Annotated in this window: 66 protein-coding genes (1 of these 66 running past the window's edge); 5 read left to right on the top strand and 61 right to left on the bottom strand. The window is 68.1% G+C overall.

What is annotated here, in order from left to right; translation table 11 throughout:
• Window positions 1–1131, bottom strand: partial view of a glutamine--fructose-6-phosphate transaminase (isomerizing) gene (glmS, locus tag J7E25_RS06280; RefSeq protein WP_214868990.1) — the 5' portion only. It extends 720 nt beyond the left edge of the window; only the first 1131 of its 1851 coding nucleotides appear in the window; it begins with the start codon at window positions 1129–1131; the stop codon falls past the left edge of the window.
• 83 nt (window positions 1132–1214) lie between these two features.
• Here glmS and coaA point away from each other — a divergent pair, with 83 nt between their 5' ends.
• Window positions 1215–2171, top strand: coding sequence for a type I pantothenate kinase (gene coaA / locus J7E25_RS06275; RefSeq protein WP_214868988.1), 957 nt, complete (start codon window positions 1215–1217; stop codon window positions 2169–2171).
• A 31-nt stretch (window positions 2172–2202) separates the two neighbouring features.
• On the opposite strand, the gene glmM is transcribed toward coaA, so the two are convergent.
• From glmM to truA, 4 genes are all read right to left on the bottom strand, one after another.
• Window positions 2203–3576, bottom strand: a complete 1374-nt coding sequence (gene glmM, locus J7E25_RS06270; RefSeq protein ID WP_214868986.1) for a phosphoglucosamine mutase — start codon at window positions 3574–3576, stop codon at window positions 2203–2205.
• Window positions 3577–3599: 23 nt separating this feature from the next.
• On the bottom strand, window positions 3600–4085 hold the full coding sequence (gene rpsI, locus J7E25_RS06265) for a 30S ribosomal protein S9 (protein WP_129520991.1): 486 nt from the start codon (window positions 4083–4085) through the stop codon (window positions 3600–3602).
• 43 nt (window positions 4086–4128) lie between these two features.
• Window positions 4129–4575, bottom strand: a complete 447-nt coding sequence (gene rplM, locus J7E25_RS06260; RefSeq protein WP_129520990.1) for a 50S ribosomal protein L13 — start codon at window positions 4573–4575, stop codon at window positions 4129–4131.
• Between the two features lie 194 nt (window positions 4576–4769).
• Entirely contained in the window at window positions 4770–5654 is an 885-nt protein-coding gene (truA, locus tag J7E25_RS06255; protein ID WP_214869061.1) for a tRNA pseudouridine(38-40) synthase TruA, read from the bottom strand.
• Between the two features lie 139 nt (window positions 5655–5793).
• Here truA and J7E25_RS06250 point away from each other — a divergent pair, with 139 nt between their 5' ends.
• Window positions 5794–6498 carry a hypothetical protein gene (locus J7E25_RS06250; protein ID WP_214868984.1) on the top strand — a complete coding sequence of 235 codons (705 nt, stop codon included), beginning with the start codon at window positions 5794–5796 and terminating at the stop codon, window positions 6496–6498.
• Window positions 6499–6586: 88 nt separating this feature from the next.
• Here the strand turns inward: J7E25_RS06250 and rplQ are convergent, their stop codons facing one another.
• From rplQ to J7E25_RS06190, 12 genes are all read right to left on the bottom strand, one after another.
• On the bottom strand, window positions 6587–7126 hold the full coding sequence (rplQ, locus tag J7E25_RS06245; protein WP_214868982.1) for a 50S ribosomal protein L17: 540 nt from the start codon (window positions 7124–7126) through the stop codon (window positions 6587–6589).
• Between the two features lie 55 nt (window positions 7127–7181).
• On the bottom strand, window positions 7182–8168 hold the full coding sequence (locus J7E25_RS06240) for a DNA-directed RNA polymerase subunit alpha (protein ID WP_129520986.1): 987 nt from the start codon (window positions 8166–8168) through the stop codon (window positions 7182–7184).
• A gap of 130 nt (window positions 8169–8298) precedes the next feature.
• Window positions 8299–8697, bottom strand: a complete 399-nt coding sequence (gene rpsK, locus J7E25_RS06235) for a 30S ribosomal protein S11 (protein ID WP_022889749.1) — start codon at window positions 8695–8697, stop codon at window positions 8299–8301.
• 30 nt (window positions 8698–8727) lie between these two features.
• Window positions 8728–9108 (bottom strand): 30S ribosomal protein S13, encoded by a 381-nt coding sequence (gene rpsM, locus J7E25_RS06230; protein WP_214868980.1) that lies wholly within the window; start codon window positions 9106–9108, stop codon window positions 8728–8730.
• 210 nt (window positions 9109–9318) lie between these two features.
• Window positions 9319–9432: a 50S ribosomal protein L36 gene (gene rpmJ, locus J7E25_RS06225; RefSeq protein ID WP_129520984.1), complete on the bottom strand. Its 114-nt coding sequence runs from the start codon at window positions 9430–9432 to the stop codon at window positions 9319–9321.
• Between the two features lie 68 nt (window positions 9433–9500).
• On the bottom strand, window positions 9501–9722 hold the full coding sequence (gene infA / locus J7E25_RS06220; protein WP_021759551.1) for a translation initiation factor IF-1: 222 nt from the start codon (window positions 9720–9722) through the stop codon (window positions 9501–9503).
• Between the two features lie 163 nt (window positions 9723–9885).
• Window positions 9886–11037 carry a mannitol-1-phosphate 5-dehydrogenase gene (locus tag J7E25_RS06215; RefSeq protein ID WP_214868977.1) on the bottom strand — a complete coding sequence of 384 codons (1152 nt, stop codon included), beginning with the start codon at window positions 11035–11037 and terminating at the stop codon, window positions 9886–9888.
• Complete coding sequence (locus J7E25_RS06210; RefSeq protein ID WP_214868975.1) at window positions 11034–11474, bottom strand: PTS sugar transporter subunit IIA; 441 nt, start codon at window positions 11472–11474, stop codon at window positions 11034–11036. The genes J7E25_RS06215 and J7E25_RS06210 overlap by 4 nt, the downstream gene beginning before the upstream one ends.
• A gap of 103 nt (window positions 11475–11577) precedes the next feature.
• Complete coding sequence (locus tag J7E25_RS06205; protein WP_214868974.1) at window positions 11578–13074, bottom strand: PTS mannitol transporter subunit IICB; 1497 nt, start codon at window positions 13072–13074, stop codon at window positions 11578–11580.
• A gap of 25 nt (window positions 13075–13099) precedes the next feature.
• Complete coding sequence (gene ptsP, locus J7E25_RS06200; RefSeq protein WP_214868972.1) at window positions 13100–14782, bottom strand: phosphoenolpyruvate--protein phosphotransferase; 1683 nt, start codon at window positions 14780–14782, stop codon at window positions 13100–13102.
• Window positions 14783–14824: 42 nt separating this feature from the next.
• A complete protein-coding gene (locus tag J7E25_RS06195) occupies window positions 14825–15091 on the bottom strand; it encodes an HPr family phosphocarrier protein (protein ID WP_214868970.1) in 267 nt (88 codons plus the stop codon).
• 91 nt (window positions 15092–15182) lie between these two features.
• Window positions 15183–15494, bottom strand: coding sequence for a PTS sugar transporter subunit IIB (locus tag J7E25_RS06190; protein ID WP_214868968.1), 312 nt, complete (start codon window positions 15492–15494; stop codon window positions 15183–15185).
• A gap of 227 nt (window positions 15495–15721) precedes the next feature.
• Here J7E25_RS06190 and J7E25_RS06185 point away from each other — a divergent pair, with 227 nt between their 5' ends.
• Window positions 15722–17647, top strand: coding sequence for a transcription antiterminator (locus J7E25_RS06185; RefSeq protein ID WP_214868966.1), 1926 nt, complete (start codon window positions 15722–15724; stop codon window positions 17645–17647).
• Between the two features lie 16 nt (window positions 17648–17663).
• Here J7E25_RS06185 and map read toward each other — a convergent pair whose 3' ends face one another.
• From map to rpsJ, 23 genes are all read right to left on the bottom strand, one after another.
• Window positions 17664–18491 carry a type I methionyl aminopeptidase gene (gene map / locus J7E25_RS06180; RefSeq protein WP_214868964.1) on the bottom strand — a complete coding sequence of 276 codons (828 nt, stop codon included), beginning with the start codon at window positions 18489–18491 and terminating at the stop codon, window positions 17664–17666.
• A 9-nt stretch (window positions 18492–18500) separates the two neighbouring features.
• Window positions 18501–19124 (bottom strand): adenylate kinase, encoded by a 624-nt coding sequence (locus J7E25_RS06175; protein ID WP_214868962.1) that lies wholly within the window; start codon window positions 19122–19124, stop codon window positions 18501–18503.
• Entirely contained in the window at window positions 19121–20443 is a 1323-nt protein-coding gene (secY, locus tag J7E25_RS06170) for a preprotein translocase subunit SecY (RefSeq protein ID WP_214868959.1), read from the bottom strand. The genes J7E25_RS06175 and secY overlap by 4 nt, the downstream gene beginning before the upstream one ends.
• 113 nt (window positions 20444–20556) lie before the next feature.
• Complete coding sequence (gene rplO / locus J7E25_RS06165) at window positions 20557–21231, bottom strand: 50S ribosomal protein L15 (RefSeq protein ID WP_214868957.1); 675 nt, start codon at window positions 21229–21231, stop codon at window positions 20557–20559.
• Window positions 21231–21413, bottom strand: a complete 183-nt coding sequence (rpmD, locus tag J7E25_RS06160; protein ID WP_206737291.1) for a 50S ribosomal protein L30 — start codon at window positions 21411–21413, stop codon at window positions 21231–21233. The genes rplO and rpmD overlap by 1 nt, the downstream gene beginning before the upstream one ends.
• Window positions 21413–22114 carry a 30S ribosomal protein S5 gene (gene rpsE, locus J7E25_RS06155; protein WP_214868955.1) on the bottom strand — a complete coding sequence of 234 codons (702 nt, stop codon included), beginning with the start codon at window positions 22112–22114 and terminating at the stop codon, window positions 21413–21415. The genes rpmD and rpsE overlap by 1 nt, the downstream gene beginning before the upstream one ends.
• Window positions 22111–22470, bottom strand: a complete 360-nt coding sequence (gene rplR, locus J7E25_RS06150) for a 50S ribosomal protein L18 (RefSeq protein ID WP_214868954.1) — start codon at window positions 22468–22470, stop codon at window positions 22111–22113. Before rplR ends, rpsE begins: the two co-directional genes overlap by 4 nt.
• A 2-nt stretch (window positions 22471–22472) precedes the next feature.
• Window positions 22473–23009 carry a 50S ribosomal protein L6 gene (gene rplF / locus J7E25_RS06145; protein ID WP_129520969.1) on the bottom strand — a complete coding sequence of 179 codons (537 nt, stop codon included), beginning with the start codon at window positions 23007–23009 and terminating at the stop codon, window positions 22473–22475.
• 4 nt (window positions 23010–23013) lie between these two features.
• Window positions 23014–23412 carry a 30S ribosomal protein S8 gene (gene rpsH, locus J7E25_RS06140; RefSeq protein ID WP_214868952.1) on the bottom strand — a complete coding sequence of 133 codons (399 nt, stop codon included), beginning with the start codon at window positions 23410–23412 and terminating at the stop codon, window positions 23014–23016.
• 87 nt (window positions 23413–23499) lie between these two features.
• Window positions 23500–24087 carry a 50S ribosomal protein L5 gene (gene rplE / locus J7E25_RS06135; RefSeq protein WP_214868950.1) on the bottom strand — a complete coding sequence of 196 codons (588 nt, stop codon included), beginning with the start codon at window positions 24085–24087 and terminating at the stop codon, window positions 23500–23502.
• Window positions 24087–24446, bottom strand: coding sequence for a 50S ribosomal protein L24 (gene rplX, locus J7E25_RS06130; protein ID WP_214868948.1), 360 nt, complete (start codon window positions 24444–24446; stop codon window positions 24087–24089). The genes rplE and rplX overlap by 1 nt, the downstream gene beginning before the upstream one ends.
• 2 nt (window positions 24447–24448) lie before the next feature.
• Window positions 24449–24817 (bottom strand): 50S ribosomal protein L14, encoded by a 369-nt coding sequence (gene rplN, locus J7E25_RS06125; protein WP_214868946.1) that lies wholly within the window; start codon window positions 24815–24817, stop codon window positions 24449–24451.
• A 32-nt stretch (window positions 24818–24849) separates the two neighbouring features.
• Window positions 24850–25155 carry a 30S ribosomal protein S17 gene (gene rpsQ / locus J7E25_RS06120; protein WP_214868944.1) on the bottom strand — a complete coding sequence of 102 codons (306 nt, stop codon included), beginning with the start codon at window positions 25153–25155 and terminating at the stop codon, window positions 24850–24852.
• A 2-nt stretch (window positions 25156–25157) separates the two neighbouring features.
• A complete protein-coding gene (gene rpmC, locus J7E25_RS18175) occupies window positions 25158–25487 on the bottom strand; it encodes a 50S ribosomal protein L29 (protein WP_214868942.1) in 330 nt (109 codons plus the stop codon).
• Window positions 25487–25906 carry a 50S ribosomal protein L16 gene (gene rplP, locus J7E25_RS06110; protein WP_210900412.1) on the bottom strand — a complete coding sequence of 140 codons (420 nt, stop codon included), beginning with the start codon at window positions 25904–25906 and terminating at the stop codon, window positions 25487–25489. Before rplP ends, rpmC begins: the two co-directional genes overlap by 1 nt.
• A gap of 2 nt (window positions 25907–25908) precedes the next feature.
• Window positions 25909–26661 carry a 30S ribosomal protein S3 gene (gene rpsC, locus J7E25_RS06105; protein ID WP_214868940.1) on the bottom strand — a complete coding sequence of 251 codons (753 nt, stop codon included), beginning with the start codon at window positions 26659–26661 and terminating at the stop codon, window positions 25909–25911.
• Entirely contained in the window at window positions 26661–27026 is a 366-nt protein-coding gene (rplV, locus tag J7E25_RS06100; protein ID WP_129520961.1) for a 50S ribosomal protein L22, read from the bottom strand. Before rplV ends, rpsC begins: the two co-directional genes overlap by 1 nt.
• A gap of 26 nt (window positions 27027–27052) precedes the next feature.
• A complete protein-coding gene (gene rpsS, locus J7E25_RS06095) occupies window positions 27053–27334 on the bottom strand; it encodes a 30S ribosomal protein S19 (RefSeq protein WP_056734934.1) in 282 nt (93 codons plus the stop codon).
• Between the two features lie 12 nt (window positions 27335–27346).
• Window positions 27347–28186, bottom strand: a complete 840-nt coding sequence (rplB, locus tag J7E25_RS06090) for a 50S ribosomal protein L2 (RefSeq protein WP_214868938.1) — start codon at window positions 28184–28186, stop codon at window positions 27347–27349.
• 19 nt (window positions 28187–28205) lie between these two features.
• On the bottom strand, window positions 28206–28508 hold the full coding sequence (gene rplW / locus J7E25_RS06085) for a 50S ribosomal protein L23 (RefSeq protein WP_214868936.1): 303 nt from the start codon (window positions 28506–28508) through the stop codon (window positions 28206–28208).
• Complete coding sequence (gene rplD, locus J7E25_RS06080) at window positions 28505–29161, bottom strand: 50S ribosomal protein L4 (RefSeq protein ID WP_214868934.1); 657 nt, start codon at window positions 29159–29161, stop codon at window positions 28505–28507. The genes rplW and rplD overlap by 4 nt, the downstream gene beginning before the upstream one ends.
• Before the next feature lie 4 nt (window positions 29162–29165).
• Window positions 29166–29822, bottom strand: a complete 657-nt coding sequence (gene rplC / locus J7E25_RS06075) for a 50S ribosomal protein L3 (RefSeq protein WP_214868932.1) — start codon at window positions 29820–29822, stop codon at window positions 29166–29168.
• Between the two features lie 8 nt (window positions 29823–29830).
• On the bottom strand, window positions 29831–30139 hold the full coding sequence (gene rpsJ, locus J7E25_RS06070; protein ID WP_017201594.1) for a 30S ribosomal protein S10: 309 nt from the start codon (window positions 30137–30139) through the stop codon (window positions 29831–29833).
• 522 nt (window positions 30140–30661) lie between these two features.
• On the opposite strand from rpsJ, the gene J7E25_RS06065 reads away from it, so the two are divergent.
• Complete coding sequence (locus tag J7E25_RS06065) at window positions 30662–31114, top strand: OsmC family protein (protein WP_214868930.1); 453 nt, start codon at window positions 30662–30664, stop codon at window positions 31112–31114.
• 11 nt (window positions 31115–31125) lie between these two features.
• Here J7E25_RS06065 and J7E25_RS06060 read toward each other — a convergent pair whose 3' ends face one another.
• The 21 genes from J7E25_RS06060 to J7E25_RS05960 form a co-directional block, all read right to left on the bottom strand.
• Complete coding sequence (locus J7E25_RS06060; protein ID WP_251007167.1) at window positions 31126–32328, bottom strand: acyltransferase; 1203 nt, start codon at window positions 32326–32328, stop codon at window positions 31126–31128.
• A 174-nt stretch (window positions 32329–32502) separates the two neighbouring features.
• Window positions 32503–33696, bottom strand: coding sequence for an elongation factor Tu (tuf, locus tag J7E25_RS06055; protein WP_214868926.1), 1194 nt, complete (start codon window positions 33694–33696; stop codon window positions 32503–32505).
• Between the two features lie 129 nt (window positions 33697–33825).
• Window positions 33826–35940, bottom strand: coding sequence for an elongation factor G (gene fusA / locus J7E25_RS06050; protein WP_308164391.1), 2115 nt, complete (start codon window positions 35938–35940; stop codon window positions 33826–33828).
• A gap of 84 nt (window positions 35941–36024) precedes the next feature.
• Entirely contained in the window at window positions 36025–36495 is a 471-nt protein-coding gene (rpsG, locus tag J7E25_RS06045) for a 30S ribosomal protein S7 (RefSeq protein ID WP_214868924.1), read from the bottom strand.
• Window positions 36495–36869, bottom strand: coding sequence for a 30S ribosomal protein S12 (gene rpsL / locus J7E25_RS06040; RefSeq protein WP_022889720.1), 375 nt, complete (start codon window positions 36867–36869; stop codon window positions 36495–36497). Before rpsL ends, rpsG begins: the two co-directional genes overlap by 1 nt.
• A 320-nt stretch (window positions 36870–37189) precedes the next feature.
• The gene (locus J7E25_RS06035; RefSeq protein ID WP_214868922.1) at window positions 37190–37837 is read right to left on the bottom strand and encodes a spermidine/putrescine ABC transporter substrate-binding protein; all 648 of its coding nucleotides are present in this window, start codon (window positions 37835–37837) and stop codon (window positions 37190–37192) included.
• 72 nt (window positions 37838–37909) lie between these two features.
• Window positions 37910–38386 carry a DUF6121 family protein gene (locus J7E25_RS06030; RefSeq protein ID WP_214868920.1) on the bottom strand — a complete coding sequence of 159 codons (477 nt, stop codon included), beginning with the start codon at window positions 38384–38386 and terminating at the stop codon, window positions 37910–37912.
• Between the two features lie 26 nt (window positions 38387–38412).
• Complete coding sequence (locus tag J7E25_RS06025; protein WP_214868919.1) at window positions 38413–39315, bottom strand: hypothetical protein; 903 nt, start codon at window positions 39313–39315, stop codon at window positions 38413–38415.
• Between the two features lie 120 nt (window positions 39316–39435).
• Window positions 39436–39723, bottom strand: coding sequence for a WXG100 family type VII secretion target (locus tag J7E25_RS06020; RefSeq protein ID WP_214868908.1), 288 nt, complete (start codon window positions 39721–39723; stop codon window positions 39436–39438).
• Window positions 39724–39785: 62 nt separating this feature from the next.
• Window positions 39786–40430 (bottom strand): hypothetical protein, encoded by a 645-nt coding sequence (locus J7E25_RS06015; RefSeq protein ID WP_214868917.1) that lies wholly within the window; start codon window positions 40428–40430, stop codon window positions 39786–39788.
• Window positions 40427–41032, bottom strand: coding sequence for a hypothetical protein (locus J7E25_RS06010; RefSeq protein WP_214868916.1), 606 nt, complete (start codon window positions 41030–41032; stop codon window positions 40427–40429). Before J7E25_RS06010 ends, J7E25_RS06015 begins: the two co-directional genes overlap by 4 nt.
• A 44-nt stretch (window positions 41033–41076) precedes the next feature.
• Window positions 41077–42333 carry a hypothetical protein gene (locus J7E25_RS06005; RefSeq protein WP_214868915.1) on the bottom strand — a complete coding sequence of 419 codons (1257 nt, stop codon included), beginning with the start codon at window positions 42331–42333 and terminating at the stop codon, window positions 41077–41079.
• 90 nt (window positions 42334–42423) lie between these two features.
• Entirely contained in the window at window positions 42424–43053 is a 630-nt protein-coding gene (locus tag J7E25_RS06000; protein WP_214868914.1) for a hypothetical protein, read from the bottom strand.
• The gene (locus J7E25_RS05995) at window positions 43050–43658 is read right to left on the bottom strand and encodes a hypothetical protein (RefSeq protein ID WP_214868913.1); all 609 of its coding nucleotides are present in this window, start codon (window positions 43656–43658) and stop codon (window positions 43050–43052) included. Before J7E25_RS05995 ends, J7E25_RS06000 begins: the two co-directional genes overlap by 4 nt.
• Before the next feature lie 43 nt (window positions 43659–43701).
• The gene (locus J7E25_RS05990; RefSeq protein WP_214868912.1) at window positions 43702–44910 is read right to left on the bottom strand and encodes a hypothetical protein; all 1209 of its coding nucleotides are present in this window, start codon (window positions 44908–44910) and stop codon (window positions 43702–43704) included.
• A gap of 12 nt (window positions 44911–44922) precedes the next feature.
• On the bottom strand, window positions 44923–45249 hold the full coding sequence (locus J7E25_RS05985) for a hypothetical protein (RefSeq protein ID WP_214868910.1): 327 nt from the start codon (window positions 45247–45249) through the stop codon (window positions 44923–44925).
• A gap of 94 nt (window positions 45250–45343) precedes the next feature.
• Complete coding sequence (locus J7E25_RS05980) at window positions 45344–45631, bottom strand: WXG100 family type VII secretion target (RefSeq protein ID WP_214868908.1); 288 nt, start codon at window positions 45629–45631, stop codon at window positions 45344–45346.
• Window positions 45632–45754: 123 nt separating this feature from the next.
• Window positions 45755–50272, bottom strand: coding sequence for an FtsK/SpoIIIE domain-containing protein (locus tag J7E25_RS05975; protein ID WP_214868906.1), 4518 nt, complete (start codon window positions 50270–50272; stop codon window positions 45755–45757).
• Window positions 50269–51498: an RDD family protein gene (locus J7E25_RS05970; protein WP_214868904.1), complete on the bottom strand. Its 1230-nt coding sequence runs from the start codon at window positions 51496–51498 to the stop codon at window positions 50269–50271. Before J7E25_RS05970 ends, J7E25_RS05975 begins: the two co-directional genes overlap by 4 nt.
• A gap of 165 nt (window positions 51499–51663) precedes the next feature.
• Window positions 51664–52596 (bottom strand): ABC transporter, encoded by a 933-nt coding sequence (locus J7E25_RS05965; protein ID WP_214868902.1) that lies wholly within the window; start codon window positions 52594–52596, stop codon window positions 51664–51666.
• 146 nt (window positions 52597–52742) lie between these two features.
• A complete protein-coding gene (locus tag J7E25_RS05960) occupies window positions 52743–53459 on the bottom strand; it encodes a hypothetical protein (RefSeq protein ID WP_214868900.1) in 717 nt (238 codons plus the stop codon).
• 174 nt (window positions 53460–53633) lie between these two features.
• On the opposite strand from J7E25_RS05960, the gene J7E25_RS05955 reads away from it, so the two are divergent.
• The gene (locus tag J7E25_RS05955; protein WP_214868898.1) at window positions 53634–54623 is read left to right on the top strand and encodes an acetylxylan esterase; all 990 of its coding nucleotides are present in this window, start codon (window positions 53634–53636) and stop codon (window positions 54621–54623) included.
• Window positions 54624–54692: the final 69 nt, after the last annotated feature.

Raw genomic sequence — 54692 nt, 5'->3', positions numbered from 1 at the left:
GCAGATCGAGATCGTGCGCGCGCCCTGCTCCCGCGCGTACTTCACGGCCATGAGCGTGTCCATGGTCTCGCCCGACTGGCTGACCGACACCACGAGGGTTTCGGGGTCGAGCACCGGCTCGCGGTAGCGGAACTCGTGGCTCAGCTCCACCTCGACGGGCACGCGGGCCCACTGCTCGATCGCATACTTCGCGACCATGCCGGCGTACGCGGCGGTGCCGCACGCGATCACGGTGATGCGACGGATGCTGCGAAGCTCCTCGTCTCCGAAGTCCGCGAGCTCGGGGATGACGACGGCACCGTCGACGATGCGGCCGAGGAGCGTGTTCGCGACCGCCTCGGGCTGCTCCGACACCTCTTTGCGCATGAACGACGACCAGCCGCCCTTCTCGGCGGCGGAGGCGTCCCACGCCACGTCGAACGGCTCGACCTCGACCGGCTCGCCGTCGAAGTCGGTCACGTCGACGCCGTCGGCCGTGATCGAGACGATCTGGTCCTGGCCGATGGCCACGGCACGCTTCGTGTACTCGACGAAGGCCGCGACATCCGAGCCCAGGAAGTTCTCTCCCTCGCCGAGGCCGATCACGAGCGGCGAGTTGCGGCGGGCGCCGACGACGAGGCCGGGCTCGTCGCGGTGCACGGCGAGCAGGGTGAAAGCGCCGTCGAGGCGGGCGACCGTCGTGCGGAAGGCCTCGCGAAGGTCGCCCTTCGCGCGGTACTCGCGGCCGAGGAGCACGGCGGCGACCTCGGTGTCGGTCTCACTCGCGAACTCGTAGCCTTCGGCGAGCAGTTCGTCTTTCAGCTCGGCGAAGTTCTCGATGATGCCGTTGTGAATGAGGGCGAGCCGGCCGTCGTCACCCAGGTGCGGGTGCGCATTGCCATCAGTGGGGCCGCCGTGCGTCGCCCAGCGGGTGTGGCCGATGCCCGTGCCACCGCGGTGCAGCGGATGCGCCTCGAGCTCGTCGGCGAGGATCTGCAGTTTTCCGGCGCGCTTCGCGGTCTCGATGGTTCCGTCGTCGTCGACGATCGCCACTCCAGCCGAGTCGTAGCCGCGATACTCGAGGCGACGAAGGCCTCCCATGAGGACGTCGATGCTGCTTCGCTCACCGACGTATCCAACGATTCCACACATGCGCTCGATTCTATCCGGGGCGAGCTGGGTGCCCGCCGCGCAGCCCACCGCGCAGGTGATCTTGCCGACACTAGACTGACGTGGTGCCCGATCAGAACCTGTCGTCGTCGCAGGCACCCCAGAGTTCGCCGTTCATCGAACTCGATCGGGCTGACTGGGCCGCCCTCGCACCGTCGATGCCGGCACCGCTCCGCGAGACCGAGATCGTGCAACTCCGCGGCCTCGGCGAGCCGCTCGACCTTCGCGAGGTCAACGAGGTCTACCTCCCGCTCAGCCGACTGCTCAACCTCTACGTGGGCGGCACGAAGTCGCTGCACAAGGTCACGAGCGAGTTCCTTCGCGAGCGGTTCGAGTCGACGCCGTTCGTGATCGGCGTCGCCGGCTCGGTCGCGGTCGGCAAGTCCACGATCGCGAGGCTCCTGCGCGAGCTCCTCGCCCGCTGGGAGCACACGCCGCGGGTGGAGCTCATCACGACCGACGGGTTCCTCTTCCCGAATGCCGAGCTCGAGCGGCGCGGACTCATGGACCGCAAGGGATTCCCCGAGTCCTATGACCGGCGAGCGCTCTTGCGCTTCGTGAGCGAGGTGAAGGCCGGGGCCGCCGAGGTGAAGGCGCCGTTCTACTCGCACCTCGCCTACGACATCGTCCCCGATGCCCAGGTCACCGTGCGCCGCCCAGACGTGCTCATCGTCGAGGGGCTCAACGTGTTGCAGCCGCCCGGCCCCGGCCATCGCCTCGCCGTGAGCGACCTCTTCGACTTCACGATCTACGTCGACGCGCGCACGAGCGACATCGCCTGCTGGTACGAGGAGCGGTTCCTGAAGCTCCAGCGCGGCGCGTTCGCGAACCCGCGCTCGTACTTCCATCGCTTCGCGAGCCTCACCGAAGACCAGGCGCGCGCTCGCGCACGCGAGATCTGGCATGCGATCAACGAGCCGAACCTGCTGCAGAACATCCGCCCCACCAGGTCACGCGCCACGCTCGTGCTCCGCAAGAGCCCCGACCACTCGGTGTCGAGCGTGCTGCTGCGCAAGCTCTAGCGCCGCAGTCCGGCGCCGCCACTCAGGCGGGTCAGGCGGCGTTGCCGTTCGCGAGTCGAAGACGCACGACGTCGGCGAGGACCGCGGCATGGTGCTCGGCTGTCGCCTGCTCGGCGGCCTCGACCATCACGCGCACCATCGGCTCGGTGCCCGAGGGGCGAAGCAGCACACGGCCCGAGTCGCCCAGTTCGGCTTCGACGGCGGCGACCGCCGCGGCGATCTCGGCATCGTCGCCGAGGGCATGGTGGTCGACGTCGCGCACGTTCACGAGCACTTGCGGGTAGACCGTCATTACCGAGGCGAGCTCGGCGAGGGTCTTGCCGGTGCGCGCCATCTCGGCGGCGAGATGGAGTCCGGTGAGCACGCCATCGCCGGTGGTCGCGTACTCGGTCATGATGACGTGGCCCGACTGCTCGCCGCCGAGCGCGAGGCCCTCGGCCGCGAGTGCTTCGAGCACGTAGCGGTCGCCGACCTTCGTCTCGATGACGCGGATGCCTCGTTCGGCCATCGCGCGCCGGAGGCCGAGGTTCGACATGACGGTGACCACGAGGGTGTCGTCGGTGAGCTTGCCGCGCTCGTGCATCGACACCGCGAGGATCGCCATGATCTTGTCGCCGTCGATGATGTCGCCGTTCGCGTCGACGGCGAGGCAGCGGTCGGCGTCGCCGTCGTGCGCGATGCCGAGGTCGGCGCCGTGCTCGACCACGGCGGCCTGGAGCGGACCGAGGTGCGTCGAACCGACCCCGTCGTTGATGTTCATGCCATCGGGATCGGCGCCGATGACGGTGACGCGGGCGCCCGCGTCGCGGAACGTCTCGGGCGACACCCCTGCCGCAGCGCCGTGCGCGCAATCGAGCACGACGTGGAGTCCGTCGAGCCGGTGCGGCAACGTGCCGAGCAGGTGCACGACGTACCGGTCTTCGGCGTCGGCGAAACGGCGGATGCGGCCGACGCCGTCGCCGATCGGCGCGAGCTTGGGACGGCCGAGGAAGGACTCGATGCGATCCTCGACCTCGTCGGGGAGCTTCGTGCCGCCGAACGAGAAGAACTTGATGCCGTTGTCGGGCGCAGGGTTGTGCGACGCCGAGATCATCACGCCGAAGTCCGCGCCGATGCTGTCGATCAGGTACGCGGTCGCGGGCGTGGGGATGACGCCGGCGTCGAGCACGTCGACACCCGAGCTGGCGAGACCGGCCGACACCGCGGCGGTGAGGAACTCACCTGAGACGCGGGGGTCGCGCGCGACCACGGCAACCGGACGTCGACCCGCGGCGCGGAGCTCGTCGGCGTGGCGACCGCGAGTGAGGACGGCGGCGGCCGCCTGGGCGAGGCCCAGGGCCAGGTCAGCCGTGAGTTCACGGTTGGCCAGACCCCGGACCCCGTCGGTTCCGAAGAGCCGAGGCATCGAGTGGACCGAACCCGAGCGCGTCAGCGCTTCGAGAACTGAGGAGCCTTGCGCGCCTTCTTCAGGCCGGCCTTCTTGCGTTCGATCACGCGGGCGTCGCGGGTGAGGAAGCCGGCCTTCTTCAGGCTGGCGCGGTTGTTCTCCCGGTCGATCTCGTTCAGCGCACGAGCGATCGCGAGGCGCAGTGCGCCGGCCTGGCCCGAGGGGCCGCCGCCCGTGATCTTCGCGACCACGTCGTACGAGCCCGTGAGCTCGAGCACCGTGAAGGGGTCGGTGATGAGCTGCTGGTGCAGCTTGTTCGGGAAGTAGGCCGCGAACTCACGGCCGTTGACCGTGATGCTCCCGGCGCCGGGAACGAGACGCACGCGGGCGATGGCCTGCTTGCGACGGCCGACAGCCGCGCCGCCCACGTTGAGCACGCGACGGGGGGTGCTGGGAGCAGCCTCAGGGGTGCTCTCGGTGGTGTAGCTCTCGGGAGCCGCTTCGATCTGGTCTGCGATCTTCGCCATGGTGGTGTGAATCCTTATTTCGAGAACGTCGAGTGCGCCGGAATTACTGGGCGACCTGGGTGAGGGTGTACGGCTTCGGCTGCTGGGCCGCGTGCGGGTGCTCCGGGCCGGTGTACACCTTCAGCTTCTTGAGCTGGGCGCGACCGAGCGAGTTCTTCGGGAGCATGCCGCGGATCGCCTTCTCGACGGCGCGGACGGGGTTCTTCTCGAGGAGCTCGGCGTAGCTGACGGCCGTGAGACCACCCGGGTATCCGGAGTGGCGGTAGGCCTTCTTCTGCTCGAGCTTCTGGCCGGTGAGGGCCACCTTGTCGGCGTTCACGATGATCACGAAGTCGCCGGTGTCGACGTGGTTCGCGAAGATCGCCTTGTGCTTGCCACGCAGCAGGGTTGCGGCGTGGCTGGCGAGGCGGCCGAGCACGATGTCGGTTGCGTCGATGACGACCCAGTCGCGCTGGATGTCGTTCGACTTTGGAGTAAAGGTGCGCGTCACGGAAGTGCTGCTTTCTGATCGAGTGAGGGGTTCGTGAATCCCACTCCGTTCGGGAGTTCGTTCGCGATGCGAGACGAACGCCCGGGTGGAGGGCTCATCTTCGGATGCCGACGCAGTCGACGACACCAAAGTGCAAGCTTAGCCGACAGACCAGCGGGCGTCCAATCGCGGCGCGGCGCGCTCCGCGCACGGAATCATTCCAGCTCGTCCGCGTCGGGCAGGTCGGGCTGCACATGCAACCGGCGACGTGCCCTCGTCTGCGCCGCCCTCGCCTCGAGCTCGTCGTTGTCGGGGTACCCGACCTCGGCCAGCACGAGCCCCTTCGCGGGCATCACCGTGAACGCGCTCGTGCGCTCCCCTGCATGCAGCAGCTCGGCGGGCGCGCCGACGTCGAGCTTGCCCTCCCCCACCGCGACGATCGCACCGACGACCGCGCGCACCATCGAATGGCAGAACGCGTCGGCCCGCAGCGTCGCCACCAGCACCCCGTCGTCACGTCGCTGCCACCGGTAGGACTGCAACGTGCGGATCGTCGTGGCCCCCTCGCGCGGCTTGCAGTACGCCGCGAAATCGTGGAGACCGACGAGCATGCCCGCGGCGGCGTTCATCGCCGACTCGTCGAGCGCACGGTGGATGACGACCGTGCGACGGCGGTCGAGCGGGTTGCGGCGAGCGGATGCATCGGCCACGCGGTACTCGTACCTCCGCCACGCGGCGGAGAACCGCGCGTCGAACCCGCTCGGCGCCCGATCGATGCCGGTCACGACGACGTCGGCGTCGCTGCCGAGGATTCCATTGATGCGCCGGGCGAGCACTCCCTCGGGGCTCGCCGGCTCAGCCGGGCGGCCGTGGCGCGACCGGGTCACGGCGGCGAGCGCCTCGAGTGGCACGTCGACATGGGCCACCTGCCCCAGCGCATGCACCCCGGCGTCGGTGCGCCCGGCGACGGTGAGCCGCGGTGCCACGCCTGCCCTGCGGAACAGCGTCGCGAGCGCCTCCTCGAGCACTCCCTGCACCGTGCGCAGCCCCGGCTGGCTGCTCCAACCGTTGAAGTCGGTGCCGTCGTAGGCGATGCCCATGCGAAGTCGGACGACGGATGCCTCGGTGTCGACGTTGCTCGCGGCTTCGGGGTCGGCTGCGGCATCCGCTCGATCGTTCACCGCACCAGCCTAGGCTGTCGCGCCATACTGGAGAGGTCGACGACGACAGGAGATCGCCATGACCGATCACTCCACGCCAAGCACCACACCCGAGCGGTGGCGCGGCCTCGCCAGGACCACCGGCGTCACTGCGATCGTCGCCGTCGTCCTCCTCTTCGCGCCGATCATCGCGATCTCGACATTGGGCGAGCCGGCCTTCGACGCCACGAATGAGGAGGCCGCGGAGTTCTTCCGGAATGCCGATACGCCGTGGATCGCCGCGGCCGAAGCCACCGCGTCGATCGGCATGCTGGCCTTCCTGTGGTTCGTGGTCGGCTTCACCACACTGCTGCGGCGCGTCGAGGGAGAGCCGGCCTGGCGTTCCATCGTCGCCCTCGTCTCGGGCACGGTCGTCGCGGCCTACGGGGTCATCGACGCGAGCTGGGAGGCCGCCGGCAACCGCGGCCAGGAGCTCGACCCGGGCGTCGCCGCCTTCGCCTTCGATCTCGGCAACCTCGGCTTCGCGAACACCTGGCTGGCAGTCGGCAGCTTCGCGATCGCGAGCGGGTGGGTGCTGCTCGCCGGCCGCGTACTCCCCGCGTGGTGGGGCTGGTGGGCGATCGGCGGCGGGGCCGGCCTGATCGCAGTGCGCTACGCCTGGGAGGGCTGGATCTGGATCATCCCGTACTTCATCTTCTGGGCATGGGTCATCGCCATCGCAGTCCGCCTCATCACTCGGCGCGCGCTCGAGACCCCGACCCTCGAGGAGAGACGCGCGAGCTGATCCTCGCCGGCACGACAGCGGTGGCGCGAGCGGAATGACGAAGGGCCCCGGTGCTCGTGCACCGGGGCCCTTCGTGAACGTGTCGAGACTACTTGGCCTCGGCCGACTCCTCGGCAGCTGCCTCGGAACCCGCGGCCTCGTCGACCGCGGCTTCCGCCTCGGTCACGACCTCGGCGGGGGTCTCCTCGGCGGCGGTCTCCTCGACCGGCGCCTCGTCGACGACCGGCGCCGAAGCGGCGGCGGGCTTCGCCGCGCGCTGCTTCGGGGTCACGGGCTCGAGCACGAGCTCGATGACGGCCATGGGGGCATTGTCGCCCTTGCGGTTGCCGATCTTCGTGATGCGGGTGTAGCCGCCCTCACGGTCGGCCACCTGCGGCGCGATGACCGTGAACAGCTCGTGCACGACCGTCTTGTCGCCGATGACGCCGAGCACGCGACGGCGCGCGTGCAGGTCGCCGCGCTTCCCGAAGGTGACGAGTCGTTCGGCGAGCGGACGCAGGCGCTTGGCCTTCGTCTCGGTCGTGGTGATTCGCTTGTGCGTGAACAACGCAGCGGCGAGGTTCGCGAGCATCAACCGCTCGTGGGCGGGTCCGCCTCCGAGGCGGGGGCCCTTCGTGGGCTTCGGCATGGTTCGTTATCTCCAGTAGTCAGGGGGGTGGGTGCGGCGGCCGGCTCGGCCGGCGTCAGCTCTCGTCGTCGAAGCCCGTGTAGAAGTGGGCGCCGTCGAATCCGGGAACCGAATCCTTGAGCGACAGCCCCATCTCGGTGAGCTTGTCCTTGACCTCATCCACCGACTTCTGACCGAAGTTGCGGATGTTCATGAGCTGCGACTCCGAGAGCGCGACGAGCTCGGACACGGTGTTGATGCCCTCGCGCTTCAGGCAGTTGTAGCTGCGCACCGACAGGTCGAGGTCTTCGATCGGGATCGAGAGCTCGCTGGAGAGCACGGCGTCGACCGGCGCGGGGCCGATCTCGATGCCCTCTGCCGCGGTGTTGAGCTCGCGGGCGAGACCGAACAGCTCGGTGAGCGTGCGGCCCGCCGACGCGATCGCGTCACGCGGGGTGATGGCCGACTTCGTCTCGACGTCGACCACGAGGCGGTCGAAGTCGGTGCGCTCGCCGGCACGGGTGGCCTCGACGCGGTAGGTGACCTTGAGCACCGGTGAGTAGATCGAGTCGACCGGGATCTGGCCGGCTTCGCTGTACTCGTTGCGGTTCTGGCTGGCCGAGACGTAGCCGCGGCCGCGCTCGATCGTGAGCTCGAGTTCGAACTTCGCCGAGTCGTTGAGCGTTGCGATGACGAGCCCGGGGTTGTGCACCTCGACGCCGGCCGGAGCCGAGATGTCGGCGGCGGTGACCTCACCGGCGCCCTGCTTGCGCAGGTAGGCGGTGATCGGCTCGTCGTGCTCGCTCGAGACGACGAGGCTCTTGATGTTGAGGATGATCTCGGTGACATCCTCCTTCACGCCCGGAACCGTCGAGAACTCGTGGAGCACGCCGTCGATGCGGATGCTCGTCACGGCTGCGCCGGGGATCGAGGAGAGGAGGGTGCGACGGAGCGAGTTGCCCAGGGTGTAACCGAAGCCCGGCTCGAGGGGCTCGATCACGAAACGCGAACGGAACTCCGAGATGTTCTCTTCGGTGAGCGTCGGGCGCTGTGCGATCAGCACTGTGGATTCCTTTCGGCAGAGTGTCCGCTATATGACACTTGCGAGGTACGAGGATCTTGAGTTGTGGAGAGAACGGATGCCCCGGGGGTCGAACGATGCCTCAGCAGCGTTCGACCACCGGAGCGGAGAATCAGACGCGGCGACGCTTGGGCGGGCGGCATCCGTTGTGCGCCTGGGGCGTCACGTCGTTGATGCTGCCGACCTCGAGGCCCGCGGCCTGGAGCGAACGGATCGCGGTCTCACGGCCGGAGCCGGGGCCCTTGACGAAGACGTCGACCTTCTTCATGCCGTGCTCCTGCGCCTGGCGCGCGGCCGACTCGGCGGCGAGCTGTGCGGCGAACGGGGTCGACTTGCGCGAACCCTTGAAGCCGACGCCACCGGAGGAGGCCCAGCTGATCACGGCACCGTTGGTGTCGGTGATCGAGACGATCGTGTTGTTGAACGTCGACTTGATGTGGGCCTGGCCCACGGCGATGTTCTTCTTTTCCTTCTTGCGCGGCTTGCGAGTAGCCGCCTTGGGTGCTGCCATTGAAATCTCCTAGTTCTGGCGAACGAGCGGTTACTTGCGGCCGGGCTTCTTCTTGCCGGCAACGGTGCGCTTCGGGCCCTTGCGGGTACGAGCGTTGGTCTTGGTGCGCTGGCCGCGGACCGGGAGACCGCGACGGTGGCGGATGCCCTCGTACGATCCGATCTCGACCTTGCGGCGGATGTCGGCTGCCACCTCACGGCGGAGGTCACCCTCGACCTTGAAGTTGCCTTCGATGTAGTCGCGGAGGGCGACGAGCTGCTCGTCGCTGAGATCCTTCACGCGGATGTTGCCGTCGATACCGGTGTCCGCGAGCGTCGTGAGCGCTCGCGTGCGGCCGACGCCGTAGATGTAGGTCAGTGCGATCTCCACGCGCTTCTCGCGCGGGATGTCGACTCCTGCCAGACGTGCCATGTTGGCTTCTCCTGAATTGAAGTGGAGGTGTGGAGCAACACCGGTGCCCGGGCCTCCGACCCGAGGTGTCCCCGAGGCATCAGAGATGCCGCGGTTCTGGTGTTGCCGAATGCGGTGTTCAGTTGTGTCCGACAGGGGGTTTCGATACGCCGCGCCGGAAGGGCGGGGCTACTCAACCTTGATCGGCGCGACGCTGCGCGTCGCGCGCGATCAACCCTGGCGCTGCTTGTGGCGCGGGTTCTCGCAGATCACCATGACATTGCCGTGGCGACGGATGACCTTGCACTTGTCGCAGATGCGCTTGACGCTGGGGTTGACCTTCATTGTTGTTCCTAGGATTCGCTGTCTTCGTACCTGCGGGATGCCGCGGGCCGTTACTTTCCGAGCAGCCCTTACTTGTAGCGGTAGACGATGCGGCCGCGCGTCAGGTCGTATGGGCTCAGTTCCACGATCACGCGGTCCTCGGGGAGGATGCGGATGTAGTGCTGGCGCATCTTTCCTGAGATGTGCGCGAGGACCTTGTGACCGTTCGTGAGTTCCACCCGGAACATCGCGTTCGGGAGGGCCTCGACGACCGAACCTTCGATCTCGATGACGCCGTCTTTCTTGGCCATAGCCTCACTATCGCTTGGAGTTGGGATGCTGGTCGTGCGATGTGTTCGCGACCGACGATCACTCGTCGGGCATGCCGAAGCAGGCGTGCAAACACCAAGGATCAACTATAGGTGATTCCGGGCAGGTTCGCCAGTCGGGGCCGCGGGGGCCGCCGCCCGGTCGTCACCCCGCGGCCTTGACGCGTGTGACCTCGGCGACGAGCCCCTGCTCGAGCGGATGCCCCGCGGAGATGCCCGTGACCTCGTGCACGAACGCCGCGGCCTCCCGCGAGCGCAGCAGCTCCTGCAACTCGACGCTCTCGGGATCGGATTCCACGTCGAAACGGAGCGCGGCGCCGACGGCAGCGAGCAGGCCGTCGACGGGGTGCCCGTGCTCGGCGAGCTCCGCCGCCGGGCCGATGAACCGCTCATGCCGGCCGAGCTTGCGCAGCGGCTGACGTCCGACGCGCTCGACGGTGTCGGGCAGCTCGGGATTCCGGAATCGCTCGAGGATCGTGGCCCGATACGCCGCTTGCTCGTCCTCGGTGAAGCCGTGCTTGCGGACGATGAGGGTCGACGTCTCCCCGAGCACCTGTTCGACCGCGACCGCGACCACGGGGTCGGCGAGCGCCTCGCTGATGCGTTCGTGTCCGGCACGGCGCCCGAAGTACGCCGTGGCCGCATGGCCCGTGTTCACCGTGAAGAGCTTGCGTTCGATATACGGCGCGAGATCGGCGACGAAGTGCGCGCCGGGGATCTCGGGAGCGACCGAGCCGAACGGCTGCCGCTCGATCGCCCACTCGAAGAACGTCTCGACGGTCACGTCGAGACCCGCGTCGGGCGCTTGGGCCGGCACGATGCGGTCGACGGCGGTGTTCGCGAACACCGCACGCGCGGCGATCGACGGCCACTCCTCCGCGCTCGAGAGCGACGCGATTTCGTCGCGCAGCAGGTCGGTGGCGTTGATCGCGTTCTCGCACGCCATGATCGCGAGCGGCCCGGCGTCCGCCGGCCTCGCCCGCAGCGCCGCGATGAGGTGCGGGGCGATGAAGCGCAGGATCGTGGGGCCGACGGCGGTGGTCACGAGATCGGCGTCGGCGAGCTCGGCGGCGAGCACCGCGGCATCCGTGGCACTGTTGACGGCCCGGTACCGGTCGACGATGCGGTCGCGCGCTCCGGCGCCGACCTCGTGCACCGTGTAGTGGTCGGATGCCGCGAGGTCGTCGATGAGCGTCGCGTTGACGTCGGCGAACACGATCTCGTAGCCCGCCTCGTGGAGGAGGAGGCCGACGAAGCCGCGCCCGATGTTGCCGGCGCCGAAGTGAACGGCCTTCACGGCTCGTTGACCTCGGACAGCAGGGCGTGCAGCTCATCGGCCGACCGGGCCTCGACGAGCCGCTGCACGGCGTCGTCGTCGGAGAAGATGATCGCGATCTTCGAGAGGATCTCGAGGTGCTCGTTCTCGATGCCGGCGATGCCGACGACGAACCGCGCGTCCTCGCCGCCCCAGTCGACCGGCTCGTCGTAGCGGATCACCGAGAGCGCCGAACGGCGGATCTTGTCTTTCGCCTCGTTCGTGCCGTGCGGGATGGCGAGGAAGTTGCCCATGTATGTCGAGACCGAGCCCTCGCGATCCAGCATCGAGTCGACGTAGGCCGGATCGACGGCGCCGACCTCCACGAGGATCGAACCCGCTTCGCGGATCGCGTCGTCGCGGCTCGCGACGCGGGTGGCGACACGGACGTTGCCGGCCGGGAGGATCTCTTCGGTCATAACAACTTCTCCTTCTTCTCGAGTGGTCTGCGTTGACGGCCGAAGACCACGGCGGTTCCTGATCGGAGACCGCCGTGGCTTTCGGATGCCAGTTGTGCGCGGCTCAGCGCACGCCCTCGGATTCGAGCAGGTTCACGATCTCGTCGTACTTCGGCGAGTTCATGAAGTTCTCCACCGACACGTGCACGGCGCTCGGGGACTGCAGCTTCGCGCGGTCGGTGAGGTCCTGGTGCGTGATCACGAGGTCGACGTCGTCGGTGAGGTTCGCGATCGCCTTGTTCGTGACCGTGACGCTGTCGATGCCCGCCTTCTTGATCTTGTTGCGCAGCACCGTCGCGCCCATCGCGCTCGAACCCATGCCCGCGTCGCAGGCGAAGATGATCGAGTGGACCGGCTTGCGATCGAACGCGGCCTGCTCGCCCTCCTCGATGAGTCCGGCGCCGGCGGCGACGCCAGCGGCAGTGAGACCCGACAGCACGTCGCTCGACTTGCCTTTGTTCGTCTCGGTCTGTGCCACGGCTGCCGCCAGGTCGCCACCACCGGTCGCCAGGTCGCGCTTCCGGCTCGCGCGGAGGATGATCGAGGCGATGAAGAACGAGACGGATGCCGCGAGCACGACGGACAGGACGACGCCCAAGTAACTGTCCGGGGCGGTCTGGAGCAGGACGGCGAAGATGCTTCCGGGGGAGGCCGGGGCACGCAAGCCGCTCCCGAAGGCCACGTTCGTCGCGACACCGGTCATGCCGCCCGCGATCACTGCAAGCAGGAGCATCGGCTTCATCAGCACGTAGGGGAAGTAGATCTCGTGGATGCCGCCGAGGAACTGGATGATGATCGCTCCGGGAGCGCTCGCCCGAGCCAGTCCGATGCCGAACACCGAGAAGGCGAGGAGGATGCCGAGCCCAGGACCAGGGTTCGCCTCGATGAGGAACAGGATCGACTTGCCCTGCTCGAGGGCTTCGGAGCTGCCGAGCGGAGTGAACACACCGTGATTGATCGCGTTGTTCAGGAAGAGGATCTTCGCGGGCTCCACGATGATGCTGAGGAGCGGGAGCAGCCCGACCTGAACGAGCCAGCCGACCGCCCCACCGAGCGCATCGCTCACCACGGTCACCGCTGGTCCGAACCCGAAGAATCCGGCCAGAGCGAGCAGTGCACCGACGATTCCCGCGGAGAAGTTGTTGACCAGCATCTCGAAGCCGGCCTTGATCTTGCCTTCCCAGATCCGGTCGATGTGCTTCATGATCCACGCTGCGAGGGGCCCCATGATCATGGCTCCGAGGAACATCGGAATGGTAGTTCCGACGATCACGCCCATGGTGGCGATGACCGCGACGACACCGCCACGGGTGTCGTACACCATGCGACCGCCCATGTTCGCGATGAGCAGCGGAAGCATGTAGATGATCATGGGACCGACCATGGAGGCCAGGGTCTCGTTCGGCGTCCATCCAGTGGGGATGAAGAACGCGGTGATGAAGCCCCAGGCGATGAACGCGGCGATGTTCGGCATGATCATGCCGCTGAGGAATGTTCCGAAACGCTGGACGGCGACGCGTGCTCCCCCAGGCCGCTTCGTCGTGGGTGACGTCGATGTCATGATGGTGCCTCTCCTACTGAGTGGGTTACGGCACTCGGGTGCCGGTCGGGGTGAGTGAAGATGCGGCGGCCTGTGCCGCCTGCTTGGCTTCGGCCGCTCCCTCAGCGGCCAGGGCTGCCTGGGCGAGCGCCTTCGCGTCGTCCTGGCTGTACCGCGCGAGGGAGGCGCGGACATCTGCGAGTGCCGATGGCGACATCGACAGGCTCGTGGCGCCGAGGCCCACGAGCACGACGGCGAGCAGTGGGTCGGCGGCGGCCTCGCCGCAGATGCCGACCGGCTTGCCGAGTTCGATGCCGGCGCGGCCGACTTCGGCGATGAGCTTGAGAACCGCGGGATGCCACGGGTCCTGCAGCTTCGCGACGGTGCCGAGCAACCGGTCTGCCGCCATCGTGTACTGGGTGAGGTCGTTCGTGCCGATCGAAGCGAAGGCGGCGTGCGCGAGCACCTGCCGGGCGAGGAGCGCCGCAGACGGCACCTCGACCATGACGCCCGCGACCCTGATGCCGAGCTCGCCGGCGAGCCGCGTGAAGTACTCGGTCTCCTCGACGGTGGCGATCATCGGCGCCATGACCCAGAGCTCGGCGTCGGTTGCCGCGTCGGCCGCGGCGAGCGCGGTGAGCTGCTCACGCAGGATCACCTCGGCGTGCCGCAGGGCACGGATGCCGCGCAGGCCGAGTGCCGGGTTCTCCTCGGGAGCGTCGTTCAGGAACGAGAGGGGCTTGTCGGCCCCGGCGTCGAGCACCCGAACAACGACCTTCCTCCCGGCGAACGCGGTGAGCAGCTTCGTGTAGAGCTGCTGCTGGTCGAGCACGCTCGGCGCGCTGTCGGCATCGAGGAACAGGAACTCGGTGCGGAAGAGCCCGACACCCTCGGCACCGAGTCGTAGAGCTTCGGCGGCGCCGTCGGCCGATCCGAGGTTCGCGAGCAGCGACACCGGCGTGCCGTCGGCGAGCGCTCCCGGCGAGACCGGGGCGGCGAGGCGGGCGGCGCGTTCGGCGATGCGCTCCTGCGCCTCCGCGATCGCCGCGGGCGATGGTTCGGTGACGACGAGTCCGTTCTCGGCGTCGACGACGACGGTGTCGCCGTCGGCGAGGCTCGCGGCATCCGCTGCTCCCACGATCGCGACGATCGACTTCTCGCGGGCGAGGATCGCGGTGTGCGAGGTGGGGCCGCCGTCGACGGTCACGAGCCCGAGCACCTGGTCGAGGTCGAGCGTGGCCGTGTCGGCCGGCGCGAGATCGCGCGCCACGAGGATGAACGGATGCCCCGGGCTCGGCACTCCCGGCGCCGGCAGCTTCAGCAGGTGTGCGATGACCCGCTGCGAGATGTCGTCGAGGTCGGTGGCACGTTCGGCCATGTAACCGCCCATGCCGGCGAGCAGGTCGCGGTACGAGGCGAACGCCTCGTACACCGCGCGCTCGGCGGTCTTGCCGGTCGCGAGCCGCGTCGTGACCTCGTCGATGAGGCTCGGGTCCTCGGCCATCATGGCTTGCGCCTCGAGCACGTCCTGCGCGGCGCCGCCCGCCTTCGCACCGCGACTCGCGAGCTCCGCGGCGACGACCGAGAGCGACGCCCTCGCCCGTTCGCCCTCGCGCTCGGGGTCGAGGTGACTCGGCCGGTCGACCGGTTCGGGCAGTCGTTCGGCCATTCGCACGACCGGCCCGACCGCGACGCCTTGCCCGATGCCCGTACCCGTGATGTTCATCATTCGCCTTCCTCCAGCGGTTGGAAGGGAGACGGATGCCCCGCGCTATTCGTCGTGGTCGGTGCTGAGCAGCTCGACCAAGCGGTCGAGCACGACGTGCTCGTCGCCGCCGTCGACGACGATCGTGACGTCGTCTCCGTGGTCGATGCCCTGTGCGATGACCGCGAGAATGCTCGCAGCGTTGACGGGGGTGCCGCCAGACTTGCTGATCGTGACAGCTGCCCCCGACGAGGCGACGGCTTGGGTGAAGAGTTTGGCAGGCCTCGCGTGCAGGCCGTGCGTCGATCCGATTCGAACTGTGCGTTCCACCATGATTCCGGTCTCCGTCGCTGGCGTCCGTTCCCTCGTTCACCATATCCCCCCGCCGCGGGCGACGAGGGGGCGGCGGGTGCCGCGTTCTGGTTCACGATCCGGCCCCAGCGAACTCGAGGGCCAGGTCGAGGGCATCCTCGCCGTCGAGCGCAGCTGCGGCGCTCTCGGGCAGGATCGCGATCGGTACGGATGCCGCGGCCGCGCGGTCGCGCAGCTGGCCGACTCGTTCGGCGAGGTGCGCGCCGATGAGCAGTACGTCGGCCCCGTCGAGTGCGGCATCCAGTTGGGACTCGCTCGTGGCCTTCGCCTCGACGTCGAGTCCGCGGGCCGCTGCGGCCGTGCGGATCCGGTGGGCGATGAACGTGCTCGACGCGCCGGCGCCGCAGACGACGATGATTCGCACCTCGCACCTCCTCGCCCGGCCGCTTCGCGGTCTCCGTTGATCGTGTCGGCCGCGGCGTGTGCCGCGATCACTGACGATTCTGCGCCCGTGCACGTCCGGCCTCCAGCAGATCCGCTTCCGCACCCCCGGAAAATCCGCTGCAGAAGGCTTCCTCGACCCGCCCCGGGTGGTTGACTGGCAGCACCGCTCGGCGCCGCGTGGCGCGGGCGCCGACCCTGGAGCATTGCGTGGCCGAGAAGTGGGAGCGACTCGTCGAGGTCCTCGCTCGCGAGCACGACTGGACGACGGCCGGGGCGCTCGCCGACCGGCTGGGCGTCACGGCGCGCACCATCCGCAGTTACGTCGCGCAGGCGAACTCCACCGGCGGGCCGGTCATCGTGTCGGGTCCGCTCGGTTATCGGCTCGACCGATCCGCTTGGGCTGCACGTGGCGCGCTCGCCCCGAGCGACGTCTCCCCCGCCGCCCGAGCGGCTCGCGTCATCCGCTCGCTCATCGACGCCGACGACGGCCTCGACGTGTTCGAGGCGGCGGCCGACCTCCACGTGAGCGAATCGACGATCGAGTCGGACCTCGGCCGCATCCGCACACGCCTCGACGGATCGGCGCTCAGCCTCGTGCGCACCGGGCCGCGAGTCTCGCTCACGGGGCCGGAGTCCGCGAGGCGACGGCTGCTCGGGGTGTTGTTCCGCGAGGAGTCCGCGCGCGGCATGCTCGAGCTCGACGAACTCCGGTCGACCTTCCCCGAGCTTCCCGCGTTCCGCGGCGCGCTCGTGACGGGACTCGCCGAGGCCGGGTTCGCCCCGAACGAGTACGGGCTCAACGACGTGCTCCTGCACATCGCGATCGCCCTCGACCGGGTCGCCCGCGACCATCCGCTCGACGCCGACGATGCCGTGCCCGACCGCAGCGCTCGAGCCGACACCGATGCAGCCGCCGACGACCGCGGGCGCCTCGTGCTCCTGCTCGACCGGCTCATCGGCGAGCACTTCGGCATCTCGATCGGCGAGGCGGAGCTCGGCCACCTCGCGCGCCTCCTGCAGACGCGTGCGGCGACGCGAACGACGTCATCGGCGACGACGGATGCCGCTGCCGCGCCGCAGTCCGCCCGCGTCGGCCTCGTGCGGGCCATCGTCGCACGGGCGGCCGCCGAGTACCTCATCGAGCTCGACGACGGCGACTTCGTCGAACGCCTCGCGCTGCACGTCGACAACCTCGTGGCCAGGGCCCAGGAACAGCGCTATTCCCGCAATCCCCTGACGACCACGATCAAGTCGGCGTATCCGCTCATCTACGACCTCGCCGTCTACATCGCGAGCGAGTTGCAGCGCACCGAGGGCATCGTCGTGAACGACGACGAGATCGCCTACATCGCCATGCACGTCGGCGCGAACCTCGACCGGCGCAGGGCGGTCGACGAGCGGGTCCGGGCGGCCATCGTCGCGCCCGCCTACCATGACGTGCACACCGCCCTCGCGGCGCGCATCAGGGCGGCCTTCGGCGACGATCTCGAACTCGTCTCGCTCATCGACCATGCCGACGTCGAGTGGGCTTCACTGCCCGCAGAGCTCGTGATCTCGGTGGTCGAGCCGGCGATGCCGGTCGAGCGCCTCGTGCTGGTCGCACCGTTTCCGACGGAGGGCGACCTCGACCGCGTGCGCAGCGAGATCGGGCGCATCCGGCGGGCACGACGACGTGGCCGTCTCGCTGCATCGCTCTCCCGCTACATCGCGCCCGAACTGTTCGTGCGCGGGATGCGCGGCCTCGACCGCGAGGGCGTCATCCGTTCGCTCGGCGACCGCATGATCGCGCAGGACGTGATCGACCAGGCCTACGTCGAGGGAGCGATCGAACGCGAACGAATGTCGTCGACTGCCTTCACCGAGCAGCTCGCCGTGCCGCACGCGATGACCATGACGGCCAAGCGCACCGCGATCGCGATCGCCATCGACGAGACGCCGCTCGACTGGGCGGGGGCGCGCGTGAACGTCGTCGCGCTCATCGCGTTCTCGGAAGCGGGGCGGGCCGAGTTCCAAGACGTGTTCGACCAGTTCGTCGAGGCGTTCTCGGAACGCGAGAACGTGCAGCGCCTCGTGCACGGGGCGCGGGACTACCCCGGTCTCCTCGTCGAGCTCGCGCACCTCATGGAGCCCTGAGCGGTGTCGCGGCGACTCAGGGAATCGGAACAGGACGCACGCCGTAGGGCTCGAGCCCCGCAGCGCCCCCGTCTTCGGCGGTGAGCACCCAGATGCCGGCCTCGTGCACGGCGACGGAATGTTCCCAGTGCGCGGCATCCGCTCCGTCGGCGGTGGTGACCGTCCACTCGTCGTCGCGCACGAAGGTGTCGACGGCGCCGGCGACGATCATCGGCTCGATCGCAACGACGAGCCCCGGCTTCACCGGGATGCCTCGCCGGTCGACCCGGTAGTTGAAGACCGGAGGCTCCTCATGCATCGAGCGACCGATGCCATGGCCGACGTAGTCGGTCAGGATGCCGTACTCGCCCTCATCACGCACGGAGTCCTCGATCGCGGCGCCGACCTCATTCAGGTGCGCCGCACCGGCGAGCGTGGCGATTCCGCGCCAGAGGGCGCGCTCGGTGACCGCGGAGAGCTGCTCGCGTGCCTCGACCACGTGGGGTCTCGACGGGTCGGCCAGCACGACGGTGAACGCCGAATCGCCGTTCCAGCCGTCGACCTCCGCGCCGCCGTCGACCGAGACGATGTCGCCTGGGCGGAACGGACGTTCGCCGGGGATGCCATGCACGACGTCGTCGTCGACCGAGATGCACAGGGTGTGCCGGTAGCCGGGCACGAGCTGGAAGTTCGGCCGGCCGCCGAGGCCGCGGATGACTCGCTCAGCGGCGGCGTCGAGCTCGAGCGGCATCGCACCCGGCTGCAGCAGGCGCCGCGCCTCAGCGAGCGCCGCGGCCGTCGCGGCGCCCGCCGCACGCATGGCGCGGAGTTCGACCGGGGACTTGTAGACGGAGCGCTTGAACACGAACTCGGTTCAGGCGCTCGCGGCGGCGTCGGCCACCGGCTTGAAGCCACGGTCGGCGAGGGCCGCGAAGATGCGGGCGGTGACCTCGTCGAGCGAGCCGACGCCATCGATCTCGGCGACGATGCCGCGATCGCGATAGACGCCGAGGATCGGCGCCGTCTCGCGCTCGTAGATCGCGAGACGATTGGCGATGATCTCTTCGGTGTCGTCGTTGCGACCCTGTTCGACTGCGCGCTGGTGGAGCCGGCGTACGCTCTCGTCACGGGGGACGATGAGCTCGATGACCGCGTCGAGGGACTCGCCGCGGGAGCGGAGGAACTCGTCGAGATCGTCGAGCTGGCCCTGATTGCGCGGGTAGCCGTCGAGCAGGAAGCCCAGTGCGGCATCGGGCTGCGAGAGCCGATCGCGCACGAGCTCGGTGGTGAGCTCGTCGGGCACGAGATCGCCCGCCTCGACGATCGACTTCACCTTCTGGCCGAGCTCGGTGCCGCCCGAGATGTTCGCACGGAACACGTCGCCGGTCGAAACCGAGGGGATCCCGAACGCCTCGGCGACGAGTACGCCCTGCGTGCCCTTGCCGGAGCCCTGCGGGCCCACGATGAGGAATCGGGCGGACACGCCCGACCCCGTCATCGGAGGAGTCCTTCGTAGTGCCGCTGCTGGAGCTGGGCGTCGATCTGCTTCACGGTCTCGAGGCCGACACCCACGATGATCAGGATCGAGGCGCCGCCGAACGGGAAGTTCGCGTTCGCTCCCACGAAGGCCAGCGCGATCAGCGGGATGAGCGCGATAACACCGAGGTAGAGCGAGCCGGGCAGCGTGATGCGGGTGAGCACGTAGTCGAGGTACTCGGCCGTGGGGCGGCCCGCGCGGATGCCGGGGATGAACCCGCCGTACTTCTTCATGTTCTCGGAGACTTCGTCGGGATTGAACGTGATCGCCACGTAGAAGTACGTGAACCCGACGATGAGGAGGAAGTACATGAGCATGTAGAGCGGGTGGTCGCCCTGCGTGAGGTTGTTCGTGACCCACGCGACCCACGCCTGCGGCGTCTCACCGGCGGCCGGCTGGTTGAACTGGGCGATGAGCGCCGGCAGGTACAACAGCGAGGAGGCGAAGATGACGGGCACGACGCCGGCCATGTTGACCTTGATCGGGATGTAGGTGTTGTTGCCGCCGTACGTGCGCCGTCCCACCATGCGCTTCGCGTACTGCACTGGAATGCGCCGCTGCGACTGCTCGACGAACACCACTGCGACGACGATCACGAGGCCGATGGCGAGCACGAGGGCGAAGATGTCGAAGCCGCGCGCCTGCGCGATCGACCAGAGCGAGTCGGGGAACCGCGCCGCGATCGACGTGAAGATCAGCAGCGACATGCCGTTGCCGATGCCGCGCTCGGTGATGAGCTCGCCCATCCACATGATGAGCCCGGTGCCGGCGGTCATGGTGATGACCATGAGCAGGATCGCGTACCACGCATCGTTCGTGATGAGCTGCGAGCACTCCGTGGCGCCCTGCGGGAACAGTGCGCCGGAACGGGCCACCGTGATGAGGGTCGTCGACTGCAGCACGCCGAGCGCGATGGTGAGGTAGCGCGTGTACTGGGTGAGGCGGCCCTGGCCGGCCTGGCCCTCCTTGTAGAGGGTCTCGAAGTGTGGGATCACCACGCGCAGCAGCTGCACGATGATCGACGCGGTGATGTACGGCATGATGCCGAGCGCGAAGATCGACAGCTGCAGCAGCGCGCCGCCCGAGAAGAGGTTGACGAGGTCGTACAGACCCGCCGCGCCGTTCTGGTTGGCCGCGAGGCACGCCTGTACATTGCCGAAGTCCACGAAGGGTGCCGGAATGAAGGAACCGAGGCGGAACAGGGCGACGATGCCCAGCGTGAATCCGATCTTGCGGCGAAGATCCGGCGTGCGGAAGATCCGCCCGATGGCGTTGAACACTCGTCCTCCTGTTGCTCCGTCGTGGAGTCAGTCCATATGCGGCTCGAGCCTGTCGAGACCCCCGTGAATCATACGCGAGGTCCCGACAGGCTCGGGCAATCGGTGGTGCAGTCCTACTTGACCGAGCCGCCGGCGGCGACGATCTTCTGCTCTGCTGAGCCGGAGACCTTATCGACCGCGACGTTCAGCTTCACGGCGATGTCGCCGTTGCCGAGCACCTTGACGAGCTCGTTCTTGCGGACGGCGCCCTTCTCGACGAGATCGGCGACGGTGACGTCGCCGCCCTTCGGGTACAGCTCGGCGAGCTTCTGCAGGTTCACGACCTGGTACTCGACACGGAACGGGTTCTTGAAGCCGCGGAGCTTCGGCGCACGCATGTGGTACGGAAGCTGCCCGCCCTCGAAGCCGGGGCGGATGTTGCCGCGGGCCTTCGAGCCCTTGGTGCCGCGACCGGCGGTCTTGCCCTTCGAACCCTCACCGCGACCGACGCGGGTCTTGTCCTTCTTGGCGCCGGGAGCCGGGCGGAGGTGGTGCACCTTCAGCACCTGCTCGCGCTTCTCGGCGACATCCGCCTTGGCAGCTGCCTTCTTGGTGGACGCTGCCTTCGCGGGGGCCTTCTTCGCGGGGGCCTTGTCGGCCTTCGCGTCGTCGGTCTTCGCGGCAGCGGCCTTGGCAGGTGCCTTCTTCGCGGGTGCCTTCTCAGCCTTGTCGGCGGTGGCCTTGGCCGGCGCCTTCTTGGCCGGGGCCTTCTTGGGGGCCACGGCGTCGTCGTTCTTCTCGTCAGCCATTAGTCAATCTCCTCAACCTTCACGAGGTGGGCGACGGTGTTCACGTAGCCGCGGTTCTGCGGGGTGTCCTCGCGAACGACCGACTGGCCGATTCGCTTGAGTCCGAGGCTGCGCAGCGTGTCGCGCTGGTACTGCTTCTCGCTCACCTTGGACTTGATCTGGGTCACCTTGAGCTGTGCCATCACGCACCTGCCTTCGCTGCTGCGGCCGCCTCGGCCGCCGCTGCCTCGGCACGGATCAGGCGCGCCGGAGCGACCTGGTCGTAGTCGAGGCCACGACGGGCTGCGACTGCGCGCGGCTCTTCGAGCTGCGACAGCGCCGCGACCGTGGCGTGCACGATGTTGATCGTGTTCGACGAACCGAGCGACTTGCTCAGGACGTCGTGGATGCCGGCGCACTCGAGCACGGCACGCACCGGACCACCGGCGATGACGCCGGTACCGGGCGCGGCCGGACGCAGGAGCACGACACCGGCGGCTGCCTCACCCTGCACGGGGTGCGGGATGCTGCCGCCGACGCGAGGCACGCGGAAGAAGTTCTTCTTCGCCTCTTCGACGCCCTTCGAGATCGCGGTCGGGACCTCGCGCGCCTTGCCGTAGCCGACGCCGACGAGACCGTTGCCATCGCCCACGACGACGAGCGCCGTGAAGCTGAAGCGACGGCCGCCCTTGACGACCTTCGACACGCGGTTGATGGTCACGACGCGCTCGAGGAACTGGCTCTTCTCGGCGTCACGGCCACCGCGGTCACGGCTCGGTCCACGGTCGCGGCTGCCACGACGGGCCTCGCGCGGCTCGTTCTGGGGGACCTCGCTCGCGGCGGCGGTCTCCACGGGTGCCTCTGCCACTGCAGCCACCTCGTTCTCCTTCTTGTTGTCGGTCACAGGCTCAGCCCCGCCTCTCGCGCGCCATCTGCGATGGCTGCGACACGACCGGCGTACTTGTTGCCTCCGCGGTCGAAGACGACCGCCTCGATGCCGGCCTCCTTCGCACGCTCGGCCACGAGTTCGCCGACCTTCTTGGCCTTGGCGGTCTTGTCACCGTCGAAGGTTCGGAGGTCGGCCTCCATGGTGGATGCGGACGCGAGGGTACGACCCACGGCGTCGTCGACGACCTGCACGAAGACGTGGCGGGCCGAACGCGTGACGACGAGGCGCGGACGCAGCTCGGTTCCGACGACCTTCTTGCGAAGGCGGGTGTGGCGGCGCGAACGCGCAGCCGTCTTGGTCTTCACAGCCATGATTACTTACCTGACTTTCCGGCCTTGCGACGCACGACCTCGCCGGCGTAGCGGATGCCCTTGCCCTTGTAGGGCTCGGGCTTCTTGATCTTGCGGATGTTCGCGGCGGTCTCGCCGACGGCCTGCTTGTCGATGCCGGCGACCGTGATCTTGTTGTTTCCCTCGACGGTCAGCGTGATGCCGGCCGGGGGCTCGACGACCACAGGGTGCGAGAAGCCGAGCGCGAACTCGACCGACGAACCCTTCTGGGCGACGCGGTATCCGGTGCCGACGATCTCGAGGCCCTTGGTGTAGCCCTGCGTGACGCCGATGATCTGGTTCGCGATGAGCGTGCGGGTGAGACCGTGCAGCGAACGCGAGTTGCGCTCGTCGTCGGGCCGGGTGACGAGCACCTGGTTGTCCTCGATCTTCACCTCGATGGGGTTCGCGACGGTGAGCGCGAGCTCACCCTTCGGGCCCTTGACGGTGACGGCCAGGCCGTCGACCGTGACGTCGACACCCGCGGGGATGTCGATGGGAAGTCGTCCGATTCGTGACATGGAACTACCACACGTAGGCGAGGACTTCCCCACCCACGCCCTTCTTCTCGGCCTGGCGGTCGGTGAGCAGACCGCTGGAGGTGGACAGGATCGCGACGCCGAGGCCGCCGAGCACGTTGGGCAGCTCGGTCGACTTCGCGTAGACGCGAAGGCCGGGCTTCGACACGCGCTTGATGCCGGCGATCGAACGCTCGCGGTTCGGGCCGAACTTCAGCTGCAGCGTGAGGGTCTTGCCGACGCGTGCGTCGGTGATCTCGAAGTCGGCGATGTAGCCCTCGTTCTTCAGGATCTCGGCGATGTGCGCCTTGAGCTTCGAATTGGGCATCGAGACGGAGTCGTGGTGCGCGGAGTTCGCGTTCCGCAAGCGGGTCAGCATGTCAGCGACCGGGTCGGTCATCGTCATGGGTATTTCCTATCGTTCACCAGGTTTCGACGCCCGTTCCACGGACGCCGACCTGTGGTGTGGCCGGGGCGGATGCCCCGGTCCGGTTCAGCTGGAGGGTTCGCTCGACCGGAAGGGGAACCCGAGCTGCTTGAGCAGCGCGCGTCCTTCTTCGTCGTTCTTGGCGGTGGTCACCACAGTGATGTCCATGCCGCGAACGCGGTCGATCTTGTCCTGGTCGATCTCGTGGAACACGGACTGCTCCGTGAGACCGAAGGTGTAGTTGCCGTTGCCGTCGAACTGCTTCTCCGACAGGCCGCGGAAGTCCCGGATGCGCGGGAGCGCGAGCGAGAGCAGGCGGTCGAGGAACTCCCACATGCGGTCGCCGCGAAGCGTCACGTGTGCGCCGATCGGCTGGCCCTCGCGCAGCTTGAACTGCGCGATGGACTTGCGGGCCTTGGTGACCTGCGGCTTCTGGCCCGTGATCTTCGTGAGGTCGGCGATCGCGCCGTCGATGACCTTGCCATCGCGGGCTGCCTCACCGACGCCCATGTTCACGACGATCTTCACGAGACCCGGCACCTGGTGCACGTTGGTGTAGCCGTGCTCCTCGGTGAGAGCCTTCGAGATCTCGGTCCGGTACTTGGTCTTCAGTCGCGGCTGGATTTTGCCAGCCTGCGTTGCCGTATCGGTCATTACAGGTCCTTACCTGACTTCTTGGCGTAGCGGACGCGGACGGTCTTCTCGACGCCGTCCTTCGTCACGGTCTCGGTGCGGAAGCCGACGCGGGTCGGCTTCTTCGACTCGGGGTCCACGAGCGCCACGTTCGAGACGTGGATCGGTGCTTCGTGGGTCTCGATGCCGCCCGTCTTCGAGCCGCGCTGCGTCTGGCCGACGCGAACGTGCTTCGTGACGAAGTTGATGCCCTCGACGACGACGCGGTTCTCGGCGACGATCACCTCGAGCACCTTGCCCTGCTTGCCGCGGTCTCCGCCGCGGGCCTGGCTGCGGCCCGAGATGACCTGCACGAGGTCACCCTTCTTGATGTTGGCCATGACTAGATAACCTCCGGTGCCAGCGAGATGATCTTCATGAACTTCTTGTCGCGAAGCTCGCGACCGACCGGTCCGAAGATTCGGGTGCCACGGGGGTCACCGTCGTTCTTGAGGATCACCGCGGCGTTCTCGTCGAACTTGATGTAGGAACCGTCGGAACGACGGGTCTCCTTCACGGTGCGGACGATGACGGCCTTGACCACATCGCCCTTCTTCACGTTGCCGCCGGGGATGGCGTCTTTGACGGTCGCGACGATGGTGTCGCCGAGACCGGCATACCGACGCTTCGAGCCACCGAGGACGCGGATCGTGAGCAGCTCTTTGGCGCCGGTGTTGTCGGCGACCTTGACTCGTGATTCCTGCTGAAGCACTTCTAACTCCTTCTCTCAAGCAAGCGCGAGGCTTACTTGGCCTTCTCGACGATCTCGACGAGGCGCCAGCGCTTGGTGGCGCTGAGGGGCCGGGTCTCGCTGATCACGACGAGGTCGCCGATGCCGGCGGTGTTCAGCTCGTCGTGTGCCTTCACCTTGGAGGAGCGGCGCATCACCTTGCCGTAGAGCGGGTGCTTCACGCGGTCTTCGACCTCGACGACGATGGTCTTGTCCATCTTGTCGCTGGTCACGTAGCCGCGGCGAACCTTGCGGTAACCGCGGACGAGTTCGGCCGACTCGGCGACCTCGGCCTCTGCAGCCTTCTTGGTCTCAGCCATGATCAGGCCTCCTTCGTCTCTGCGGCCTCGGCTGCGACATCCTCGGATGCCGCAGTCTTGGCCTTCTTCGTCTTCTTCTCGGCCTTGGCCGGAGCCTCGACCGGCGCGGGCGTGGCCCGGATGCCGAGTTCGCGCTCACGGATGACCGTGTAGATGCGGGCGATGTCTCGCTTGACCGCGCGGAGGCGGCCGTGGCTCTCGAGCTGACCGGTGGCCGACTGGAAGCGCAGGTTGAACAGCTCTTCCTTGGCCTTCTTCAGCTCATCGAGGAGTCGCTCGTCTTCAAACGTGTCGAGCTCGACCGGGGTGAGCTCCTTGGTTCCGACGGCCATTATGCGTCGCCCTCCTCGCGCTTGATGATGCGTGCCTTGAGGGGCAGCTTGTGGATTGCACGGGTCATGGCCTCACGAGCGAGTTCCTCGGAGACACCCGAGACCTCGAAGAGGACCCGGCCCGGCTTGACGTTGGCGACCCACCACTCGGGCGAACCCTTACCGGAACCCATGCGGGTCTCGGCGGGCTTCTTCGTGAGCGGACGGTCGGGGTAGATGTTGATCCACACCTTGCCGCCACGCTTGATGTGACGGGTCATCGCGATACGAGCGGACTCGATCTGACGGTTCGTCACATACGCGGGCGTCAGGGCCTGGATGCCGTACTCACCGAAGGTGACCTTCGTGCCACCGGTCGCCTGGCCCGAACGGCCGGGGTGGTGCTGCTTGCGGTACTTGACTCGACGGGGAATCAACATGGTTATGCCTCAACTCCTGCTGCCACCGGCTCCTGCGCCTTGGGCGCACGGCGGGGACGGTCAGTGCGCTCGGGGCGCGACGACTTCTGGCTGGCCTGCTCGCGGGCAAGCTCCTTGTTGGTGATGTCGCCCTTGTAGATCCAGACCTTCACGCCGATGCGGCCGAAGGTGGTCTTCGCCTCGTAGAAGCCGTAGTCGATGTTCGCGCGGAGAGTGTGCAGGGGCACACGGCCTTCGCGGTAGAACTCCGAACGGCTCATCTCGGCGCCGCCGAGGCGGCCGGAGACCTGAATGCGGACACCCTTGGCGCCGGCGCGCTGGGCGCCCTGCAGGCCCTTGCGCATCGCGCGGCGGAAGGCCACGCGGGCGGAGAGCTGCTCGGCGATGCCCTGGGCGACGAGCTGGGCGTCGGCCTCGGGGTTCTTCACCTCGAGGATGTTGAGCTGGATCTGCTTGCCGCTGAGCTTCTCGAGGTCCGAGCGGATGCGCTCGGCCTCGGCGCCGCGGCGGCCGATCACGATGCCGGGACGCGCCGTGTGGATGTCCACGCGGACGCGGTCGCGGGTGCGCTCGATCTCGATGCGCGAGACTCCCGCGCGGTCGAGCGACGTCTGCAGCAGGCGACGGATCTTGATGTCCTCTGCCAGGTAGTCGGAGTAGCGCTGACCGTGCTTCGTCGAGTCGGAGAACCACCGCGACACATGGTCGGTGGTGATGCCGAGACGGAAGCCGTACGGGTTTACCTTCTGACCCATTACTTCGTACCCTCCTCGGGCGTGGCGAGCACAACGGTGATGTGGCTCGTGCGCTTGTTGATGCGGAACGCACGACCCTGCGCGCGCGGCTGGAATCGCTTGAGGGTGGTGCCCTCATCGACGAATGCGCGGCTGATGTACAGGTCCTGCTCGTCCAGGTAGGTGTTCGAGGCATCGGCCTTGACGCGAGCGTTCGCGATGGCCGAGGCGACGAGCTTGTACACCGGCTCGCTCGCACCCTGGGGTGCGAACTTCAGGATGGCCAAGGCCTCCTGAGCCTGCTTGCCGCGGATCAGGTTGACGACGCGACGAGCCTTCTGGGGGGTGACGCGGATGTGTCGCACGCGTGCGATCGACTCCACCATTTCTTCTCCTCCTTCACGTCACCGCGTCAGCGGCGACGGCCCTTCTTGTCGTCCTTCACGTGTCCACGGAAGGTGCGGGTGGGGGCGAACTCTCCGAGCTTGTGGCCCACCATGGTCTCGGTGACGAACACCGGGATGTGCTTGCGACCGTCGTGCACGGCGATCGTGTGACCCAGCATCGCCGGGATGATCATCGATCGGCGTGACCAGGTCTTGATGACGTTCTTGGAACCGGCTTCGTTCTGCGTAACGACCTTGCGAAGCAGGTGGTCGTCGACGAAGGGGCCCTTCTTGAGACTGCGCGGCATCTTCTTCTACTCCTACTTGCGCTTCTTGCCGACGGTGCGACGACGGACGATGAGCTTGTCGCTCTCCTTGTTGGGGCGACGGGTGCGTCCCTCGGACTGGCCCCAGGGGCTGACCGGGTGGCGACCACCGGAGGTCTTGCCCTCACCACCACCGTGCGGGTGGTCGACGGGGTTCATTGCGACACCACGGACGGTCGGGCGGACGCCCTTCCAGCGCTTGCGGCCGGCCTTGCCCCAGTTGATGTTCGACTGCTCGGCGTTGCCGACCTCGCCGACGGTCGCGCGGCAGCGCGCGTCGACGTTGCGGATCTCGCCCGAGGGCAGACGCAGCTGGGCGTAGGGGCCGTCTTTCGCCACGAGGCGAACGGATGCACCGGCCGAGCGGGCCATCTTGGCACCGCCGCCGGGGCGGAGCTCGATCGCGTGGATCACGGTACCGGTGGGGATGTTGCGCAGCGGGAGGTTGTTGCCCGGCTTGATGTCGGCGCCGGGGCCCGACTCGATCGCGTCGCCCTGCTGGAGCTTGTTCGGCGCGAGGATGTAGCGCTTCGTGCCGTCCACGAAGTGGATGAGCGCGATGCGGGCGGTGCGGTTGGGGTCGTACTCGATGTGAGCGACCTTGGCCGGCACGCCGTCCTTGTCATTGCGACGGAAGTCGATCACGCGGTACTGGCGCTTGTGGCCACCACCGATGTGACGCGTCGTGATGCGGCCCTGGTTGTTGCGGCCACCGGTCTTCGATAGCGGGCGGAGCAGCGACTTCTCGGGGGTCGAACGAGTGATCTCCGCGAAGTCGGCAACCGACGAACCGCGACGACCCGGAGTCGTGGGCTTGTACTTACGAATAGCCATAGTGTGTTTCCTCTGCTCCCTAGCCGACAGCCGTGAAGATGTCGATCGAGCCGGACTTGAGGGTGACGATCGCGCGCTTGGTGTCCTTGCGCTTGCCGATGCCGAAGCGGGTGCGGCGGGTCTTGCCCTGACGGTTCAGGGTGTTGATCGACGCCACCTGGACGTTGAAGATCTTCTCGATGGCGAGCTTGATCTCGGTCTTGTTCGAGCGGGGGTCCACGATGAACGTGTACTTGCCCTCGTCGATCAGGCCGTAGCTCTTCTCCGAGACGACCGGCGCGATGACGATGTCACGCGGGTCCTTGTTGTGCGCGGCGCTCATGCCGAGACCTCTTCCTTCTTCGCCTTCGAGGCGATGAACGCCTCGAGTGCAGCCGTGCTGAAGACGATGTCGTCGGAGACGAGCACGTCGTAGGCGTTCAGCTGGTCGACGCGCAGCGAGTGCACGGTCGGGATGTTGCGGACGGCGCGCTCGCTGAGCTCTTCGCCGCGAGCGACCACGACGAGGAAGCGCTTGGCCGGCGCGATCGCGCCGAGGAGCGCGATGGCGTCCTTCGTCTTCGGGGTCTCGCTCGCCGCGAACGTCTCGACGACGTGGATGCGGCCGCCGCGTGCGCGGTCGGAGAGCGAGCCGAGGAGCGCCGCAGCGATCATCTTCTTGGGGGTGCGCTGCGAGTAGTCACGCGGCTGCGGGCCGTGGACGACGCCACCGCCGGTCATCTGCGGTGCGCGGATCGAACCCTGGCGGGCGCGGCCGGTGCCCTTCTGCTTGAAGGGCTTGCGACCGGCGCCGGAGACCTCACCGCGGGTCTTCGTCTTGTGCGTGCCCTGACGGGCGGCAGCGAGCTGCGCGACGACGACCTGGTGGATGAGCGGGACGTTGGTCTGCACGTCGAAGAGCTCGGCGGGCAGCTCGACGGTGCCGGACTTCTTGCCGGTCACGTCGAGAACGTCGAGGGTGTTGACGGTAGCCATGGAGCTACGCCCCCTTCACTGCGTTGCGGACGAAAACGAGACGGCCGCGAGCACCGGGAACCGCGCCCTTGACGAGCAGCAGGCCCTTCTCGGCGTCGACGGCGTGCACGCGGAGGTTCAGCACGGTGACGCGCTCGCCACCCATGCGACCGGCCATGCGCATGCCCTTGAAGACACGGCTGGGGGTCGACGAAGCACCGATCGAGCCGGGCTTGCGGTGGTTGCGGTGCGAACCGTGCGAAGCGGAGACGCCCTTGAAGTTGTGGCGCTTCATGACACCCGCGAAGCCCTTGCCCTTGCTCGTGCCGACGACGTCGACGAGCTGGCCGGCTGCGAAGGTGGCGTCGACCGTGAGCTCCTGGCCGAGCTCGTAGGTCGCGGCATCCGCGGTACGAACCTCGGCGAGGTGACGGCGAGGCGTGACGCCCGCCTCACGGAAGTGACCGGCGGCCGGCTTGGTGACCTTGCGCGGGTCGATGGCGCCGGCGGCGATCTGGATGGCGTCGTAGCCGTCCTTCTCGGGCGTGCGCAGCTGCGTCACGACGTTCGGCGCGATCTCGATGACGGTGACGGGGACGAGCTGGTTGTTCTCATCCCACACCTGGGTCATGCCCAGCTTGGTGCCGAGCAGTCCCTTCACGTTCTTGGTAGCGGTGGACATCAGTTACCTCAGAGCTTGATCTCGATGTTGACGTCGGCCGGGAGGTCGAGACGCATGAGCGAGTCGACGGCCTTGGGCGTCGGGTCCACGATGTCGATGAGACGCTTGTGGGTGCGCATCTCGAAGTGCTCGCGGCTGTCCTTGTACTTGTGGGGCGAACGGATGACGCACACCACGTTCTTCTCGGTGGGAAGCGGCACGGGGCCGACGACCGTGGCGCCCGCGCGGGTCACCGTGTCGACGATCTTTCGCGCCGAGGTGTCGATGACCTCGTGGTCATACGACTTCAGTCGAATGCGGATCTTTTGTCCCGCCATCTGCTGACTCTCTCTCTGTCAAGGCGTCATACCCCTTCCAAGGCATTGGACGCCGCGTAGCTACTCCGTGTGAAGCACCACTGTTCTGCTGTCAAAGGCCGGTGATCGAGCCTGTCGAAACCACCTGGACGTGGTGGTCTCGACACGCTCGACCTTCGTGCCCCCGGCCGACCGCCGCACTCGGGCGTTGGCCCGGGCGCAGACATACCAGTGCCTTTGCAGGCAAAGGCCCATATCTTGTGGTTGTCGGCTCAGTTGTGTTCTGCTACCCGCGGCCTAGCCTGACCCCTTTTCGCTCCGTGGAGCTGGGTGACTATGCACTGCCTGGCAGTGATCCGATCGGCGCGCACTCGGGCACGCGTTCGAAATGTTGAACTCAACGAGTTTGCCACAGTCCGGCCCTTCATGCAACCCGGGCGTGTCGCGCCGCCGCCGTTCACAGCTCTGCGGCAGGTGAGCGGATGCCGCGTGCCCTCGCAGCACGTGATGGAATCGAAGTCCACACCACCGACGGGAGGCCACATGCCTGAGCACGCGCACCAGGTCAGCGCGCACATCGGACCGGGCAGCGTCTCCGTGACACGCACCGGAACCCGCACCTACGAGGGGATGAACGAACGCGGTTCGACCGTGCGCATCGGCCCTGTCGAGGCGGAGGGGCACTTCACGCCGGGCGAGCTGCTGAAGCTCGCGCTCGTCGGGTGTGCGGGCATGAGCTCCGACCGGGTCGCCGCCCGGCGTCTCGGCGAGGACTACGCGATCACGATCTGGGCGCACGGGACGAGCGACCACAAGGAGAACCGCTATCTCCGCATCGACGAAGAGCTCCTCGTCGACCTCTCGGGTCTCGCCGAGTCGGAACGAAGCGCGCTCATCGACATCATGTCGAAAGCGATCGACCGCGGATGCACCGTGGCTCGCAGCGTGCACGACAGCATCGACCTCGAGACCACCATCGACGGCACCCCGGCCTGAGCTGCTCGGCATCACCTGGATCCGTGGTGGGTCGTCACCGCGTTCGCGGCGACCTGCGGCGCCGTGAACCCGGTGACGAGGAGCAGTGCCGCTGCGACCCCGAGGCCGCCGAGGATGACCGCCGGCCGCCGCACCCTGGCATCCGGCCTGGGGATCCGGAAGGGATCCTCGATCCACCGCTTCGACAGCCCGGCGATCGCGACGCTGAGGCCGACGAGCAGCACCATGAGCCACGGTGGGCTCGGCACGCCGGTGATGTACGGCACGAACATGAACACCGGCCAGTGCCAGAGGTAGAGCGAGTACGAGACGTCGCCCACCCATTGCACGTGCCGCAGCCCCGCGAGCCGTGCGGTGGACCACGAGGTTCGCGGCATCCCGGCCCAGATGACGGCGAGCGTTCCGGCCACCGGGATCATCGCGATCCAGCCCGGGAAGACCGTGACGTCGGTGAACGTGACGATCGGCACGACGATCAGCGCGATGCCGAGCCAGGAGACCGCGCTGCGCAGCCGTTCGCGCCCGGCCGGCGCTGCCACGAGGGCCAGCAGTCCGCCGATGCCGAACTCCCAGCCGCGGGCGAGCGTCGAGAAGTAGGCGAGGTTGTGGTCGGCTGCCGTCAGCGCGATGGCGAAGGCGAATGAGGCGACGGTGACCACGGCGAGTGCGACGGCGGCGACGGTTCGCACGCTCGCGCCCCGCATGCGAGCGAACCACAGGGAGCCGACCACGAGGAACGGCCAGACGAGGTAGAACTGCTCCTCCACCGAGAGCGACCAGAAGTGCTGCACCGGCGTGGAGCGCAGGTCGTCCCGTGCGGGGTTCTGCGAGTCGGCCGCGAGCTGCCAGTTCTCGACATAGAGCGTGCTGGGGACGATCTCGCGGAAGAACCCCGACCATTCGCGCTGCGGCACGAACATGAGTGTGAGCACCGCCACGGCGAGCAGCGTCGCGACCGCGGCGGGCAGGATGCGTCGGGCGCGACGCTCGTAGAAGCGCTTGAGCGAGACCCGACCGGCCGATTCGGCGTCGCGCAGCAGGAGTCCGGTGATGAGGAAGCCCGACACGACGAAGAACACGTCGACGCCCATATAGCCCGCCGGCGCCACCGCCGGCCACCCGTGGTGGAGCACCACAGCGCCAACAGCCACGGCCCGGAGAGCTTGAATCTCGGGCCGGACGGTGGAGCGAGGCGACGTGGGGGGTGAAGCCATTCGATCCAGCGTAACCCGATCGGGGGGTGGGGCGCGAATTGCGGATGGTGTAGGCGTCACACGCCATGCCGCGCCCGACGACGTCTGGCAACGACGAAGGGCCGGGCCCGAAGGCCCGACCCCTGTCGGTGTACTCGAGGCAGGTCGCGCGAGCGCGGCCCTCAGCGAGCGGTGTTACTTGATGATCTTCGTGACCGTACCGGCGCCGACAGTGCGACCACCCTCACGGATGGCGAAGCCGAGGCCCTCTTCCATGGCGATCGGCTGGATCAGCTCGACGACCATGTCGGTGGTGTCGCCGGGCATGACCATCTCGGTGCCCTCGGGCAGCGTGATGACGCCGGTGACGTCGGTGGTGCGGAAGTAGAACTGCGGACGGTAGTTCGCGTAGAACGGGTTGTGACGACCGCCCTCCTCTTTGGAGAGGATGTACGCGGTGCCCTCGAAGTTCGTGTGCGGGGTGACCGAACCGGGAGCGACGACGACCTGGCCGCGCTCCACGTCTTCACGCTTGGTGCCACGGAGGAGGAGGCCGCAGTTCTCGCCGGCCCATGCCTCGTCGAGCTGCTTGTGGAACATCTCGATGCCGGTGACCGTGGTCTTCTGCGTCGGGCGGATGCCGACGATCTCGACCTCGGAGTTGATCTTCAGCGTGCCACGCTCGGCGCGGCCCGTGACGACGGTTCCACGACCGGTGATCGTGAAGACGTCCTCGATCGGCATGAGGAAGGGCTTGTCCTTGTCGCGCACCGGGTCGGGGATCGACTCGTCGACGGCGTCCATGAGGTCGAGGACCGACTGGGTCCACTTCTCGTCGCCTTCGAGGGCCTTGAGGCCCGAGACGCGAACAACCGGAGCGTTGTCGCCATCGAAGCCCTGGCTCGAGAGCAGCTCGCGGACCTCGAGCTCGACGAGCTCGAGGATCTCCTCGTCGTCGACCATGTCGGCCTTGTTGAGCGCGACGAGCAGGTAGGGCACGCCGACCTGCTTCGCGAGCAGCACGTGCTCACGCGTCTGAGCCATCGGGCCGTCGGTCGCCGCGACCACGAGGATCGCGCCGTCCATCTGCGCCGCACCGGTGATCATGTTCTTGATGTAGTCGGCGTGACCCGGGGCGTCGACGTGCGCGTAGTGGCGCTTCGGCGTCTCGTACTCGACGTGCGAGATGTTGATCGTGATGCCGCGCTGACGCTCTTCAGGAGCCGAGTCGATCGACGCGAAGTCGCGCTTCACGTTGGTGGCCGACGGGAACTTGTCGGCGAGCACCTTCGAGATCGCCGCGGTGAGCGTCGTCTTGCCGTGGTCAACGTGACCGATCGTTCCGATGTTGACGTGCGGCTTGGTCCGCTCGAACTTGGCCTTAGCCACTGTGGGTCCTCCTCAGGACTCGTGTAGGAACCCCGGGCGCTGGATTGCGACCGGTGTGCTACGGGGTTTCGTTGATATGTTACGCGAACCGGCTGGCTCGTGCGTCGGAGGGCCAGAGCTCCTAGGAACTCACTCGCCCTTGTTCTTCTGGACGATCTCGTCGGCGACAGCCTTCGGGACCTCCGCGTAGCTCTGGAACTCCATCGAGTACACCGCGCGACCAGAGGTCTTCGACCGAAGGTCGCCGATGTATCCGAACATCTCCGAGAGCGGGACGTGCGCACGCACGACCTTCACGCCGGCGGCATCCTCCATGGACTGGATCTGGCCGCGACGCGAGTTCAGGTCGCCGATGACGTCGCCCATGTACTCCTCAGGAGTACGGACCTCGACGGACATCAGCGGTTCGAGCAGCACGGGGTTCGCCTTGCGAGCGGCTTCCTTGAAGCCCATCGAGCCGGCGATCTTGAACGCCATCTCCGAGGAGTCGACGTCGTGGGCCGCACCGTCGAGCAGGATGCCCTTGACGCCGACCATGGGGTAGCCGGCCAGGATGCCGTACTGCATCGCGTCCTGGAAGCCGGCGTCGACCGAGGGGATGTATTCGCGCGGGATGCGGCCGCCGGAGACCTTGTTCTCGAACTCGTACGGCTTGTCGGCCGTGATCTCGAGGGGCTCGAGCGCGAACTGGATCTTCGCGAACTGGCCCGACCCACCCGTCTGCTTCTTGTGGGTGTAGTCGTGCTTCTCGACAGCCCGCTTGATGGTCTCGCGGTAGGCCACCTGCGGCTTGCCCACGTTCGCCTCGACCTTGAACTCCCGCTTCATGCGGTCGACGAGGATGTCGAGGTGCAGCTCGCCCATGCCCTTGATGACGGTCTGGCCCGTGTCGACGTTCAGCTCGGTGCGGAACGTCGGGTCTTCCTCGGCGAGCTTCTGGATCGCAGTGCCCAGCTTCTCCTGGTCGGCCTTGGTCTTCGGCTCGATGGCCACCTCGATCACGGGCGCCGGGAACGTCATCGACTCGAGCACGACCTGCTTGTCGGGGTCGCTCAGCGTGTCGCCCGTGGTCGTGTCCTTGAGGCCGATCACCGCGTAGATGTTGCCAGCGGTGACCGAGTCGACCGGGTTCTCCTTGTTGGCGTGCATCTGGAAGATCTTGCCGATGCGCTCCTTCTTGCCCTTGGTCGAGTTGATGACCTGGGCACCGGAGTCGAGGTGACCCGAGTACACGCGGATGTAGGTGAGGCGCCCGAAGAACGGGTGCACCGCGACCTTGAACGCGAGTGCCGCGAAGGGGTCGTTGGCGTCGGGGTGACGGAGGATGACCTTCTCCTCGTCGCGCGGGTCGTGGGCCTCGATGGCCGGCACGTCGAGCGGGGACGGGAGGAAGTCGATCACGGCGTCGAGCATCGGCTGCACGCCGCGGTTCTTGAACGCCGAACCGCAGAGCACGGGGTAGATCTCGGAGTTGATCGTGAGCTTGCGGATCGCGCCCTTGATCTCTGCGACGGTGAGCTCCTCGCCGCCGAAGAACTTCTCGAGCAGCACGTCGTCGGTCTCGGCGACGGTCTCGAGGAGCATCTGACGGTACTCGTCGGCCTTGTCCTTGAGATCGGCCGGGATCTCCTCGATGGCGTACTTCGCACCCATCTGCACGTCGCCCTTGGCGTCTCCACGCCACGTGAGCGCGCGCATCTCGATGATGTCGATGACGCCCTCGAAGTTCGACTCGGAGCCGATCGGGAGCTGGAGCACGAGCGGCTTGGCGCCGAGGCGCTTGATGATCGTCTCGACCGTGAAGTAGAAGTCGGCGCCGAGCTTGTCCATCTTGTTGACGAAGCAGATGCGCGGGACGTTGTACTTGTCGGCCTGGCGCCAGACGGTCTCTGACTGGGGCTCGACGCCCTCCTTGCCGTCGAAGACGGCGACGGCACCGTCGAGCACGCGAAGCGAGCGCTCGACCTCGACCGTGAAGTCGACGTGGCCGGGGGTGTCGATGATGTTGATCTGGTTCTTGTTCCAGAAGCAGGTGACGGCGGCAGACGTGATCGTGATGCCGCGCTCCTTCTCCTGTTCCATCCAGTCGGTCGTCGAGGCGCCGTCGTGGGTCTCGCCGATCTTGTGGTTGACGCCCGTGTAGAACAGGATGCGCTCAGTGGTGGTGGTCTTGCCGGCATCGATGTGCGCCATGATGCCGATGTTGCGGACCTTGCTCAGGTCGGTGAGCACGTCTTGTGCCACGGGGGTTCCTCCGGGAGGTTCAGGAACGGAAGGGGTGGGGTGAGCGGATGCCGCGGGCTGCGGGCCGCGGCATCCGCTCTGCCATTACCAGCGGTAGTGGGCGAAGGCGCGGTTCGACTCGGCCATCTTGTGCGTGTCTTCGCGACGCTTCACTGCGGCGCCGAGGCCGTTGGAAGCATCGAGGATCTCGTTGGTGAGGCGCTCGGTCATGGTCTTCTCGCGACGAGCCTTGGCGTAGCTGGTGAGCCAGCGGAGGGCCAGGGTGTTGGCGCGGTGAGGCTTGACCTCGACGGGGACCTGGTAGGTCGAGCCGCCGACGCGGCGCGACCGCACCTCGAGGGTGGGGCGCACGTTGTCGAGCGCCTTCTTGAGGGTGGCGACGGCGTCCTGGCCGTTCTTCTCGGCGACGTTGGAGAGCGCCTCGTAGACGATGCGCTGCGCGAGGTCCTTCTTGCCGTCGATGAGGATCTTGTTGACGAGCTGGCTGACGACCGGCGAGCTGTAGACGGGGTCGGCGACGACGGGGCGCTTCGGAGCGGGTCCCTTGCGAGGCATTACTTCTTCTCCATCTTCGCGCCGTAACGGCTACGGGCCTGCTTGCGGTTCTTCACGGCCTGCGTGTCGAGCGCGCCGCGGATGATCTTGTAGCGCACACCGGGGAGGTCTTTCACTCGACCGCCGCGCACGAGCACCATCGAGTGCTCCTGGAGGTTGTGGCCCTCGCCGGGGATGTAGGCGGTGACCTCGGTGCCGTTCGAGAGCTTCACACGGGCGACCTTGCGGAGCGCCGAGTTCGGCTTCTTCGGGGTGGTGGTGTACACACGCGTGCACACGCCGCGCTGCTGGGGGTTGGCCTTCAGGGCGGGAGCCTTGGTCTTGGTGACCTTCGGCGAGCGACCCTTGCGGACCAACTGCTGAATGGTTGGCACTGCTTCTCCTTGTTATTGCTGCACGGTGACAGCGTGATGAATTTCACATCATGACCCACCGGCACTGCAGAGCTGCAGCGCCTGTGAGATGGTGGGTATGCCGTGGGGGCCTGCCCAGTGGGCGACCCTTGCAGTGTGCGACTTGTGCGAACCTGTGCGTGCCGTTCGGCACGTGCCACTTGGGCATTGCGCCGCCTCGGGCACGGTTCAAGCGCGCGTCAACGCGCACACCCGGTCAATAGTAGTCGTCGGGTGTCATCCGGTCAAATGACGACGGATGCCACGAGCGGCCCGCTCGGGCGCCGGGCACGTGCCCCCGCTCAGCCCGGCCAGCCCGGCGCGTCGAGCTCCCGATCGAGGTCGGCGAGGAGCTCCTCGACCTGCGGCTCCACGAACTCGACGACGGCCTCGCCGATGCGGTGGCGGTGCTGGGCGAGCTCGACGCAGATGCGACGCCCGAGCTGCTTCGCGAACTCGTCGGCGAGCCGGACCTCCTCGCGGAGCGCGTCCTTCTCCTCGAGGGTGAAGGGGCGGGGCGGCGGCTCGTTCGTCGCGGCTGCGACATCCGCCTCCAGTCCGGTCAGGGTGAAGAGGAACGGCTGGTCGGGCAACGGCTCGGGGTCGAGGTCGAGTCCGAGGAACTCGGGATCGAGCCCCTCCCCCGCGCGATACGGCCGGCGCGCCTTGCGCTCCTCGGCGAGACGGATCTCGCGATGGAGCATCGGCAGGTTGCGCGCCGTGTAGTCGTCGACGGCGGCGTCGACGATGCCCTTCATGCGCATCGAGAACGCGTGCTGCACCGGATGCGGCACGTCGACGTCGAGTCCGGCCGCGGCGAGGATCGGCGAGCCGAAGCACCTCGTGCAGAGCCGCACGCGGGCGCGATGAGTGCCCGGCCGCCATCGCGGCAGCCAGGCGAGCCAGCGGTCGACCTCGTGGCTGACGCGCGCCTCGACGGAACCCTCCACGCGTTCACGATACTGCCCGGGGCATCCGGGCACATCGATCCGTGCTTCGGCTGGCGCGCCGCGAACCGGACGTCACTCCTCTTCGTCGCGCTCCCACGGCCAGCGGGGGCGGCGCGCTCCACCCGATTGCGCTTGCGCCACGAGGAAGGCGAGCAACGCCACGAGTGCCGCGCAGGCCGGGATCAGGAGCCCGAAGAGGCTCACGCCGAAGCCGAGCCCGAAGATGAGGCTCGCGAGGACGGTGCCCGTCACGATGGCGTATCCGATGGTCGCCACCACGACCGCGGAAAGCCAGGTCCAGAGCGCCGCGAGGAGCACGGTCGTGAGCATCGCGGAGGGCGTTCGCAGCCCCCTGGCCAGAGAGAGAAGGAGGGCCGCGACGGATGCCCCGACGGCGGCCGGCCCGACGAAGGGGCCCGCGGCGCCGCTCGGGATCACCTCCGCGTCGGTGAGCAGGCTCCCGAATCCGTAGGCGCACACGACGAGCGCGAGATAGAGGGCCGCGGCGAACGCGGCCACGACCCAGGCGCGCCGGCGGGATTCCTCCATGCTCCGACCCTACGCTCGTGCGCCGATCACGAGGGCGTCGCCGCCCGGGGCGACCGCGCTGCTCCTTGGAGGCACAACTCGCCGAGCCGGAGGTTCATCACGTGATCGGCCGATGACCGCCGCAGGCGCGCCGACGCCACGAGTCGCTCGATCGCGGCATCGCGATCGTCGAGCATTCCCCGGCGCTGCTCGAGCGGGAGCGCATCGACCGCCCGGGTGATCGCGTCGAACCGCATGGCGTAGGCGGCGGAGAGTTCGAGGTCGTGTGCCGCAAGCCGCTCTCGAACCTCGACGATGCCGCGTTCGAACGCCGAACGCGATCGTGATCGCATCGTGCGCTCGCCGACGTTGAGTGCGATGATCGCGAGCGCGCCGACGACGTCGGCCACGATCCAGCTCCCGGCGTTCGACCCGGCGATCTCTGGCGACGCCGTCGTCTGCCATGCTGCGAGCACGACGGTCAGGACCGCGACGATGGCCGCCCCGTCGAGCACCTGCTGGCCCAGCGCGAGCGGTCGACGGTCGATGAGCAGGGCGACGAGCGAGACGAGCGCCGCGCCGCCGGCGATGAGTTGCAGCATCCCGCCGACCTCGATCGAATCCGCCAGCGGAAAGGCCCTGCGTACGAGGATGAGCGCGAATGCGATGACGGGCCCGAGGAGCACCGCCGCACCGAGGAGGAAGCGCACGATACCCGGCACCCGGGAGGCGACCGTCTGCCGACGATGTGCCGCGAGCTTTGCCGCGAGGGCATCGCGATCGTGGGATGCGCCGATGCCGGCGGCCTCGGAGGCGAACTCCCGGGCCTGCCGGTCGACGACCTCGAGCAGCGCGGGGTACGCACTGAACGCGGCCCGCTCGAGTGCGGCGAGCTGCTCGGGTGTCTCCCCGCGCTCGCCGGATGTCTCGACCCATTCCATCGCGCTCATCGGGCTCCCCATTCGTTCCACGTTAGCAAGCGGCATCGCGGTCTGTGCCCACGGGCGTATGGCCCGGCGACACGACAACGGGGACGAGCCGAAGCCCGTCCCCGTCGCCCTTGCCTGTGCTCAGCCGCCGGCGAGCTGCTGGTCGAGGTCCTGGATCGCCTGCATCATGCCACGCAGCGCCTCGCCCATCTCACCGATGCCGTCGACCGCGGACTTCAGCCCCGTCGTCAGCTCCTCATACCCCTGACCGAACTTGCCCGACGCGTGCTGCGTCTTGAAGTCATTGCCCAGCAGGTTGTCCACCGCGCTCTTCAGCTGGTCGAGCTGACCCTGAATGTCATCGCGCGCGTCACCGAGCTTCGACGACATCGCCTCCATCTCGCCGTAAGAAGCACCGAAATCCGCCATGATGAAACCTTCCCTCGATCGAATACCGACCCGACTCGATCGGACCGTTTGCTCGATTCACACTACGCGGGGCCCCCCGGAGGGCCAATGGGCAGCACTCCCCATTCGGTCTCGGGGTGCGTCGTCGAGGGTGCAGGTGCATCCGCTGGAGCGAACCGGATCGTGCGCACGATGTCGTCGAGGATCGGCTCGAGGATGCCGAGGGCCGTCGGAGTCGCGGGCGCGGTGAAGACACTGACCACGCGGCGCGCATCGGCGAAGAGATAGCTGAATCCGGCCATCGTGTCGTCGGCGGCGACCGCCGCGACGAACGCGGCCTTGCGGCCCTCGCCGAGCAGTTCGCTCGGGAATCGATCCACGCGGGGCCGAAGCGCCATCGTGGTCTCGGGCATGCCCACCCGCTCGACGAGCGCCTCCACCTCGGCGCCGGTCCGCTCGAACGCCTGCACATGGATCGTGACGAAGACCGGGAGGATCGTGGGCCGGAACAGGATCGTCGCTTCGTCTGCTGGGAGCACGTCGCGGCGCTTTCGCTCGAGGATGCGTCGGAGCGACTCGCGTCGGATGTCGTCGAGCTCGCCCTGTGACTCGGCGTACTGGCTCCCGATCGCCTCGAACCACTCGGCCTCACTCGCTCCGTCGGGCGTCGGGAAGGTTCGCGGCAGTATCGAGCAGCTCGCAGCCGGATAGCTCAGCTCGAGGTTCATTGAGCCCATCCGAACGTGCCCATGATCGCGTCACACACGAACTCGAGCTTGATGAGCGACGGGTCGTCGTCGGCCAGCCCCACCGGGTGGGTGATGGCCGCGGTGAACTGGAGCGCCGCTCGCCGATGCGTGCGCGGCACCGGCGTGAGATAGCCGATCGCGCGGAGCCCGATGCGCTCGCCGCCCGATTCCATCGTCGATGAGGTGCTCCAGCGGATCATGGTGCGTGCGTCGTCGAACGGCTCTGCGCCGTGGTTGCGGATGAGATCCGCGACCTGATCATCGAGCGGGCCGCCCATCGGAGACGCAAGCCTCGAGGCGATGATCGAGATCGGCATGATCTGCCCCTCGACGGCAGCGACCTGGTGATAGAACGCGATCGTGTCCTGGCTGCGCATGCGGTCGAACGCCTCGCGCGTGAGCCGCCGAAGCTGCGCGTTGAGGTCGGGCCGGTGGGCGGCTCGCATCCTCGCGGCCGTCGCCGCCGTGAGCTCGTGCTCGGTCTCGGCGTCAGGAGCGCGCTCGACCCAGCCCGCGGGGAGCATGATGCGCCATGCGGGCGGGAGATCAGGCGAACGGTCGAGCTCGTCGCGAAGGGACATCGTGGGCGGATCTCGTCTCTCGTCGGGACTCGGCGACACGCCGCTCACGCCGTGCTCGCAGCGAGCTGGTCACGCCACGAGTCTACGGGGAGGTCGGGTGCCGGCTCCGAGGGCGCCCAGATGGCTCCTGCAAGCGACGACACCGTGTCGGACAAGGGCTTGGCCATGAGCCCGTCGACGACGTCCCAGTACTTGACGGGGTCCGCAAGGTTGTCGAGCGTGCTCGCGAGGTGGTCGCCTGCACCGACGCTCCGGATGACCCAGTCCGCGGGGTCGCCGATCTGTCGGGCCACCGACGGCCAGACCTCGCTCGCGCCGCCCGCGAACCGGGAGAAGCCGGTCAGCCCAGCAGTGCTGAATCCGGACCTGAATACCTGCCAGCCGGACGACAACTGTCCCCAGCCCTTGATCGCGTCGTCGGCGCCCACCATCGCCTTGAAGAAGGAGCCGCCGGCGCCCGGTGCGCCCGCGAAGACCGCCGGGAGCTTGCTGAACGGGATGACGCCGATGACCGCGACGGCGACATCGCCCCAGCTCGCCCGACCGTAGTACTTCATGTAGAGCGTCGCGATGAGGGTGAGGATGCCGACCACGGTGGCGAGGAACGCGATGATCGGACCGCCGACGATGATGGCGAGCACCGCGAGCACCATGCCCGCGATCTGCAGCACCTTGAGCGCGGTCGAGGCGAATCCGGCGACATCGTCGCGCCAGGAGTCGCTGATCCCGCCGTCGGTGGCGTCGCCGATCTCGTTCGTCGCACGGTCGAAGGCAGCTTCCCAGGTGTCGAAGCGTTCGTCGTACGCCTCGGCATCCTCCTGCCACGCGGAGTAGGCACGATCACGATCCGTCGTCGCCGTGCCGAGTTCCTCTTCGATCCCGTCCGCTTCGCCTGCGCCTGCGTCGCCGGGCATGCTGCCCCCGCGCCGCCACTCGAGATCGCCGACGATCGTCGCCTGCCGGCTGTACTCGCCCCAGTGCGCCTCGCAGTCCTCGACGAGCGCTCGCAGGCCGAGCTGCACGTCGTCGAGCACGTCGGCGTACCGTCTCAGGGCCCAGCCGGTGGGCGTGTACCGCTCGCCGGCGAGCTTGAGCTGCTCGTGCACGTCGCCGACGACCTCGCGAAGCTTGTCGACCGAGAGCCCTTCCATGCCGGATGCGCCGTCGGCCACGGCCTTGAGCACCCCTGCCGAACCGATCATCTGGTCGCCGAGCTGCACGATCTGCACTCCGCGTTCGGCAATGGCCCCGGGGTCGCCCTCGATCCACTCGATGTTGCGCCCCTTCGGGGAATCGACCATCTCAGTGCTCCCCAGGCTCGGTGCGATGCCGCCGTGATCCCTTGCGTGCGGCCACGGTCTGCGGCCGCGGAGTGCGACCACACTGTGACGCTATCGAGCCTCAGGCAGACGACCAATGGGCATTGCTGCCCATCGGCATCCGCTACGCAGTGCCGTCGTCGAGAAGTCGCATCGACGCCACGACCTCGTCGAGGGGGCCTCGATGAGCCCGAGCACGAACGGAGGCAGCGGGCCCGTGAAGACGTGCACCACGATGCCGTCGGCGGCGAACGCGTAACTCGTGCCCCCGACCGCACGATCGTCGTGGAGCTCACCGGAGAGGAAGGTGCCCTTGTGGCCGGTGCCGAAGGTCGCGTGCTCTATGGGCCCGATCTTCGGCGGCAGCGCCATCGGCACGTCGGGCAGCAGCGCGTGCGCGATCGCGTCTCGGGTGTCTGGTTCGGCGGCAGCGAGCTGCACGTGGACCACGGCGGTCACCGGCGCGCCGACCGGCCGGAAGAGCAGCGTCGCGACGTCGCGATCGGAGATCTGCGCCCGAGCCTCCCCCACCAGGTCGCGAAGCCCGCCGACCTGCTCGGACGTGAGACTGCCGCCATGCTCCGCCGAGTACGCCTGGGCGAGCTCCTCGAACCACTCGTCGGCCGATTGGCCGGAGCCCGTCGGGAATTGCCGCGGCAAGCCGCTCCACGCCCCAGGGGGCAACTGCATCTCGATGATCATGCGGGCATCCAAGCGAAGGTCGACATGATGGCGTCGCACACGAAGGTGAGCTTCACCAGGGCCGGGTCGTCCGCCTCGAGCCCGACAGGGTGGAGGATGACGGCGACGAACTGCAGCCCTTCGCGCCGCATCGTGCCGGGGATGGGTGCGAGGTACGAGATGGAGAGCGTGCCGACGCGCTCGGCGCCGAGCTGCCTGGTCGATGAGACCTTCCAGCGCACGAGCACCATGTCGTCGTTGAACGCCTCGGCACCGTGATTGCGAACGAGGTCGGAGACCTGCGCGTCGAGCGTGCCGCCGTCGGGCGCGACCAATCGCGACGCGGTGATCGAGATCGGCATGACCTGCTCGTCGGGTGCATCCGCCTGGAGATAGAACGCGATCGTGCTGCTCTGGCGCATCCTGGCGAAGGCATCACGCGAGGCGTGAGTGAGCTGCGCGGCCAGGTCGGGCCGATGCTGCGAACGCAGCCGGGCCTTCGCCTGCTCGAGGAGCGCCTGCTCGGTCGCGTCATCCGCAGAATACTCCCGCCACCCCGACGGCAGCACGATCTGGTACGGCGGGATCGTGCGCGGAGCACCGATCAACTCATCTCTCAGTGACATCGGCTCGTCTCTACGTGGTTACGGGTGCGCTCTGCCGCGGCGATCAACTGTTCTGGGCGAGCTGTTCGCGCCACGAGTCTACTGGGGGCTCATCGCCCGACAGCAGATCGTACAACTGGACCGAGTTCGCCACGGTGCCCTTGAGGTTCACGTCCCAGTGGCCGGAGAGGATGTCGGCCCAGCCATTGGATCGCGCGCCGGCCTCGGCGAGCTCCTCGGCGGAACCGAAGCCCATGTACCGGCCGAGGGTCTCACCCCAGCCGAGAGGAGTTGCCCGCTGGAAGTTCCAGACCTCGGTGGCGCCATTGCCGAAACGCGACAGCGCGGTGAGGCCGCCGGAGTTGAAGCCGGTTCGGAATACGCCCGCGAGATCGCCGAACTCGTCGGCCGCGACGAATCCCTTCATGAAGGCCTTCATTCCTTCGCTCCCGCCCTCGGCGAACTTGCCCAGCTTGCCGATCGGCAGGACGCCGATGACAGCCCATGCGACATCGCCCCAGTCCGCCCGCCCGTAGGCCTTCATGTACAGCGTCAGCGCCAGGGTCGCGAGAGCGACGATCGCGCCGAGAACGGCGATGAGCGGTCCGCCGATGATGATGGCGAGCACGGCCAGAATGATGCCGGCCACGGCGAGGACGTCGAGCGCGACGTCCGCGAACCCGGCGATGTTGTCCTTCCAGCTGTCGCTGATGCCACCGTCGGTCGCCTCGCCGATCGAGTTCGTGGCGTCTTCGAACGCCGACTCCCAGGTGTCGTACTTGGCGTCGAACGCCTCCGCCTTCTCTTCCCACTTGTCGTAGGCGGCCTGCTTCGCCTGGTCGTCTTCTGCCAGCTCGGTGGACTCAGGGCTTCCGGGTGAGGGCATTCCGATGGCCGGGCGCTGCCCGTCGATGTATCCGGGAAGGTTCCCGTACTGCTGCCAGTAGTGCTCGGCATCGTCGACGATGCTGCGAAGTCCGGTCTGCACCTCCTCGAGCGAGGACGCGTACTTCGTGAGCGCGTGACCGGTCGGCGAGTAGCGTTCACCGGCGAGCTTGAGCTCCTCATGCACATCGCCGATCACGTCTTTGAGCTTCTCGACCGAGAGTCCCTCCATGCCGGTCGCACCGTCGGCGACCGCCTTCAGCACCCCGGCCGAGCCGATCATCTGGTCGCCCAGATCGACGATCTGATTGCCGCGCGTCTCGATGTCGGAGGGATTGCCCTCGATCCACTCGATCCTGCGTCCCTTCGGGGATTCACCCGCAGACATGTCTTGCCTTTCCTATCCTCGAGGCAGCGTTTCGGCCTCGTTGGCCTCGACCGCGAGGCTCGCTGCTGCCTCGGTGTCCCACTCGGTCCATGCCTTGCCGATCTCCTCGACGTGCTTCTGGACATTGGCGATGTCTTCCTTCAGGAACTTGCGCCGGTCGTCCCAGCCGTCTTCGAATTCCTCCGCCGCCTCACGCAGATCGTTGCGGCCGCAAGGGTCGCCGATCGCGTCCTCGAGTGCCGACGCACGATTCGAGGCCTCTTCGAGCTCGACGATGATCTGCTTCAACGAGCCGTTCAGTTCGTTCAGCACGGAATAGCTGATCTTGACGTCCGTCATGGCGCCGACTCCTCGCTCCTTCTGTCAGGTGGTCCGTGGTTGTGCTGCTCGGGGTCTGTGGGTGTGCGGCCGGCGCCCGTGCGCCGACTCGGACTCAGCCGCCGGCGAGCTGCTGGTCGAGGTCCTGGATCGCCTGCATCATGCCACGCAGCGCCTCGCCCATCTCACCGATGCCGTCGACCGCGGACTTCAGCCCCGTCGTCAGCTCCTCATACCCCTGACCGAACTTGCCCGACGCGTGCTGCGTCTTGAAGTCATTGCCCAGCAGGTTGTCCACCGCGCTCTTCAGCTGGTCGAGCTGACCCTGAATGTCATCGCGCGCGTCACCGAGCTTCGACGACATCGCCTCCATCTCGCCGTAAGAAGCACCGAAATCCGCCATGATGAAACCTTCCCTCGATCGAATACCGACCCGACTGGGGCCGCAGATGCCAAGGTAGCGGAGCCCACTCGGATGGCGAATGGGCAGCACTCCCCATTCGCTTCCGAGGGAGCCTGCAGACCGTCAGCGCGCGCCGTCGCCGGCGCCGACGAGCGGGAGCTGGACGGTGACGAGTCGGCCGTTCTGCACGAAGATCGCGCGTCCCTCGGGCGAGTCGGCCCGCTTCACCTTCGGGAACGGCGTCTTGAACACCGAGTCGCCGTCGAATGCGTCGGGCTTGAGCGCGATGCCCTGGCGTCCGGCCTTGAAGTCGCCGATGAATCCGAATCCACTCGACAGCAGCGAGACATCGGCGTCGCCGATGAGGAAGTGGTCGCTGCGGTTGATCGCCTGGAACATCTCCTTCATCGGCCGCTCGGCCTCGGTGTCGCCGAACTGCGGCACGCCCTCGACGACGACCATGAGCCGACCCGGAACGCTCTCGTCGGTGATGACCTCGATGAGCTCCTTCGCGAGTGCCTTCGCCGCGTCGATCGTGGTGGCGCTGCGCATCCACGGCGCGTAATCGGTGAGCTGCGCACGCCGGCCCGCGAAGTGGAAGAGCCGCACGCCGGGATCGAATCGCCGCATCGAGTTGACGATCGAGCGCATCGCCGTCGTCTTCCCACTCTGCGGTGGACCCGTGACGATGAAGGTGCCGACCGGCTCGAACGCCGAGGGCCCGAGCGTGTCGTCGGCGAGGCCGAGCACGGGCTCGCCGCCGAGCTCGGCCGGGAGGCCGTGCTCCGTGTAGGAGGTCGGCAGGGAACCGATGGCGGGGGCCTCGTGAGCCCCTGCCGCGCGCAGCTGCTCGGCGAGATGCTCGAGGGCCTTCGTCTGCTCGGCGACGTTCGCGGTGCCCCCGAGCACCGCGATCTGCGTCTCGAGTCCCTCGACGATCGCGCGCCCCGGCGCCGAGCGTTCGCTCAGCACGTCCTTGGGCACTCCGAGCACCTGGTACGCCGAGTCATCCGAGAGTCGGAGCACGATGCGCTTCGTGATGTTCGCACTCACCGCGGTTGGCACCGCCCCGGCGCGATCCGCCGTCGCGACGGCGTGCACGCCGAGTGGACGCCCTTCACCGAGGATGCGCATGAAGACGTTGTAGAACGGCATCCGAACGGTCGTGGTGTCCCACTCGGCCTTGAACTGTCCGAAGCCGTCGAGCAGGAGCAGGACGCGAGGCTCCCGGATGCCGGTGAGCCTCCGGTACTCCGTCAGGCTCGCCGCGTTCGCCTCGCTGAACGCCTTGCCTCGTCGGTCGAGGATCTCGTTCAGCGTGCGGAGCACACGCTGCACGCGTTCAGGATCGTCACCGGAGATGACCGAGCCGACGTGCGGCAGCGCCTCGAGGGAGCGCAGGGCGCCTGAGCCGAAGTCGAGGCCGTACACCTCGGCGTCGCCGAGTTCGGGGCGCATTCCCGCGGCGATCGCAATGGTGCGCAGCACGGTCGACTTGCCAGACCCGCTCGTGCCGTAGACGAGCATCGCGCCGTCGCGGTCGGGTACGAACGACATCGCCTCCTGCAGTTGGCGGGCGGGAACGTCGGCGAGCCCGAGCATGATCTTCGAATCGCCCTCGACCGGCAGGTCGACGATGTCGACGGTGCCCGGCAGGTCGTCGAGCCATGGCCGCCTCGGCGCCGGCACGCCGGCCGTCGCCGCGGCCGAGATGAACGAGCGCACCATCCGCTTCTGGTCGTTCGGACCGAGATCCTCGTCGTGCGAGTCGGACTCGGGTGCGGCATCCCCCTCCCAGAGAAGGGTCGCTCCGAATCGGAGCTCGGCGACGCGGACCTCTGCCTTCGCGACCTCTTCGGTGGTCCATCCGCCCGCATACGCGGACTGGAACGGAACCAGGCGACCCGGCCCGGTCTTCGCGATGCCGCGCCCCGGTATCGACGGATCGAACGTTCCGGCGACCGAGTCGCCGACCACGTCGCGCGAGTCGGACTCATCGGCCATGCGGAGGGCGACCCTGAGGTTCGTGTTCGCCCGCAGGTTGTCCTTGATGACGCCGGCCGGACGCTGCGTCGCCATGATGAGATGGATGCCGAGCGAGCGTCCACGCTGTGCGATGTCGACGACGCCGTCGACGAACTCGGGCACCTCCCCGGCGAGCGCCGCGAACTCGTCGATGACGAGCACGAGGGCGGGCGGTGTCTCGGGGTCCCTGCGCTTCTCGAGTTCGAGGAGGTCCTTGGCCTTCTTGCGGTTGAAGAGGTGCTCGCGGTGGTGCAGCTCGGCGCGAAGGCTCGTGAGGGCGCGGCGCACCAGATGGGGACTCAGGTCGGTCACGAGTCCCACGCAGTGCGGCAGCTCGACGCAGTCGGCGAAGGCCGAGCCGCCCTTGTAGTCGACGAAGAGGAACGTGACCCGATCGGGGCTGTACTCGGCCGCCATGCCGAGCACCCAGGCCTGGAGGAACTCCGACTTGCCGGCGCCGGTCGTTCCACCCACGAGCGCGTGAGGGCCTTGCGTTCGCAGGTCGAGCGACATCGCGTCGGGGCTCGCCTGACCGATGAACGCCTTCAGCGTGCCCGAGCGCTTGAGCCTCGGCAACTGGACGCCGGAGCGGTCGTTGATCGAATTGTTCTGCCGCCAGCGCTCGATGACGCTGTCGGGGCTGTCGGCGATCTCGTGCCCGATGAGGCCGAGCATCGAGACGTTGCGCGGGAGGTCGCTCGAATCCTCGGCGACCGTGCTCGCGTCGACGACGGGCGCGAGCCGTCTCGCGAAGACCTCGGCGTACGACGCCGAGACGCCCTCGACGCGCACGGACTCGTACACCTCTCCGGCACGCACGAACCCCACGCGGGCGGCGTCGAGGCCGTTCGTCGCGTCGACGAACGTGCGGCATGCTGCGGGAAGCGACTCGACGGTCGGTCCGAGGAAGATCGTGTAGATGCCCGCGTCGGCGCCGCGCTCGATGAGTTGGGTGAGCCGCGGCCGATCGACGGGGGCGTCGGCCGAGACGATGAGCACGAGCGCCATGTCGCCGTCGCCGGCGCCGGCGCTCGTGACCTTCTCGACCGCCTCGCCGACCTGGGCGCCGATGGCCATCGAGGTGTCGGCGATCTTCAAGGCGCCCCGCCGGGTCGGCGTGCCCGAGAGCCGTTCGATGATCGTCTCCTCGAGCGCGTTGAGGAGTGCGGTTCCGGTGGACTGGTTGTCGGCGAGGGCGAAGTCGGCGAACGGGTTGCGCGAGCTCGACGTGTGAGGGAGCCACTTCAGCCACTCGAGCTCACGCGCCCACGCGGGGTCCACGATCGCGGCGGTGATGATCTCGTTCGGGGCATGCAGCCCGAACAGCTGCACGGCGAGGCCGCGCATCACGTCGGCGGAGAGATGCTGCGGGCCCGCGATGCCGATCGCACCCGAGATCGGCAGGATCTCGACGATCGGAATGTCGTCGATGTATTCGAATCGCGAACGCAGCTTCGCGACCTGCTTCTGGTAGGTCGCGATGCCTGTCTGGTTGCCGCTCGACTCCTGGATGCTGTTGCGGCTGACGCCCCGGCCGACTCCGAGTCGGAGTGAGAGCACGTTCCAGTGCTCGGGTCGGCGGGTCCAGAGCATCGGACCCAACCGCATCGCCTGCTCGTAGACGAGTGCGACGGCGGGAGCCTCGGCATGGCGTCGTTCCCGCTCGACGACGACCTGCCCGGCGAGCGTGTCCTCGAGTTGCTCGATCTGGGTCTCGAAGGTCTCGATCTCCTGAAGCAGCTTCTTCCCGCGCTGCGTGCGCTGCCCGATGAAGTTGCCGAGCATCATGAGCGGCGACATGACCACGATGAGCAGCGACAGTGCCCGGCCGGTGATCGCGAAGATCGCGACGCCCATGAGGATCGGTGAGACGACCATCGGCCATGGGAACATCTGGGGGCTGGCCTCGTTCGGCACCGACGGATGCGGGTACTCCGTGCCCGGGTATCGAGCCTCGACCCGTGGCGATCGATTGAACATGAGCGCGCCGCCGCGCTCCAGGACGGGATCGTCGGCCGGGTTCTCCGACGGGATCAGTGCGATCGAGACTTCGGTGTCACCGAGCACGATGATCTGGCCGGGCACGACCCGGACCCGCTGCACGAGCCCGCCGTCGACGAGCACGCCGTTGGCCGAGTTGAGGTCGACGACCTCGATCGTCGCACCGATCTCGATTCGCGCGTGGCGTTTGGACATGAGCGGATCGACGACCACGAGGTCGGATCCGGTGCCACGCCCGATCACGAAGTGGCCCCGAGGCAACTCGATCCGGCGACCGGCCTCAGGCCCGTTGTGGATCTGCAGCGCGGCGGCCGGCACGTTCGACTTCGCGGCGCCCGTGCTTCCCGTGTCGAGCACGACGGCCGCGTTGAACCCCGAGCCGATCGGCGCGTCGGCGACGAGGAGATCGGGTTGCAGCACCACCGGCTCGGTCGACGTCGGCGGAGCCACGGCGAGGGTGAGCGCACGCCCGTGCGCGCCTTGCAGCCCCGACCTGGTCGGGTCGTTCTCGGCGATCGTGCGAGCGACGTCGCCGACCGTCGCCGTGGCATCCGCGGTCACCGCGATGTCGACAGGGGCACCGGACTGGCGACGCAGACCGAGCTTGAGCTTCATCGACGACCTCTCGATTCGAACGAAATTGTGAAGGACCGGCCGCCGAGCGTCACTCGCGAGCCCGCGGGAAGACGTGTGGGACTGCCGGCCTCGAGCGTGCGGGCGGCACCGTCGGGGAACTCGACGGCGGTGCCGTTGCGCGAGGCGCGATCACTGATCCAGAACCCCGCGGCATCCACTCCGAACTCAGCGTGGGTCTTGGAGATGCGCATGCTCTCGTCGGTGAGCGGCACGAGCAGCGCGTGCGCGCCTGCCGAAGGTGGAGCGGGCGCGCGGCCGATGAGACCGCGGGCCGGCGCCTCGAGCTGGGTACCGTCGTCGAAGACGAGCAGCCACACCCGTTCGCTCGGCGCGGCGGCAGGAGTCGGCCGGGTCGGCGCCGGGGCCGCCGGCGTTCCACCCGCCTGGACGCCACGCGATTCCGGCGCGGCAGGCGCCGCGCTTCGGGCTGGTGACCCGCCGATCGCGGGCGGCACCCACTCAGCGCCTGCACCCGCCGAGACGACCCCGGAACTCGAGCGTGCGGCTGGGATGAACGTGTGTTCGTCGGGTCCACGATCGGTGGCAAGCGACGGCAGCCTCGAGACGACGGCGGCCGGCGGTGCCGCGAGGGCTCGTCGCGCGTGCCGGAGCGCCTTCGCGTCGAACGGGTTCAGGCCGCGTCGGATGTCGATGACGTAGCTCCGGCCCACCCGATCGAGCCAGCTGCGCCCTCGCTGCTCGGGGTCCCACTTCGACGAGGCGAAGAGCACGGCCGGTCCGACGAGCGGCAGCACGACCTGCGCTCCCCAGAGCACGATGGCGCGCCACACGATGCGCCAGAACCCCGGCGCCTGCAACCGCGCGACGTTCACCGACCGCAGGCCGAGGGCGGCCTTGCCGAGGGTGAGGGCCTTGCGGCCGTGAAGGATGAGCTGCACGAGCCCGAAGATGACGAGCAGCCCCTGGCTCGCCCCGGTGAGCACGAGCGGGAGCACGAGATCGCCGCCGGCGATGACGGTGACGTCTCCGGCGGCGCGGATGACGGCGCCGAGGAGCAGCGACGCACCGATCACGCCGGGTGCCGCCAGCACACACCAGATGGCGGCGTCGACCGCGAAGGCGGCCGCGCGCCGACCCGCCGGGGCGGGAAGGATGCCGAGGCCCGCCGCATACGCGGGGTCGGGCCGACCGTCGGCGTCGAGACCGGGCGTCGGCTCGTCGTCGACGTCGAGGGTGACGCTCACATCCGCTCCTCGTGCTTGGAAAGGTCGTCTCGCAACCCAATCCGATCGAGGGCGCGCTGTCGATGGGGAGGGCTCACCATCCCCGCCACAGCAGCGTAGCGGCTGACCGTCGATCATTCAGCCCGGGGCAGGCCGGCGAACCGTCGCCGGCCTGCCCCGGGCGGCTCAGTACCGTTGCGCCTGCGGTCCCGCTGCCAACTCGCGATCGTATGCTTCGCGAGCGAGCCGGTTGCGTTCGGTGACCGTGCGGCCGTGCGCGGCGGTCCAGCCGCCGAGCCAGATCGGGATCTCGCGGGCGATGATGAAGGCCGCGATCGCGAACGGGTCGAGCCAGCGCTGGGCGATGAAGTCGCCCGCCTCGTCGGCCGTGAGGGTCCATGCTTCGACCGTGAGCAGTGAGCCTCCGAGGTAGGCGAAGTACACGAAGACGCCGACCAGCAGGCCGAAGACCGCGTAGTACCACCAGGCCCCGCGGTTCACGATCGCGGCGAGCAGGGCGAAGCCGATGAAGAACGCGACGACCGGCACCCAGAAGACCGGGCGCGCGAGGAACTCGGTGAAGACCTGGACGCCGTCGCCGCGGGCCGCCCCGTACCACGTGACGAGGAGGTAGGCCACGCCTGCGTAGACCAGTGCGAACACGACGGTGCCGATGAGGGCCACGAGCGCCCCGAATCCCCGGTTGCCACGACGCTTCGGAGGAGTCGGCGCCTGCACGTAGATGGTCTGCGGTGCGACGGGCTGGGGCGCCACAGTCGGCCCTGCCGGCTCCTCGGCGAGCGTCGCAGCGCCGGCCGCGGCGCCCGGAGCCATGGTCGCCGAGGGCACGTACGCCTCGCGGCGCACGGCATCGGCGGCAACGGGCTCGGAGTACGCATCGGTGTCGGGCGAATCGGATGCCGCGGCCTCGGCCTTCGCGCGCTCGACCGCCGCGTCGAGGCGAGCCGTCGCGTCGGGCCCGTCGCCCGAGTCCACGGACGCAGCCGTCGGGGCGCCTGGGTCGGATACGGGCTCGACGTCTGCGACGGTGTCGTCGTCGACGGGCCGCTCTGCGTCGCCCGTGCCGCCCGGCTCGGATCCGGGAGTCGTGCTGCTCATGATCGCGCTCCTTCCGGGCGCACTGCGCACCCGCGGTGCGGCAACTGTAGCAACGCGTCGAGCCGCGCGCCGGGATCCCGCGCCGCGCAACGGCGAGGCCGTGTCGGCGTCAGCGTCGGCGTCGGCGTCGGCGTCAGCCGCAGCAGTCAGCCGAAGATCGCCGCCACGATGTCGTGCGTGTAGCCGCTCGGGCCGCTGCCGCCCCACCTCGTCGCGATCCAGATGCCCTCTCGCACGAAATGGGATTCGCCCCAGTTCTCGCCGCCTTCCGCTCCCTCGACGACGCACCGGGTGCCCTCGAGCTCCTGGTAGCAGTCGAAGTCGGTGCCGGCGAGGTAGTCGAGCGTGCTCGATTGCTGCTCGGGCGTCAGCGTGGCGACCCCGGTGACCAGGAACACGTGTCCGGCGTTGGTCTCGGGAACCCAGTTGCATTCGAGCACCGTCGTCGCCTCGAGCACCGTGACGAGCCCGACATCGTTGCTGCCGTATCGCTTGAATCCGCTGGCGGGATCAGCCGTGTACGCGGGGTTCAGCACGCGAGGTGCGAGGTCGGCCGACCAGTCGCGCGTGTAGATGCCGTCGCAGCTCGAAGGGAGCTCTACGGCAGCCGGTGTCTCGGGCGCCACCGACTCCGTCGGAGTCGGCGTCGACGTGGGCGCCTCGCTCGGCGCCTCGCTGCTCGTCGGTGTCGCCGTCGGCGATGCGGTCGGACCGGTGCCCGTCGTCGACCCCAGCGCCATGCCGATGAGGATGGCGATCGCAATGATGAGCAGCAACACGATGGCGATGATCAGCCAGAACAGGGGCCTGCGGGTGATCGGACGCTGTTGCGCCGGTGGTTCCGGCGGTACGGATTGGCTCATCGCGTGTCCTCCGATTCGGGCCGCATGGTAGTGCAGAGCGTATCGCCTGGTTGGGGCCGAGTCATCAGGGCGGTCACTGACGCGTTGTTCGACCGCCGGCACATGCGTCGCGGTCGGTCGGATACGCTGGCCTTTCGAAAACGCCACCGACGCCGATCGACGGAAGGACCAGCCGTGCCCCGCATTGACGCCCCGATCGAGGACTTCCGCGATCTGCGGCCCGCGGTCGCCGAACCCGACGACTTCGACGAGTTCTGGTCGACGACGCTGCACGAGTCCCGGTCGCTCGCCGCGCCGCCCAGGCTCACGCGTGTGGACTCGCCGCTTTCGTCGTTCGAGGTCTACGACGTCACGTTCAGCGGATTCGGCGGAGACCCGGTGCTCGGGTGGCTCGTGCTGCCGGCGGGAGCATCCGGGCCGCTCCCGGCGGTCGTCGAGTACGTCGGCTACGGCGGCGGACGGGGCCTGCCGCACGAGCGGCTCGCGTGGGTGGCATCCGGATACGCGCACTTCATCATGGACACCCGTGGCCAGGGCAGCGTGTGGGGCTCGGGCGGCGGCACGCCCGATCCGCACGGCAGCGGCGCATCGGTGCCCGGCTTCATGACCCGGGGCATCCACGATCCCCACGACTACTACTACCGCCGCGTCTTCACCGACGCCGTGCTCGCCATCGACGCAGTGCGTTCGCTCGCGCAGGTCGACCCGAGCCGAGTGGCGGTGTGCGGCGGCAGCCAGGGCGGCGGCATCACCCTGGCGGCGGCCGGGCTGGCCGAAGGACTCGTCGCGGCGATGCCCGACGTTCCCTTCCTCTGCCACTTCGAGCATGCCGTCGGACTCACCGGCAGCGACCCCTACCAGGAGATCGTGCGGTTCCTCTCGGTGCACCGCGATGCCGCGGCGATGGCGTTCAACACGCTCTCGTACTTCGACGGCGTCAACTTCGCCAAGCGCGCGACGGCGCCCGCGTTGTTCTCCGTCGCGCTCATGGACCCGGTGTGCCCGCCCTCGACCGTCTATGCCGCCCGCAACCACTACGGCGCCCCCGCCGACATCGTCGAGTACGCGTTCAACGAGCACGAGGGCGGGCAGGGCGTGCAGTGGCAGCGACAGGCGGAATGGCTCGCAGCACGCGTTGCGATGAGTGAGGCACGCGTCGCCTGAGCGGATGCCTCGGCACTCCGACCGCGGAAACGCCGAAGGGCCCCGGATCGCTTGGGTTCTAGGGGTCGT

The organism is Agromyces sp. ISL-38 (assembly GCF_018613935.1).
In the GTDB taxonomy this organism is placed as follows: domain Bacteria; phylum Actinomycetota; class Actinomycetes; order Actinomycetales; family Microbacteriaceae; genus Agromyces.
This window is presented reverse-complemented; position numbering and strand designations above follow the sequence as displayed.

Coding starts and splice junctions, on each gene's coding strand:
- rplE (WP_214868950.1), bottom strand. CDS start 24,087: ATGACCGATACGGCAACGCAGGCTGGCAAAATCCAGCCGCGACTGAAG.
- rplX (WP_214868948.1), bottom strand. CDS start 24,446: ATGGCCAACATCAAGAAGGGTGACCTCGTGCAGGTCATCTCGGGCCGC.
- J7E25_RS06210 (WP_214868975.1), bottom strand. CDS start 11,474: ATGACCGAAGAGATCCTCCCGGCCGGCAACGTCCGTGTCGCCACCCGC.
- rplB (WP_214868938.1), bottom strand. CDS start 28,186: ATGGCTATTCGTAAGTACAAGCCCACGACTCCGGGTCGTCGCGGTTCG.
- rpmC (WP_214868942.1), bottom strand. CDS start 25,487: ATGGCCGTCGGAACCAAGGAGCTCACCCCGGTCGAGCTCGACACGTTT.
- rpsS (WP_056734934.1), bottom strand. CDS start 27,334: ATGCCGCGCAGTCTCAAGAAGGGCCCCTTCGTCGACGACCACCTGCTT.
- rpsC (WP_214868940.1), bottom strand. CDS start 26,661: ATGGGTCAGAAGGTAAACCCGTACGGCTTCCGTCTCGGCATCACCACC.
- rplV (WP_129520961.1), bottom strand. CDS start 27,026: ATGGTGGAGTCGATCGCACGCGTGCGACACATCCGCGTCACCCCCCAG.
- J7E25_RS06065 (WP_214868930.1), top strand. CDS start 30,662: ATGCCTGAGCACGCGCACCAGGTCAGCGCGCACATCGGACCGGGCAGC.
- J7E25_RS06000 (WP_214868914.1), bottom strand. CDS start 43,053: ATGATCATCGAGATGCAGTTGCCCCCTGGGGCGTGGAGCGGCTTGCCG.
- J7E25_RS06020 (WP_214868908.1), bottom strand. CDS start 39,723: ATGGCGGATTTCGGTGCTTCTTACGGCGAGATGGAGGCGATGTCGTCG.
- J7E25_RS06250 (WP_214868984.1), top strand. CDS start 5,794: ATGACCGATCACTCCACGCCAAGCACCACACCCGAGCGGTGGCGCGGC.
- J7E25_RS06015 (WP_214868917.1), bottom strand. CDS start 40,430: ATGAACCTCGAGCTGAGCTATCCGGCTGCGAGCTGCTCGATACTGCCG.
- J7E25_RS05990 (WP_214868912.1), bottom strand. CDS start 44,910: ATGTCTGCGGGTGAATCCCCGAAGGGACGCAGGATCGAGTGGATCGAG.
- J7E25_RS05995 (WP_214868913.1), bottom strand. CDS start 43,658: ATGTCACTGAGAGATGAGTTGATCGGTGCTCCGCGCACGATCCCGCCG.
- J7E25_RS06005 (WP_214868915.1), bottom strand. CDS start 42,333: ATGGTCGATTCCCCGAAGGGGCGCAACATCGAGTGGATCGAGGGCGAC.
- truA (WP_214869061.1), bottom strand. CDS start 5,654: ATGGGCATCGCCTACGACGGCACCGACTTCAACGGTTGGAGCAGCCAG.
- rpsG (WP_214868924.1), bottom strand. CDS start 36,495: ATGCCTCGCAAGGGACCCGCTCCGAAGCGCCCCGTCGTCGCCGACCCC.
- ptsP (WP_214868972.1), bottom strand. CDS start 14,782: ATGATGAACATCACGGGTACGGGCATCGGGCAAGGCGTCGCGGTCGGG.
- glmM (WP_214868986.1), bottom strand. CDS start 3,576: ATGCCTCGGCTCTTCGGAACCGACGGGGTCCGGGGTCTGGCCAACCGT.
- rplP (WP_210900412.1), bottom strand. CDS start 25,906: ATGTTGATTCCCCGTCGAGTCAAGTACCGCAAGCAGCACCACCCCGGC.
- rplD (WP_214868934.1), bottom strand. CDS start 29,161: ATGGCTACCGTCAACACCCTCGACGTTCTCGACGTGACCGGCAAGAAG.
- J7E25_RS06030 (WP_214868920.1), bottom strand. CDS start 38,386: ATGGAGGAATCCCGCCGGCGCGCCTGGGTCGTGGCCGCGTTCGCCGCG.
- rpsH (WP_214868952.1), bottom strand. CDS start 23,412: ATGACGATGACCGACCCGGTCGCTGACATGCTGACCCGCTTGCGGAAC.
- J7E25_RS05975 (WP_214868906.1), bottom strand. CDS start 50,272: ATGAAGCTCAAGCTCGGTCTGCGTCGCCAGTCCGGTGCCCCTGTCGAC.
- J7E25_RS05960 (WP_214868900.1), bottom strand. CDS start 53,459: ATGAGCCAATCCGTACCGCCGGAACCACCGGCGCAACAGCGTCCGATC.
- rpmJ (WP_129520984.1), bottom strand. CDS start 9,432: ATGAAGGTCAACCCCAGCGTCAAGCGCATCTGCGACAAGTGCAAGGTC.
- J7E25_RS06205 (WP_214868974.1), bottom strand. CDS start 13,074: ATGACATCGACGTCACCCACGACGAAGCGGCCTGGGGGAGCACGCGTC.
- J7E25_RS05980 (WP_214868908.1), bottom strand. CDS start 45,631: ATGGCGGATTTCGGTGCTTCTTACGGCGAGATGGAGGCGATGTCGTCG.
- J7E25_RS06195 (WP_214868970.1), bottom strand. CDS start 15,091: ATGGTGGAACGCACAGTTCGAATCGGATCGACGCACGGCCTGCACGCG.
- rplC (WP_214868932.1), bottom strand. CDS start 29,822: ATGTCCACCGCTACCAAGAACGTGAAGGGACTGCTCGGCACCAAGCTG.
- rplQ (WP_214868982.1), bottom strand. CDS start 7,126: ATGCCGAAGCCCACGAAGGGCCCCCGCCTCGGAGGCGGACCCGCCCAC.
- rpsK (WP_022889749.1), bottom strand. CDS start 8,697: ATGGCAGCACCCAAGGCGGCTACTCGCAAGCCGCGCAAGAAGGAAAAG.
- rplO (WP_214868957.1), bottom strand. CDS start 21,231: ATGGCTGACGAGAAGAACGACGACGCCGTGGCCCCCAAGAAGGCCCCG.
- rplF (WP_129520969.1), bottom strand. CDS start 23,009: ATGTCACGAATCGGACGACTTCCCATCGACATCCCCGCGGGTGTCGAC.
- J7E25_RS06060 (WP_251007167.1), bottom strand. CDS start 32,328: ATGGCTTCACCCCCCACGTCGCCTCGCTCCACCGTCCGGCCCGAGATT.
- J7E25_RS06175 (WP_214868962.1), bottom strand. CDS start 19,124: ATGACGGGGTCGGGCGTGTCCGCCCGATTCCTCATCGTGGGCCCGCAG.
- rpsI (WP_129520991.1), bottom strand. CDS start 4,085: ATGGCGAAGATCGCAGACCAGATCGAAGCGGCTCCCGAGAGCTACACC.
- J7E25_RS06010 (WP_214868916.1), bottom strand. CDS start 41,032: ATGTCCCTTCGCGACGAGCTCGACCGTTCGCCTGATCTCCCGCCCGCA.
- rpsM (WP_214868980.1), bottom strand. CDS start 9,108: ATGGCACGTCTGGCAGGAGTCGACATCCCGCGCGAGAAGCGCGTGGAG.
- J7E25_RS05985 (WP_214868910.1), bottom strand. CDS start 45,249: ATGACGGACGTCAAGATCAGCTATTCCGTGCTGAACGAACTGAACGGC.
- J7E25_RS05965 (WP_214868902.1), bottom strand. CDS start 52,596: ATGAGCAGCACGACTCCCGGATCCGAGCCGGGCGGCACGGGCGACGCA.
- infA (WP_021759551.1), bottom strand. CDS start 9,722: ATGGCCAAGAAAGACGGCGTCATCGAGATCGAAGGTTCGGTCGTCGAG.
- rpsQ (WP_214868944.1), bottom strand. CDS start 25,155: ATGGCTGAGACCAAGAAGGCTGCAGAGGCCGAGGTCGCCGAGTCGGCC.
- rpmD (WP_206737291.1), bottom strand. CDS start 21,413: ATGGCACAGCTCAAGGTGACCCAGATCAAGTCCAAGGTGAGCGAGAAG.
- rpsJ (WP_017201594.1), bottom strand. CDS start 30,139: ATGGCGGGACAAAAGATCCGCATTCGACTGAAGTCGTATGACCACGAG.
- rplW (WP_214868936.1), bottom strand. CDS start 28,508: ATGAGCGCCGCGCACAACAAGGACCCGCGTGACATCGTCATCGCGCCG.
- J7E25_RS06025 (WP_214868919.1), bottom strand. CDS start 39,315: ATGAGCGCGATGGAATGGGTCGAGACATCCGGCGAGCGCGGGGAGACA.
- rplR (WP_214868954.1), bottom strand. CDS start 22,470: ATGGCTGTGAAGACCAAGACGGCTGCGCGTTCGCGCCGCCACACCCGC.